We start from the raw sequence: 55,016 nt of genomic DNA, 5'->3' as shown, positions 1-55,016 counted from the left end.
TTCGTGGTCCCCGGGATCGCCTGGCAGGCGCACCTGGGCGGCCTGGTCACCGGGGCGTTGACGACGGCGGCCATCGCCTACGCGCCGCGCGGGCGCTCCCGCGTCGTGGTCCAGATCGGCGGCCTCGTCGGGGTCGCCGTCCTCCTGGTTCTCGCGACGGTCGTGAAGGTCTCGAGCGGGCCCGCCCTCGGGGGCATCTCGCTGTAGCTGCGCCGGGCGGCCCGTCGCCGTGGCACCCCTGTGGAGGTCCTTTCTCCACAGGGGTTTTCCACATCTGTGCACAAGCGCTCCGAGCGCTGCCGGGAGCCGTAACCCCGCCGCGGCGCGGCCGGGGCGGTCCGTGGGGAAGCCTCGGGGGCCCGTCCGGCGGTGCCAGTCCCTAGCCTGTGGACAAGATGCGGCCGCGCCTGTGGACGGTGGTGGACTCAGGCTCCGCCCGAGGCGAGGAGTTCGTCGAGCCGCTGGTAGCCCTCGTTCATGCCGTCGGTCATCCCGGCGGCCAGCATGGCGTCCCGTGCCTCGACCGTCTGGAAGGACGAGTGGACGCTGAGCCTGCACCGGCCCCCGTCGAGGTCCTCGAGGACGGCGGCGTCGAGGGAGACGTGCCCCGGGGCACCCTCGAACTCGAAGGTCTGGACCATGCGGCGCGGTGCGGTCAGCTCGTGGAAGGACCCGTGGAAGCTGTAGCCCGTGCCCTGGGCGTCCGTCTGGGTGAAGCGGTACGAACCGCCGCTGCGGGCATCGAAGTGGTCGACGACCGTGGTGTAGGCGCGGGGTCCGATCCACTGGGCGAAGAGCGCGGGATCGGTGTGCGCACGGAACACGCGCTCCGCCGGGGCGTCGAACTCCCGGACGACGTCGACGAAGGGCAGCCCGGGTTCGGCGGTCACGGTCGAGGCCTGGGTGGCAGTCATGGCTGGTGTCCTCTCTGCTGCGCGGCGGTCTGGTCCGCCTCCCGTCCGCCTTCGTGCTCGGCCTGGGCTGCGAGGACAGCATCGAGGCGACGGTACTTCTCCTCGGTGCGCACGCGGTAGGCATCGATCCACGCGGCCAGCGGGCCGAAGGCGGTCGGTTCCAAGTGGCAGGGGCGGCGCTGGGCGTCGCGGCTGCGGGTGATCAGGCCGGCGTCCTCGAGCACCCTCAGGTGCTTGGAGACGGCCTGGAGGGTCACGGCGAACGGCGCCGCGAGCTCATTGACCGTGGCGTCCCCCAGAGCGAGGCGCGCCACGAGCCTCCTGCGGAGGGGATCTGCCAGCGCCGCGAAGGCACGGTTGAGCTGGTCTTCCTCGGTGGGCGTCACGGGCGGGGCGGCGTGCATCCTGCTCGACCTCCGGTGTGCGCCGCGGTTCGGGGGCGCACCATCAATGCATCGGTTATTCAACCGATCGGTTGAATACAATCACGCTACGCCGCCCCTGCGGTGCCGTCAAGAGTCTTCCGTCCACAGGGGATATCCACAGTGTGCGTAACTTACAGGGGTGTAGTTCGGGGCGCGGCGCGCGTCGTCCCGGGCCTTGTCCGCCCATCACCCTGCCCGGCGCCGCGACTTGTCCCCAGCCTGTGGATAACTCTGGGCATAACGCTGTTGACAACGGAGAGGGACTCCTCCCCGATGTCGGCGCCCCGGCGTAGGCTCGGCCTAAGGAGGTAGTTGGCGTGAGCAATCTTGAACTCGACCCGCCCGAGACCCTCTGCGCGGACGAGCCTGCCGCGCAGGGGATCGAGGTCATCGAACCCCGGGATGTCCCCCTCGGCGGACCGCGGGCCATGCCCGTGCGCCGCACACTCCCGTCCCGGCAGCGCTCCCTCGTGGGCGCCTGGTGCTTCCTTGACCACTACGGGCCCGACGACGTCTCGGCCACCGGCGGCATGCGGGTGCCGCCGCACCCGCACACGGGACTCCAGACCGTGAGCTGGCTCTTCACCGGCGAGATCGAGCATCGGGACAGCGCCGGCCACCGCGCGACGGTCCGGCCCGGCGAGCTCAACCTCATGACTGCAGGGCGGGGCATCAACCACTCCGAGTACTCGACCCCCGGCACGACCACGCTGCACGGGGTGCAGCTGTGGACGGCGCTGCCCGGGCCGTTCCGCTCCGCCCCACCCGGATTCGAACGGTACGTGCCGCCCGCCGTGGCACTCCCCGGCGCGGACGGGGACCGCGCGGGAGAGCTGAGGGTGTTCCTCGGCGCGCTGCATGGTTCGGCCTCCCCCGTGCGCACCTACACCGCGCTGCTCGGAGCCGAAGCCGTCCTCGACCCGGGGAGCACGGCAGTGCTGGAGGTCGCGGAGCAGTTCGAGCACGCGATCCTCGCCGACGGCGGGGCCCTCGAGGTCGACGGCACGCCGCTGGCAGAGGCGCACCTGGCCTTCTTCGCACCCGGACGCGGCCGCATCCGGCTCGCCAATCCGGGGCGCCGGCCCGTGCGGGCCGTGATCCTCGGCGGACCGCCGTTCCCCGAGGAGATCACCATGTGGTGGAACTTCGTGGGGCGCTCGCACGAGGAGGTGGCGGCCTTGCGCGAGGCGTGGAACGGGCAGCTCGCGGGCCGGGGCCCAGGGGACGACGGCGAGCCGTTCGGTCCCGTCGTCGAGCTCACCGGGGGCGAGGCGGCGCTGCCGGCTCCCCCGCTGCCCAACGTCAGGCTCCGGCCGCGGTCGCGTGCGCACGGCATTCCAGGAACAACAGTCGAGAAAGAGGCATCCATGACCCTGCAGGAATCCGAGAGGCAGTCCGGGAAGACGGAGTTCGTCCACGCGGACCAGAGGCACCGCTACGAGGTGCATGTCGGAGGTGTGGTGGCCGGCTTCACCCAGTATCGCGAGAAGGAGGGCGGCTCCGTGTACGCCTTCGACCACACCGAGGTGGCCGACGGCTATTCCGGGATGGGCCTCGCGAGCAAGCTCGTCACCTACGCGCTCGACGACGTGCGCGCGGCAGGGCGCCGGATACGGCCCTACTGCCCCTACGTTCGGGCCTTCATCAAGCGTCACCCCGACTACGCGGAGCTCGTCGAGGACGGGTTCGTCATGGATGAGGACTAGTTTGTCCACAGGGTTGTCCACGCCGTGGATAACTCACACGGCTGTAGTTCCCCGCGGAGCGGGAGTATCCACCGGTTTTCCCACAGCCTGTGGATAATTCGGCGCCTGCTGTGCACACCCGGTGAACAACCCCGCCCCGCCCGTTTCGGGTACGTATCTCGTCGCACTTTCGCCGTTCCGGGTACAGCTCCCCTCGCGGTCCCCGCTCCGGGCACAACCCTCCGGCTAGCATGGCGTGATGGAGCCCAGCCCGGACGGACGGCCGCCAACGGGCGGTGACCGGCCCGTCGCCCTCGTCACGGGCGTGGGGCGCACGGTCGGAATCGGAGCCGGGATCGCACGCGAGCTCGCGCGCCAGGGATGGGACCTCGCCCTCTCCTACTGGAGCGCCTACGACGGCCGCATGCCCTGGGGCGTCCGCGCCGGGGACACCGAGGCCATCGCCCACGAGCTGCGCGGGCTCGGTGCCTCGGTGGCCGCGATCGAGGCGGATCTGACGGATCCCGCAACGCCTGAGCGCCTCCTGGCAGAGGCCGGGAGGGACCGGCCGGTGAGGGCGCTCGTCCTCAGCCACGCGGAGTCGGTCGATTCGGCGCTGCTCGACACTCGACCCGAATCCTTCGACCGGCACTTCGCGGTGAACGCCAGGGCCTCCTGGCTCCTCATCCGGGCCTACGCCCAGCAGTTCCCCACTGAGTGGCACGGCGTCGGGCGCATCGTCGCGCTCACCTCCGACCACACGGTCGGGAACATGCCCTACGGGGCAAGCAAGGGCGCGCTCGACCGCATCGTCATGGCGGCCGCGCGGGAGCTCGCGCCGCAGGGCATCGCGGCCAACGCCCTCAACCCGGGACCGGTAGACACCGGCTGGATGGACGACGCGACGCGGGCTGCCCTGAGCGTCCGGCAGCCCTGGGGACGCCTCGGCACCCCGGCCGACGTCGCCGGCGTCGTGGCCTTCCTCCTGAGCGGCCCGGGGGGCTGGGTGAACGGCCAGCTGATCCACGCGGACGGCGGCTTCTCAGCCCCCTGACTCTCTATGCCTCAAACAGCATATGCCATTCGGCGTATTCGTCAGACGGCCTGCCGCGGCTCCGTGCCCGCGCCCTGGGGCTCGGCCTGCCCGTCCGGCCCGGACGGGCCGTGGTCCCCCGCCGCCTCCGCAGGCCGGTTGCGGAGGAAGGCAGCGAGCACGATCGCGGCGACGCCGGCGGCGGCAGCGACCAGGAACGCGGCGTGGAAGCCCGCCATGGCCGCGTCGGCGGCGGGCATGGACGCGCTGGCTGCGTGCGCCGTCCCCGCCATCACCGCCACGAGGAGCGCCGTTCCGGCGGCCCCGGCCACCTGCTGCAGCGTGCTCAGGATCGCCGAGCCGTGGCTGTACAGCCGCGGCGGCAGCGGGTTCAGCCCGCTCGTGAACGTCGGGGTGAACAGGAAGGCGAGCCCGAGGGACAGGACGATGTGCAGGCCCATGACCAGCCACACCGACGTCTCGGCGGTGATGAACGCCAGCGCCCCGAGGACCGCGGTGATGAGGGACGTCCCCGTCAGCGTCAGCGGCACCGGGCCGACCCGGTCGAACCAGCGGCCCACGGTGGGGGCGAGGAGCCCCATGACCAGGCCGCCCGGCAGGAGGAGCAGGCCGGTCCCGAGTGTGTCGAGCCCGCGCAGCTGCTGGAGGTAGAGCGGCAGGAGGATGACGACGCCGAACAGCGCCATCATGCCGACCATGAGCAGCGCCGTGGCGACCGTGTACATGGGGTACGCGAACGCGCGCAGGTCCAGCAGCGGTGAGCCGGAGCGCTGCAGCGCGAGCTGGCGGAGCACGAAGGCCGCCAGCGCGGCGGCGCCGACGAGGAGGGGCGCCACGGGGCCGAGGCCGCCCGATCCCTCGCCGCCCAGCTGGCTCAGTCCGTACACCACGCCGCCGAAGGCCGGCACCGACAGCACCACGGAGAGGGCGTCGAGGGAGCTCCGCTCGCCGCCGGCCGCCCCCCGCAGCTTCGCGGCGCCGAACAGCAGCGCGGCGATGGCGATCGGCAGCACGGCGAGGAACATGAACCGCCAGGACAGGAACTGCAGGATCAGCCCGGAGAGGGTGGGTCCCACGGCGGGAGCCACCGAGATGACGATGCTGACGGTGCCCATGACCTGGCCGCGCCGCGGGACGGGGATCAGGGTGAGGACGCTCGTCATCAGCAGCGGCATCATGATCGCCGTGCCGCACGCCTGGACCACGCGGGCGAGCAGCAGCACGCCGAAGCCCGGGGCCAGCGCGGCGAGCAGCGTCCCGGTGCTGAACAGGCTCATCGCCAGGATGTACACGGCGCGGGTGGACAGCCGCTGGAGCAGGAAGCCGGTGGTCGGGATGACCACGGACATCGTCAGCATGAACGCGGTCGAGAGCCACTGGACCGTGGGCGCGTCGACGTGCAGCTCGGCCATGAGCCGCGGCAGCGCGACGTTCATGATCGTCTCATTGAGGATCACCACGAAGGCCGCGATGACCAGCACGGTCACGATGAGCCGGCTCTCCGGGCTGATGGGATGAGCCTGGCGCGGCGCCGCGGGGTGTGCGGCGGCCGACGGCGAGGGGTGCTCGGGTGCGGAAGGCAAGGGTTCTCCTGAGGTGCTTCAGGGAAGGACAGGGGTGCGGCGGCCCACGGGGCACGCCCGGCGCAGGAGCCGATGCGGAGTCCAACGCGGGGAGGGCGCCAATTCTTCCAGAAGGTGGGCGCATCGGACAGGCGCGGAACGGCTCAGGCGCCGCGGATGCTCCGCGCCCGGTAGCCGAGGACGGCCGCCGCGAGGAGAGCGGCGGTGATGGCGAGGATCCAGGCGACGGGTGCCCAGTCGGCGTCGGCCGCCGTGACGCGGGGGATGACATGGAACGGGCTGGTGTCCAGCAGCCAGTCCGGTGCCTTGAGCACCGGGCCGAAGACCGTGACGAGGAGCCAGTACACCAGGAGGAGCCACGCGATCCACCGCAGCAGCGGGGCGGCACCGACCAGCGCGAGTCCGGCGGCGGTCGCGAGCCACAGCGCCGGGAGGGTCGCGAGGGTCTGGCGCACGATGTCGCCGGCGCCGATCGGGGCCCCCGTCGCATCGGAGGTCGCCGCGAGCACGGCGCCGCCCACCGCGAAGGTGGCCGAGGGCGCGAGGAGCGCGGCCACGGCCGTGGGGACGAAGTAGCCCTGCCGCGAGACGGCGGTGGAGAGGAGCCACTCGGCGCGGCCCTCCTCTTCCTCGGCGGCGAACCGCGCGGCGACCTGGATCCCGAGGACGGCCCCGGTCAGCGCCAGGATGAGGAGGAGCAGCGAGACGAACGTGAAGGTCAGGTCCGCCTCCGTCGCCGCGTGCGCGGCGAGGAGCTGGCGGATGAAGGCGTTGCCCTCGTAGAAGTCCCGCAGCGTCCCGGTCACGAGCCCGTAGACGAAGCCGAGGAACACGAAGGCGGCCGTCCAGGTCAGGGTCGGCGCCCGGTAGAGGGCGGCAGTGTGCCCCCACACCCCCGCGCGCCACCGGGTGGGCCCCGGACGCTCGTGGACCAGTCCGGCGCCGTAGTCCCGCTGGCCGGCCAGCCACGCCCCGACTCCTGCCGCCGCGGCGCCCGCTGCGACGAGGAGGGCGAGCGGCGCCGGGCTGAGCTCCGTGGCCGGCCGCACGAGCTCCGCCCAGCCCAGCGGGCTCGTCCACAGGGCCCACTCCCCTCCCGTGAGGGTGTCCGCGAGCCCGCGCACCACGTAGGCGAGGACCAGGATCGTCGCCGCGAGCGTGTTGGCCGTGCGGGCATACGAGCCGATCTGGCAGGTGACCGCGGCAATGCCCGCGAACGTGACTCCCACTCCGCCGATGAGCGCCCCGAGTGCGAAGGACTCCTGTGCGCGGGCGCCGGACACCGCGAGGGTGCCACCGATCACGAGGGCCACGGCCGCGGAGGCGATCCACGCGAGCAGGACCGCGGCGGCGAGGCGCGCGTGCTGGCCCACGGCCCCCGAGTCGATGAGCTCGGCCTGCCCGGTGTCCTCGGCGGCCCGCGCGTGCCGGGTGACCGCGAAGACGGCCATGAGCGCGGCGAAGAACATGCCGAAGACCTGCATGCGCCACGTCGTGAAGCCGAAGGGGTCGTCCAGGCGGTCCGCGGGGCCGAGGAGGAGCATGAACGCCGGGTTGGTGCTCAGGGTCTGCTCGAGCGAGCGCGCCTCGTCGGGGCCCGAGAACACGGTCGAGTAGCTGTTGTACACGCTGAACGGGAAGAGCGTGATGATGAGGACCCAGGGTGCGAGCCGGAGCCGGTCGAGCCGGAGCGCGAACAGGAGCAGCCGCCCGGTGCCCGCGAATCCGCTCACGGCTGCTCCTGCCCCGAGCCGCCGCGGTGGCGACCCCGCGCACGACGGCGAGCGGCGGCGTCGTGCGTCCCGCTCTCCTTCCCCTCGGTGCCGGGCGGGAGGCGGTCGCCGTAGTGCTGGAGGAAGAGGTCCTCGAGGCTCGGAGGGGTGACCGTCAGCGCGCGCAGGCCGTGGGCGGCGAGGGCGTTCATGGCGAGGCCGAGCCCCTCGCCGTCGACGCTGAAGCGCACGCGGCCGTCGTCGATGCGCAGGTCCGCGACGCCGGGCAGCGCCGCGAGGGCGTCGGGACGGGCCGCGCCGTCCGCTAGCGTCGCGGCGACGCTGGTGCGGGCGCGGACCTGCATCTGCTCGAGCGTGCCGGTCTCGATGACCCGGCCCTGGCGGACGATGCTGATGCGGTCCGCGAGGGCCTCGACCTCGGCGAGGATGTGGCTCGAGAGCAGCACGCTCCGTCCCGCGGCCTTCTCCCGCCGGATCTCCTGGCGGAACAGGGCCTCCATGAGCGGGTCCAGGCCCGCCGTGGGCTCGTCGAGGATGAGGAGCTCCGCGCGGGAGGCGAGGGCGGCGACGATCGCGACCTTCTGCCGGTTGCCCTTCGAGTAGGCGCGGCCGCGCTTGGACGGGTCCAGTTCGAAGGTGGCGATGAGCTCGGCCCGGCGCGGCTCGTCGAGGCCGCCGCGGAGGCGTCCGATGAGGTCGATGGCCTGCCCGCCCGTGAGGGAGGGCCACAGGCTCACGTCCCCGGGAACGTAGGCGATGCGCCGGTGGAGGCGCACGACGTCGCGCCAGGGATCCCCGCCGAGCAGTTCGACATGGCCGGCCTCGGCCCGGAGGAGGCCGAGGAGGATCCGGAGCGTGGTCGACTTCCCCGCACCGTTGGGCCCGAGGAAGCCGAGGACCTCGCCCTCGCGGACCTCGAGGTCCAGCCCGTCGAGGGCGCGCACCCTGCCGAAGGTCTTCGTCAGGCCCGTGATGCTGACCGGGGCGACCATGTGCGGGCCCTCACGCGAGGTCGTAGACGACGAGGGTGGTCCCGGGCTCGAGGCGTGCCCCCGTGGAGCGGTACGTGGCCAGGGCCGCCTCATTGCCCTGCTCCGCGGCCGTCCACATGCCGTAGCACCCGCCCTCGCGGGCGATCTCCGCGAGGGCGTTGACCAGGTGCGAGGCCACGCCGCGGCGGCGCCAGCCCTCCGCCACGGCGAGCTCGTAGAGGAACATCTCGGTGCCCTTGTCCGGGTGGGCGGTCTCGACGCCGCTGACGAACCCGACCGCCCGGCCGTCCGAGTCCTCGGCGAGCAGCAGGTGGTGGCCCGGCCGGGTGAGGAACTCGTGGGCGCCAGCTTCGGTGATGGGAGCGTCGAAGAGGTCCGAGGCCGCGGTGAGCCGGCCGGCGTCGTGCGGTCCGAGGCGGCGGAGTGTGATGTTCGGCGCGTTGTCCGCATCCACGGCCCGAGCTTACGCGTTCCGCCGTGGAAGGTGAACGGCGGGCGACCCCAAGCCCAACTGCAGCTTGCTAGACTCGGACAGCTGAGCCACCCACGGCTCGCCACCCCACAAGACAGCCCGGTACGGACGCAGCCCCCCATCGCGCCCGGAAACGGCGTGCGCCCGAAAAGAGGAGATCCCCGACCTCATGACCGCTTTGGCCGAGCCCGACTACTACGACGACTTCGACTCCGACTTCCGCTCCGAGCTCGACGCGAAGTACGAGGAGGGGTTCGGCTACAGCCCCGACCCGGAGGACGAGGACGACGACGGTCTGGACGATCTCTTCGCAGGCATCTTCGACGACGACGAGGACGACGACGAGGAGCCCGTGAGGGCCAAGGCCGCGCCGAAGAAGGCCGCGGCGGCCAAGGCGTCCTCGGGATCGCCCGCACCCAAGGGGGCCACCGCCAAGGGCAGGCCGGCCGCGTCCGAGGTGACCGTGACGACGATCGCCGAGCGCCGTGCCGCCGGCGGCCAGACGCCCGCTCCGGTGGCTGCTGCTGTCTCGGTGGCTGCTGTCCCTGCTGCGGCTGCGCCGGTTTCCCCTGCCCCGGCGCGCGCGCACCAGCCGGCCCCCGCCTTTGCGGCCGAGCCGGTTCCTGCCGCGGCGGCCGACGAGGTCGTCGCCGCCGCCCGCCGCGCCGCCGAGAAGGCCCGGGCGGCCGCCGATGAGGCCGCCGCCGCGGCGAAGCAGGCGGTGGCCCACGCCGTGGCCAAGGCCGCTGCGGCGAAGGCCGCCGCAGCCGAGGCATCCGCCGCGGAGCAGGCCGCCCAGGCCGCCCTGGAGGCGTCGACGGCCGCGGAACAGGATGCGGTGCGCGCCGCAGCGCAGCTCGAGCTCGTGCTCGCCGCGCCCTCCGGGGTGACCTCGGCGCAGGAGGAGGAGCCCGCGCAGGCCGAGGAGGAGGCTGTGGGCGCCGCGGATCCGGCGCCCGCCGACCCCAACTTCGCGCCCCACATCGCCCCGGTCAACCAGCACGTGGAGTTCCTGCGCCGGCTGCGCCCCGGCTTCGAGGTCCCCTACGTCGACCCCATGCACTCCGTCGACGAGTGCCGGATCGTGAGCCTGTTCTCCAACACCGGCGAGGCGAGCCCCCGCGGCTACGTCTGGGCCGGCGATGACGCCGCCGCGACCCGCCTGCTCGGCCTGCAGTACCAGCTGGGCCTGCGGCCGGAGTGGATCATGCCGTGGAATGCCTACCCGTGGTTCACCCCGGGCGAGGCCAACGGCAAGCTCACGCCCGAGCAGCTGCACGCCGGGCTCAAGCCGCTGCTGACGTTCCTCAAGACCGTCCCGCGGGTGTCCGCGATCGTGGCCCACGGCACCGAGGCGAACCGCCTCGCGCAGATGCTCCTCAAGACGGACAACCCGCTCATCTGGCGCCGCGGCCTCAAGGTCTACAAGGCCCGCGCCCTCCACGGGCGCGCCTTCGCGGGCTCGAAGGAGCGCCAGACCGAGTGGCTCATCGAGATGGGCCGCGCCTACGCCGACGCGATGGCCCGCGCGGGCCTGCAGACCGGCCGCTCGTAGCGCACAGGGGACCGCGGAGCACCCCAAAGACACGGAAGCGGACGACGGCGGCCTCCCGGCCGACGTCGTCCGCTTCCGTGTGTGGTGGTGACTACTTGCTGCGGGGCTTGCGCAGGTGCGCCACCGGATCGGAGTCCAGGGCGACGGCCCTCTTGGCCTTCTTCGCCGCGCGCTGCTCCTTGATGGTCTTTGACGGTTTCTTGTGGGTTTCGGGCTGGTGAGGCTGCTTGTCAGGCATGTCAGAGCTCCTTTGATCGTCCCCCGATTCACATGACGATACGCCGGTAGGATGCTGGGCACCATGCCTCCTTCCAACGCACCTGCATCGTCCCCCTCAGCGGTGAGGATCGACTCCTGGCTGTGGGCCGTGCGCGCCTTCAAGACGCGCTCTGCCGCCACCGCCGCCTGCCGCGCGGGGCACATCCGGCTCAACGGCAACCCGGTCAAGGCCTCGCAGACCGTGGTCCCGGGCGACACGATCCGGGTCCGGCAGCCGGGATTCGAGCGGATCCTCGAGGTGCACGTGCTGATCGTCAAGCGGGTCGGCGCCGAGGCGGCCTCGAGGTGCTACACGGACCACACGCCCGAGCGGCCGCCCGCGCCGTTCCTCGGCCTGCCGCAGCGCGACCGCGGCGCTGGCCGGCCCACCAAGAAGGACCGGCGCGAGATGGAGCGGCTGCGCGGGCAGCAGGCGGAGTAGGCCCCTTGAGGGTTCTGCCGGGCGGATCTGGAAGGATCGGGGGATGACCTCAACTCCACGAACGATCGCAGGAACCGACGTCGGCCCCGTGGGCTTCGGCTGGATGAACCTGAGCCAGTCCTACGGCCCGCTGCCCTCCCGCGAGGACGCCGCCAAGCTCCTCCTGCACGCCCTCGACGCCGGCGTGGCCCACTTCGACACCGCCACCATCTACGGCGCGACCGCCAACGAGACGCTCCTCGGCGAGACCCTCGCGGGCCGCCGCGACGAGTTCTTCCTCGCCTCCAAGGGCGGCATGTCCTCGCAGGACGGGCGCCGCGTGATCGACGGCCGCCCCGAGACGCTGCGCGCCCATGTCGACGCCTCCCTCGCGCGCCTGCGCACCGAGAAGATCGACCTGTACTACCTGCACCGCTGGGACCGCACCGTCCCCATCGAGGAGTCCGTCGGGGCGCTCGGCGAGCTGGTCCGCGAGGGCAAGATCGGCGCCGTCGGCCTCTCCGAAATCGGCGCGGAGACGCTGCGGCGCGCCCACGCCGAGCACCCGGTGGCCGCGCTGCAGAGCGAGTACTCGCCGTGGACCCGCAACCCCGAGCTGGGCACGCTGCAGGCCTGCCGCGAGCTGGGAGTCGCGTTCGTCGCCTTCAGCCCGGTGGGCCGCGGTGCCTTCGGCGGAGTGCTGCGCGACCCCGCCGCGCTGCCGGACTGGGACCTGCGCCAATCGATGCCGCGGTTCGACGCCGAGCACTGGCCCGCGAACCTCGCCCTCCTGGACCGCTTCGGCGATTTCGCGCGCGAGGCCGGGTGCTCGCCCGCGCAGCTCGCCATCGCCTGGGTCCTCTCCCGCGGCGAGCACGTCATCGCCCTGCCCGGCACCCGCAGCGCGGACCATCTCGACGAGGACTTCGCCGCGGGGTCCCTCGAGCTCCCCGCTCACGTGCTCGCCGGCGTGGACGAGCTGGTCAACGAGCGCACCGTGTCCGGACCGCGCTACTCGCCGGCGGCGCAGGCCGATGTCGACACCGAGGAGTTCGCCTCCTGACGGGTGATCCGCGTCACGGCGTTGCGCCTTGATGTGGTCCTACCAAGTGGTAGCTTCCCGTTGTCGGCCAACGCAGCCCGGAGCGCGGGACGCGCCGACCTGACCACTGAGGAACACCATGTCGAGCACCCCGAAGACCGGCGCGCACGGCGCGACCACCCTGGCGCCCCCACGGAAGACCCTGATCCAGCGCTTCACCGACCTCTGCGTCCGCTACGTCGAGCGGCTCATGCCGGACCCGTTCCTGTTCGCGGTCATCCTCACCCTGCTCGTGGTGGCCATGATCCTGCTGTGGGTCCCGCACGCGTCGGCCAAGGGGATACTCGAGGGCTGGTACCAGGGGGTCTGGGGCACCAACAACATCTTCACGTTCGCGCTGCAGATGGTGCTGATCCTGGTCAGCGGCTACACGCTCGCCGAGGCGCCGGCGGTGAAGAGGGGCCTGATCTGGCTGGCCTCCAAGCCGCGGAACCAGATCGAGGGCGCCCTCATGTGCTTCGGGGCCGCCGCCGTGGCGAACATCCTCAACTGGGGCCTGGGCCTCGTGGTCGGCGCGCTGCTCGGCCGCCGGATCTTCGCCCGGCTCTCTACGGCCAACTTCGGGTACATGATCGCGGCCGGCTACATGGGGTACATGCTGTGGACCAACGGGTTCTCGAGCTCGATCGCCCTCGCCAACACCGACCCGACCAGCAAGCTCAACGTCATCTTCACGGCGACCCACCAGCTCGTGCCGCTCGATCTGACCATCCTCCAGCCCTACAGCTGGGTGACCGTCCTCGTGGTCATCGCGGCGCTCGCGCTCCTGATCTGGAAGATGGCCCCGCACGAGACGGACGACGTGGACCGCGACGCTCTCCTGGGCGCCGGCGCGATGGACGAGGATTCGCCGCGCACCGCCCCCGCGCCGGGCGCGCGCCGCTCCTTCGCCGAGCGGCTCGAGGGGCTGTGGATCCTCAACGTCCTGCTCTTCCTCGCGGGAGCGGCCTACTTCGTCATCAGCGGCTTCAACCTCAACATCTCCTCCATGGTGATGCTCTTCACCATCCTCGCCGCGCTGCTGCACGGGACGCCCATCCGCTTCATCCGGGCCTTCACGGACGCGGCCAAGACGTGCGGCCCGCTCCTGCTGCAGTACCCGCTCTACGGCGGGATCGTGGGCCTGCTCGCCTACGCACCGGACGCCCACACCAAGCCGCTGCAGGCGGTCATCTCCGCCTCCATCGTGGCCGGCGCGACCACCGCGACCCTGCCCTTCCTGAACTTCCTCGGGTCCATCATCATCTCCCTCTTCGTCCCCTCCGGCGGCGGCCACTGGGGCGTCCAGGGGCCCATCGCCGTCGAGGCGGCGCGCCAGCTGGGCGAGAGCTCGCCGGCCTACCTCGGCAAGGTCTCCATGTCCGTCGCGGCCGGTGAGGCGGTGGCCAACATGATCCAGCCGTTCTGGCTGCTGCCGGTGCTCGCGATCGCCAAGCTGAGCGTCCGGAAGGTCATGGGCTACACCGTGGCCGCGTTCCTGGTCGGCTTCGTCATCTTCGGCATCGCGATGCTGGTCATGCCGCATGTCTGAGCAGCAGCCGGCCAGCAGCATCGCCGAGGCCGCAGAGTCCGTGCTGGCGGCCATCCGGGAGCGGGAGCCGGCCCTGAGGGCGTTCGCGCACCTGGATGATGAGGCGGTGCGCCGGGCTGCCCACGGGCTGGACGCGGCCGGGGCGGAGGGGCTGGCGCTGCGGGGCCTGCCCGTGGGCATCAAGGACCTCATCGACACCGCTGACCTGCCCACGGAGTACGGCTCAGCCATCTACCGCGGGCACCGGCCGGGGAGGGACGCAGCCGTGGTGCGCCTTCTGCGGGCCGCGGGAGCCCTGCTCGTGGGCAAGACCGTCACCACGGAGTTCGCCCTGTTCCAGGCCGGCCCCACGCGCCATCCGCTCGATCCCGGCAGGACTCCGGGAGGCTCCTCCAGCGGCTCCGCGGCGGCCGTTGCCGCCGGCCTCCTTCCGGTGGCCCTGGGCACCCAGACCGCCGGCTCGATCACCCGCCCGGCCTCGTTCTGCGGCATCGTCGGATTCAAGCCGACGTTCGGAGCCATCGACCGGGACGGGGTGCTCCCGGTCAGCGGAACGCTGGACACCGTGGGCCTGCTGGCCCGCGACGTGGAGGCCGCGGCCGCGGTCTTCGATGTGCTGCGCTCCGACCGCTCCGCCCCGTCGGAGGCGGAGCCGGCAGCACGGCCGACGATCGGGTTCGCCCGCCCCGCCGAGTGGGACCAGGCGGAGCGGTCCACGCGGGACGGCATCGACGAGCTGAAGCGGCGGCTGCGGGACGCCGGGTTCGATGTCCAGGACGTCGAGCTGCCGGCGAGCTTCGCCGGCCTCGTCGGGGCACAGAACACCATCATGGAATACGAGGCGGCACGGAGCCTCGGCCCGCGCTGCGAGGGGAACTGGTCGCTCGTGAGCCCCCGGCTGACCGAGCTCCTGCAGCGCGGGGCCTCGATCCCGGAGCGGGACTACCGCCGGGCCCTGCAGCTCGCCCACGAGTGCCGGAGCGAGCTCGGCACGGTGTTCCCGCACCTCGACGCGCTGCTCGTCCCCGCCGCGCGCGGCGAGGCGCCCCCCGCCGAGGACGGCAGCGGCGACCCGGTCTTCTGCCGAGCGTGGACGCTCCTGGGCTGCCCGACCGTGTCCCTGCCGCTGCTCACCGGACCCTCGGGACTCCCGGTGGGTATCCAGCTGGTCGGCGCGCCGCACGACGACGACCGTCTGCTGGCCGTGGCGGCCCGCCTCGAGCGGTGGCACGCCGGCGAGGCGTAGGGGGACTTCTCCCCTGCAGGCGGACGACGGCGATGCGTAGGCTGGCGTCGTCGGCCCACCGCGGGCCGCGCGGAGGGGGATGCCGTGGAACGGTTCGTGCGGGGCGCTGTCCGGGCGCTCATGGCCGGGGGCGCCGCCCTCCTGCTCATCGCCGTCTGGGCGGCGGCCGCCTCGGGCGTGCTGCTCGTGTCCGCGCCGGCGGCGCTCGCCGTCCCGCCGACCCAGGTCGTCGTCGAGGATACCGCCGGCGCCCTCTACCGGCCCCAGCTCGACCCGGCGCTGGCGAAGATCTCCTTCTACGAGCCCACGAAGGTCGTGGTGTTCACGCGTGCCGGCGCGGCCGCTGACAACCTCAACGAGGAGGTCCTGCGGTACGCGAGGGCCAACCACCCCGAGTGGATCAGCCCCGACGGGCAGAAGTGGGCGGACGGGCTGTTCATCTTCGCCCTCGACACGACCGGGCGGCACGTCGGGACGTACTTCGGCGAGGACCGCAAGGTCAGCCTCGACGAGCAGAAGGCGATCCAGGACGACACGAAGGAACTCTTCCGCGCGGCGCAGTGGACCGACGGCACGATCGCGGGCGTGAAGTCTGCGGCGTCCCGGATCGGCCGGCCCTGGTACCTCTCCCCCGCAGCCATGATCGGCGGCGGGATCGCCGGCGTCGCGGTGCTCGGCGGAGCGGGCGCGTGGGCGGGCGTGCGGGCGTGGCGGCGGCGGAAGTTCGCGGAGGCACTCTCCTCCGGGGACCGCTCCTATTCCTCCGTCACCCTCGCGCTCGATACGACCGAGCTCAACGCCTCGACCATCCCCGCCTCGTCCTCCTACGGCGGCCTCGTCCTCGAACGGTGGGAGGGCTTCCGGGCCAAGCACCGCGAGGCCACCAGGCTCCGGGACCGCCTCACCCTGATGACGCCGCGGGAGCGCTCGAGGTCGACCAGCGTGAAGGAGGCCCGGAAGTACGAGGAGCTCGCCCAGACCCTCGACGGACTCGACGACGCGATCGCGGACACCAACGCGATCCTGAACCGGGGATCGAGCTGGCGCTCCGCGTGGCAGCGACAGACCCAGGACCTCACCGGTGAGCTCGACGGCGTGGACGCCATGCTGGCGGCGAAGACGACCGCGGGCACTTCCGAGAGCGCCAGGGCGCTGGAATCCGGCGTCGGCCTCGCCAGGGCCGAGATCGAGCGGCTCGGGGCCGGGCTCGAGGACGGATCGCTCACCCCGGAGGCGGCCCTCGACGGGCTCAAGGCCCAGCGCGAGCGGATCGGTGCGCTGTTGGGGGCGCACGCGGAGGCCGTGATCGACGAGCATGCGAAGAACCAGAAGGAGCGGGACCTCATGCGCGGGAAGCTCGAGGCGTCGACGCGGTCGTGGCGCAGCACGCACCGGACCCAGGGCAGCATCCTCGATGTCGCCTACCCGCAGCTTCCGGTGATCAGCATCGTGAGCTTCAACAGCGGCATCGCCGCCGGCTACTCGGCCGTGGACTCCGCCCGGTCATCCTCGAGCACCGGCTACGGCAGCAGCGGAGGGAGCTTCTCCGGCTCGGGCAGCTCGTCCAGCTTCTGACTCAGGCGCCCTGGAAGCGCAGGATCCGCTCGATGGCCGTCTCGACCGCGGTCTGGCCGGCGGCGAAGGAGAGGCGGACCGCGCGCGTCCCGTGGACCGCGTCGAAGTCGGTGCCCGGCACGAGCGCCACTGCCTCGGCCTCGAGCAGCGCCCTGGCGTACTCGCGCGAATCGCCGAACCGCCCGAGCTGGTCGCCGAGCTCGGCGTAGAGGTAGAACGCGCCGTCGGCCGGGGCTGCCGGGCCCCAGCCGAGGGCCGGCAGCGCGTCGAGCAGCGTCTGCCGGGTCCGGGCGTAGCCGGCCACCCACGCGTCCGCCTCGCCATAGGACTCGGGCGAGAACGCCTCGACCGCCGCCAGCTGGGACGGGGCCGGGGGGCACAGGGCCACATTCCCGGCGAGGGCGTCCACCGCGCCGACGAGCTCGTCCGGCACGAGCATCCAGCCGAGCCGCCACCCCGTCATGCCCCAGTACTTCGAGAAGCTCGAGATCACGATCGCCTCGCGGTCCAGCTCCCACGCGCACACGCCGCGCGGGCTGTGTGCGTCGGAGGCCGTGCCGGCACCGGGGTAGGTGATGCCGTGGTAGATCTCGTCGCTCACGAGCCGGACGCCGTTCTCCGCGCACCAGTCCGTGAGGGCGGTGAGCTCGGCGCGGTCCACCATGGTTCCGGTCGGGTTGGCGGGCGAGGCGAGCACGAGGCCGGCGAGGGGACCGCGCTCGGAGGCAGCGGCGTCGAGCATCTCCGGGGTGGGCTGGAAGCGGGAGCCCGGGCCGGCGTCGAGCTCCACGACCTCGCAGCCGAGCGCGGCGAGGATGTTGCGGTAGGCGGGGTAGCCGGGGCGGGCGAGCGCCACCCGGTCCCCGGCCTCGAAGGCGGCGAGGAACGAGAGCAGGAAGGCGCCCGAGGAGCCCGTGGTGACGGCGACCTGGGCCGGATCCACGGCGAGGCCGTACCACCGGCGGTAGTGCTCGGCGATGGCTGCGCGCAGCTCGGCGGTGCCGAGCGCCGGGGTGTACGTGAGGGCCCGGCCCGATGCGTGGACCTGCGCCGCCTTGGCCGACACGGCAGACGGCGCTCCGCCGGAGGGCTCCCCCGCGCACAGGCTCACGACGTCGCGGCCCTGGGACCTCAGCGCGTCGACGCGGGCCAAGATGTCCATGACTGCGAAGGGCGGCACCTGCGAGCGGGACGAGGCGGCGAAGCGGGGGCTCATGCGGTCCAGCTTGTCACACGTGGCGCACCGGGAGGTCCGGCCGCCGGGGAGCGCCGGGGAGCGGCGGGACGGCCGGTCAGGCGCGGCTCAGGCGAGGCTGAGGAACATCTTCTCCAGTTCGGCCACGTCGCCGCCGCGCTCCGGGTGGGCGAGGCACTCCTGCAGGTTGGTCGCGATGATGCTGAACCCGGCCTTGTCCACGGCGCTCGAGACGGCCGAGAGCTGCGTGACGATCGCCTTGCAGTCCTGGCCCTCCTCCAGCATGCGCACCACGGCGTTGAGCTGGCCTTGGGCGCGCTTGAGGCGGTTGATCGCGGCCCTCATCGACTCGGGTTCGACATTCACGGCGTTCCTCCTTCTGGCACAGCCTGCACTGCAGGCAGTTTCCAGTGTACCCCACCGGGTATTGCGTTCATACCCCCCGTGGTATCTCATGATGGGAGGGGACACCTGAGGCAGGAGCACCCCGTCGATGGGGTGTCGTAGGTGCCGGGAGGCACCTTGGGGGGGACCGCGGGGCGCCGAGCCATGGTGGGAGCCCCCCTTCCCACCATGGCCCGGGGCCCGCGCGGTCACCGTCGGCGCCTCGGCCGGCGCACCGCCCTCGGTGCCCCCCGGGGTCAGCGCACCAGGACGATGCGCCCGCGGAGCGAGCGGCCCTCCTGGAGCGCGTGGGCCTCGGCGGCGTCGTCGAGCGCCAGCTTCGCTGCCGTGCGGACCACGGGCCGCCCCTTGGCCATAAGTCGGTTGACCGCGCGCGACGCAGCCGCGAGGTCGTCCACTGAGGCATTGCTGATGGCGAAGCCCCGGATGCTCACGTCGCGGGTGTAGAGCGCGCCCACAGGGAGCGGGGTCTGAGCCGCGAGCCCCGCCATGACCACGATCGTGCCGCCGGACCGCAGCAGGGGGACCACCGTGGGCAGGTCGTGGTGCCCGCTCGTGTCGAGCCACACATCGATCCCCTCCGGCGCGGCCGCGCGGATCCGTCCCGACAGGTCCGGATCCCGGTAGTCGAGCACCTCCGCCGCGCCGCACGAGGCGGCCCACTCATGGTCCCGCGGCGCAGCGGTGGCGATCACCCGCGCCCCGGCGGCCGCGGCGAGCCGGACGGCCGCGCTGCCGACCGCTCCGCCGGCGCCGCCCACGAGCACCGTGTCCCCGGCGGCGAGCCGGGCCCGGCGGAACAGCCCGAGGTGCGCCGTCGCCGTCGGATGCAGCGCTGCCGCGGCGTCTTCGGCGCCCACGCCCGCGGGCAGGCGGTACAGCCGCTCGGCCGCGACCACGGCGTACTCGGACCAGGCGCCCTGCCGGCCCGCGTGGCCGAGGCTGTTGGTCCACACCCGCTCCCCCGCGGCGAAACCTGCCCCCGGGCCCGCGGCCGCCACGGTGCCCACGAGGTCCCGCCCGATCACGAACGGGAAGGCCAGCGCGGTCCGATACGCCCCGGAGCGGACGAAGGTGTCCACGTGGTTGACGGCGCTCGCCTCGAACTCCACGAGGACATCGGTGGGACCCGGCCGGGGCGTGGGGAGCTCGCCGACCTCGATCCGGTCCGTGCCACCGGTCGCGCGGATGAACGCGGCGCGCATCGTCCCAGGCAGATCCATGGCGTGTCCTTTCGACGCTGCCTCAGGGTAGCGTGGCCGCATGCAGGTTGCTCTCGTCACAGGCGCTTCGAGCGGGATCGGCGAGGCCGCCGTGCGCGCCCTCCTCGGAGCTGGATACACCGTCTACGCCGCGGCGCGGCGCGTGGAGCGGATGGAGGCCCTCGCGCACGACGGCGCGCGCCTCCTCGCGCTCGACGTCACCGACGACGCCTCGCTCACCGACGGCGTCCGGAAGGTCCTCGGCGAGACGGGCCGCGTGGACGTGCTGGTCAACAACGCCGGCTACGGCTCCTTCGGCGCCCTCGAGGAAGTGCCGCTCGAGGAGGCCCGCCGCCAGTTCGAGGTCAACGTCTTCGGCCTTGCGCGCCTGACCCAGCTCGTGCTGCCGGGCATGCGGGAACGCCGCTCGGGGACGATCGTGAACGTGTCCTCCATGGGTGGCCAGTTCTACGAGCCCCTCGGTTCCTGGTACCACGCGACCAAGTTCGCGGTGGAGGGGCTCTCCGACTCCCTCCGGATCGAGCTGCGGCCCTTCGGCGTCCGCGTCGTGGTGGTCCAGCCCGGCGCGATCCGGTCCGAATGGAGCTCGATCGCCCGCGGCTCCCTCCTCGAGGTGTCCGGACGAGGTCCCTACGCCAGGGGAGCGCGGCGCGTGGCCGCCGTCATGAAGACCGCGTATATGCCCGGAATGGCATCTCCCCCGCAGGTCGTGGCGGGTGCCATCCTCCAGGCTGTCGAGGCCCGTCACCCGCTGCCGCGGTACCGCGTCGGAGCGGGGGCCCGGCCCCTCCTGGCGCTGCGGAAGGTCCTCCCGGACCGGCTCTTCGACCTGATCGTCCGCGGGATCTACCGGCACTGAACCGCTGCACACCACCTCACCCCGCTTGTATCCGTCCTGGGGTATGTTACGGAGCGCGACATGGAAGAGCTTGACGGCCAGTACGCCGAGATCGAGGGGCGCGGCCTGGTGACGTTCGTCCGGTCCTACGAGACCGGCGCCGGGGACCTGTGGGAGGCCGTCGCCACCGCCGACGGGCTCGACGGCTGGTTCCCCTCGCGCGTGGCGCTTGACCCCGACGCCGGGCTCGTGTCCTTCAGCGGCGACCCGAACGCGGAGCCGAGCAGCGGAAGGATCCTCGACTGGGAGCCGCCGAACCGATGGGCGTTCGCCTGGGGCGGCGACCTGATGGAGCTCGTGGTCGAGGGGACCGACGCCGCCGCGGAGCTCACGCTGCGCAACTGGCTCGCCGACTCCGCGACGGCCGCGCGCAACGCCGCGGGCTGGCACGTCTGCCTCGGCGAGCTGGAGAAGAGGCTCGGCGGTTCCCGCTCCTCCGGGCCGAGCGCCGGCGGCCCGGATGCCGGCGCGGCCGAGGATTCGCTCGACTGGCGAACGCTCTACGACGGCTACGTTGCGGCCGGGCTCCCGAGCGGCGCCCCCATCCCGGGCCAGACCCCCTAGCCCCCCCAACCCGTTTCGGGTACGCATCTCGTCGCGGATCCGACGTTTTGGGTACGCGGACGGGCGGCGGCCTGGGTGCTAGCCTCCAGCGCCGCCCTGCAGCGGAGCTTCGAGGGGCTTCCTCTCCTTGCCCTTGGTCTTCCCCGGCCTCGGGCTGGGCAGCGACGAGGTCGCGGGCGTCGTCAGACCGGGGTCGGTGGCCGCGGGATCCGCAGAGGGGCCGCCGGCAGGCGCAGTTGGGGATGCGGGCACTGGCTGGGCCGGCGGGGACGGCATCATCGCCGCGCGGAGCGCCAAGGGCACCACCACCAGCAGCGTGGCAATGATTCCGACGACGATCGCCGCCCTCACCAGCGCCTTGCCCTGAGTGCCCCGCCGCCCGCCAGCCCTCGCGCCGGCCGGAGGCGTCTTCGGCTGGCCGACAGGCGCGGCTGCCCAGCGCGCCGTCGAGACGTCCTGCCCGACCACGGGAGTTCGGGCCGTGGTGGGCCGGCTGTCCCCGGCGGGGAGCACGCGGGTCGGCGAAGGGACTGACTCGGCAGGGAGGACCTCGGTAGGGCCGCCCTGCGCCGGGACGGCGCCGGCGGCCGGAAGCTCACCGCGGAGGACGCCCAGGATCTCGGCTGCGGTCGGGCGGTCTGCGGCGTCGCGCGCCGTCATCCGGGCCAGCAGAGGTGCCCAGGGCTCGCCCAGGTCCTCGGGGATCCTGGGGGAGCGCAGGAGCCGGGCCACGGCGGCCTCCACCGCGCCGCCTGTGAATTCCATCGACCCCTTGAGGCATTCGAGCAGCACCAAGCCGAGGGAGTAGATGTCCGACGCGGGCCCGACCTTCTCGCCGCGGGCCTGTTCGGGACTGAGGTAGTTGGCGGTGCCGATCGTCGTGTTCGTCACCGTGAGCCGGGACGCGTCGGTCAGCCGGGCGATCCCGAAGTCAGTCAGCTTCGCGGGCAGGCGCCGCCCCGGTCCGGCGTCGGGGACGAGGATGTTGGCCGGCTTGATGTCGCGGTGCACGATCCCGAGCGAATGCACGCAGGCCAGCGCGCCGGCGAGGTCGAGACCGAGCTGCCGCACGTCGTCGGGCGTGAGCGGGCCTGAGGCGAGCCGCTTCCGCAGGTCGGTGCCGTGGACGAACTCCATGACCAGGTAGGCCACGTGGTGGGTGCCGTCGTCCTGCGCGTCGGTGCCGGCGTCGTAGAGCCGGACGAGGCTGGGGTGGTTGAGGCGGGCGAGGACCTGCATCTCGCTGCGCCGGCGCTCCTCACGACGGGGGTCGGAGGCGTGGGCGCGGAAGGTCTTGACCGCCACGTCGCGGCCCAGGACTTCGTCCCGGGCCCGGTGGACGGTGGCCATCGCCCCGCTGCCAGCGAGCTCGAGGAGCCGGTACCTGCCGCCGACGAGGACGGGGTCTCGCCCCGTGTCGCTCTCGGCCACCCTGTGCCCCTCCTCGCCCTGCCGAATCCGGTAGATCAAGCCTAGTGGACGGGGCCGCCCGGGCGCTCCTCTGCACGAGGCGCCAGAGGGGGTGCCGACGCGGCGTCGGCACCCCTCTGGGACTTAGATATGGCTTACGCAGCATATCTCAGCGCGTATATTCCTCAATGGCGATGTCTATCCGTGGATGACCTGGGGTTGGCCAAGGGCCTTGAGTCCTTCGGTGCCGAATTCGAGGCCGTAGCCGGATTGCTTGGCGCCGCCGAAGGGGGCCATGGGGTGGACGGTGCCGTGGGCGTTGATCCAGACGGTGCCGGCTTCGAGGCGGTGGGCGACCTCACGGGCGGCGTCGGTGTCGGTGGCCCAGACGGAGGCGCCGAGGCCGACCTCAAGGGCGTTGGCCATCTGCACGGCGTCGTCGAGGTCGGTGTATCTGATGATGGGCAGGGCGGGGCCGAACTGCTCCTCGGTGACGAGGGGGTTGGTGTTGTCGATGTCGGCGACCAAGGTGGTGGGGTAGAAGTAGCCGGCCTGGTCCCCTGCGGGGTTGCCGCCGAGGAGGATGCGGGCGCCGGAGTCCTTGGCGGCCTGGACGAGGTCTTTGACGATGGCGTGCTGGGAGGCGTTCTGCAGGGGACCGAGGAGGTTGGCCTCGTCCAGGCCCGGGCCCATGGGCACGGTGCGGGCGTAGTCGGTGAGGGCGGTGCAGACCTGGTCGTAGAGGTCGGTGTGGACGTAGAGGCGCTTGAGGGCGGCGCAGGTCTGGCCGGTGTTGATGAAGGCGCCCCAGAAGATGCCCTCGGCGATCGCGTGCGGGTCGGCGTCGGGCAGGACGATGCCGGCGTCGTTGCCGCCGAGCTCGAGGGTGAGGCGCTTCACGGTGTCCGCGCTGGAGCGGATGATGGCCTTGCCGGCGCCGGTGGAGCCGGTGAACATGACCTTGGCGACGGCGGGGTGCCCGGCGAGGGCGGAGCCGACCTGCCGGTCGCCGGCGACGACGGTGAGGATGCCGTCGGGGAGGGCCTCGTTGATGACGCGGATGAGGGCCAGGACGGACAGGGGGGTGTAGCTGGAGGGCTTGACGATGGCGGCGTTGCCCATGCGCAGGGCGGGGGCGATCTGCCAGACGGTGATCATCATGGGCCAGTTCCAGGGGCCGATGGCCCCGACGATGCCCAGGGGCCGGTAGTGGAGCACGGCGCGGGTGGTGCCGTCGTCGACGACCGTCTCGGGCTCCAGGGCGGTGGCGGCGGCGGCACGGAGCCATGCCGCGCAGGCGCCGACCTCGAAGCGGGCGTTGGGGCCGTTGAGGGGCTTGCCCTGCTCGCGGGAGAGGATCCGGGCCAGTTCCTCGGCGCGGGCCTCGACCGCGTCCGCCGCCGCGACCAGCGCGGCCGAGCGGGCCTCATGCCCGGCCGCGGCCCAGGCCGGCTGGGCCGCCTTCGCCGCGTCGATCGCAGCCTCGAGCTCGGCCAGCCCGTGCACCGGCGCGACACCGACGAGCTCGCCGGTGGCCGGATCGAACAGCTCCTGCCCGGGCGCCCCCGGCGCCGCCGCGATCGCATCCAGCAGGGAATCCGTGGTCTGCAGGGTCTCCATCGAGTCCTCCTCATCGAGTGCTGTGTCCATCCCAGAGTGCGGCCGGTGCCGACGGCCCGGCTTGGCATGGCGTGCCCGCCGCTTGTCCGTGGGCGCACGGTTGGAAGGGGTCGTCGGCACGGCCCTGTACCCGGAATGGCGAAGTGGCGACGAGATGCGTACCCGGAACGGTGAAACGGCGACGAGATGCGTACCCGAAACGGGGGAGGGGTAGCGTGGGCGCGTGTCCGAGTTCCGCCATCTGAGCGTCCCCATCGCCCAGTCCCCCCGCGCCGTCTCCGCGTTCGCCGGCAACCCGGCCAACCTCCCGCGCTGGGCGGCCGGACTGGTCGCGGGCATCCGTGAGGAGCGTGGGCGCTGGCTCGCCGACTCGCCGCTGGGCGCCATCGAGGTGCGGTTCGTCGGAGACACCTCCGCCGGAATCCTCGACCACGAGGTCGTGCTCCCGGACGGCACCACCGTGCTGAACCAGTTCCGGATCCTCGCGGACGGGCCGCACAGCCTCGCCGTCTTCCACCTCCGCCGCGGGGAGGGCGTCGGCGACGCGGAGTTCGACTCGGACGCGGCCGCCGTCCAGGCCGACCTCGAAACCCTGCGGCGTCTGCTCGAGGGCGGCGCGTGTGTCCCCGGGGCCCACAGCGGGTAGCAGCGACAGGGAGAGCACCCGACCACGGAAAGGATGCACCGTGACCCAGCAGACCCCGCTCGTCGCCATCGCCTGCGCGGAGGCTGGCGCCGTCGACCTCCTCTCCCTCGACACGCAGACGGGACAGCTCGAGCACTCGGGCCGGATCGGCGGCCTGGACGGCGCCGCGGCCCTAGCCTTCGGCCCCGACGGCACGCTCTACGCAGGGAGCAACGGGAGCCGGCCCCGCGCCGTCGTCCTCCATCCCGACGGCGAGACCGGGGAGGAGCGCCGGCTGCCCGCCTCGACCTGCTTCATCGCGGTCGCCCCCGACGGCCGCGCGCTGTTCAGCGCCTCGTACGGGGAGGGCCGCCTGGACCGCGTCCCGCTCCCCGGGGGTGAGGACGACGCCGGCCCCGTCACCTACGCGACCGGGCGCAACACGCACTGCGCGGCCGCCAGCCCCGACGGGCGCTTCCTCTACGCGACCTCCCTCGGCGACGACCGGGTGAGCTGGTTCCCCCTGGACGGGGACGCCGCCCGGTCGGGGGTGCGCGAGCCCAGCGGGCACGTGGCGACCGAGCCCGGGTGGGGCCCCCGGTACCTGCGGTTCAACCACGCCGGAGACCGCGCGTACGTGGTGCACGAGCTCTCCGGGGCCATCGCGGTCTACGGCAGGGAGGCGGAGAACGGCCGCCTCGAGCTCCTCCAGCGCACCTCCGCCGTGGCCGGGCTGGACCTCCACCCGGGAGTGGTCCGGTCGGCGCAGACCCCGGACCCGGGCCCCGGCGTGGTCTGGGCCGCGGACCTGAGGATCACTCCGGACGAGCGCTTCCTCTACACGACCGAGCGGTCCTCGGGGACCCTGGCGTGCTTCGCGCTCCGGGAGGGTCTGCTCGAGTTCCTCGGCCGGGTCGAGACCGAGCAGGTGCCCGGGAGCGCGGCGATCGACCCGACCGGCCAGTTCCTCCTCGTGGCGGGCGAGGGCTCGCACGCCGTGACGAGCTACAGGATTGCCGAGGACGGCTCGCTCTCGGCCGTCTCGAGGGCCCGGACGAGTGCCGGCCCGGTCGCCGTCGAATGCGGGGCGATCGCCTAGCCGCGGGCCCGAGCCTTCGAGGCCCGAGCCCTCGGGCCGGCGCGCCGGCGTCCGTCAGCCGGTGTGCCGGCCCGTGAGCTTGTCCCGGAGACGGTCCACCATGCCCACCCCGGCGCCCACGGTCTTGTGGAACAGCTCCGAATGCGGCGCGTGGGGGTGCGGCCGGGTCGGCGCGACCTTCTTGGCCTTCTCCACCTTCTTGCCGAGGTCGATCAGTTCGTCGTAGGGGATATGGGCCCGCAGCTTGGGGAACTGGTCCGTTTCCTCGTCGTTGGCGTGGTGCCGCAGCTTCCCCTCCAGGTCCCGGACGACCTCGATGAAGCGTGCATCCGCGGCGTCGATCCTCTCCAGCTCCTTCATGAGGTCGACGATCTCGGCGTGCTCGCCCTTGTCGTGCTCGACCTCCTCCTTCCCATCGGGGACGTGCTTCTCGACGACGGGGTAGACGTACATCTCCTCGGCGACGGCATGGCGCATGACCTCGGCGATCACGGTGTCCGCGAGCTCACGCCGGGTCGAGGAATCGGCCGCCCCCTCGATCCGGGCGATCAGCTCGACCATCTCCTGGTGGTCGCGGGTCAGGATGTCCACGACGTCCGGTTCGGTGGGGCCTGCTGGCGTCTGGGTCATGGGGATCTCCTTGAGGGTTCTCGGCGCTCGCGTGCGGCTGCCGATTACCCCGCCGCTCCCGGGGCAATCACCGCTGGCCGGACAACTTCGCCCTGCCCCCTCGGGCGAGCCTGGAAGAAGGCGCTGCCGCGCGGGAGTCAGCCGGTGGGGCGGATCGGCCCGTCGGGGTGCGGGGTCGTGAGCGGATCGGCGTGCCGGCTGACCAGCTGCCAGCCATCGCCCTCCAACCGGAAGGTGGTCGTGACGCGCAGATCGAAGGGCGAGCGCTCATCGCGACCGCCGATCTTGGTCTCCCAGTGCTCGTGCTCGAACAGCGTGACGAGATCAGCGCCGACGTAGCGAGAGACTTCCTCGAACCGAACAGGCGACCCATCACGGAATTTCGATGAAGCGAAGTCCAGCGCCTGCGAAACCGCATCCCAGCCCCGCGAGGAGCCGCCGAAGGGGTTCGCCAGAAGCACGTCACCGCCGCGCGCGTACAGTGCCTTGATCGGCGCCGGATCGCCCACGGCAAATGCGTGCAATCCAGAGTGGTATTGGTCGATGACCTGCTCGATGCCCATGACTGACCCTCCAGTTGAGTTCTACCTCGGCCCCTCCGGGCGGACAAGGGGTGGACCCGGCGGGGATGCATCTCGGGCCGCTCACCCAGGGCCGGACACCCCCCTCGTCGCCGGCGGAATCCGACGTACCGGACCTGCGGGAAGCCGCTGCCAGCGCGCATGGTGGAGCGGCCCGGATGGTGCGACACTGACGCCATGCTGGACTTGGCGTCGAAGCTGTCCACGCTTCCGGAGGCATGGGCTGCGTCGCCTTGGCCGGACCACGAGCACCTGAAGGGCTGGGGGGTCTTCGGGCTGCCGTTCGACTCCGGGCACGTCCTTGCGCTGCGGGTCTTTCCGGAGAGCGATTTCGGTCCCTACCGGAGCCTGTGGCATCGGGACCCGGACGGCCGGTGGTCCATCTTCGTTGACGGTCCTCGGCTGGACACGGCTTGCCCGCGCTACTACGGCGCGGCCTGCGAATACACCGGGTTCGCGCACATCGGGCTCGTCTGGACGGGCCCGGCATCCTTGCAGGTGACCATGGACCGTCCTTCGCTGGACTGGACCCTGACTGCCTCCTCGAGCTGGACCCTCGGTGTGGTGAACGCGATCAGCTCCCTGTTGCCGCTGGCCACCTGGCGCCCGCGGTGGCTGGTGCGGGGCCGCGAACGCCTGGCGGGTGCGCTGGGCACCGGACGCATGGAGTTCTCTGGCGTGATGCCCAGCGGGCATGCCGGCACGTTCATGCCACGGCAGATGTATTTTGTCGACGAGGCGCGGGCCACGTTCGGAGGCGTTGACCTCGGACATCCCGTTCGCGCGAGCGAGAACCCGAGGATCGGCGCCCTGCCGCTGCCAGCGCGCGGTGTTCTGGCCATCGGCCAAGCCGTCTGGCAGATCAAGGACCCAGACGAGTACCTCCGCACCCGTTCCGAGTCTGCTGGAGGATCCTGAGGCGATCCGGAAACTGCACACGTCAGGCGCCGGGGAGGGGCCCCGGGACGGCGAAGGCCTGGATGCTGCAGTTCCTGACGGTCACCCGCCGAACAGGAGCATCCCCGCGAGGCCGACCATGAGCACCGCCACGGCCCCGTCCAGCACGCGCCACGACGCGGGCCGGGCGAAGAACCCGCTCAGCGCCCGCGCTCCGTAGCCGATGAGCGGGAACCACAGGGCGCTCGCCGAGGCCGCGCCGACGCCGAACGCCCACCGCCCCTCGCCCTGCGCGTTGGCGAGGGAGCCCAGCAGGACGAGGGTGTCGAGGTACACGTGCGGGTTGAGCCAGGTCAGTGCGAGGACGGTCGCGAGCGTGGCCCCCAGCGTCGCGGCGCCGGCGCCCGCGGCGGCCTGCAGCGCGCCCGGCCGCAGGGCCCGCTGGGCCGCGAAGAACCCGTAGGTGAGAAGGAACGCGGCACCGACCCAGCGGATCACCTGCAGGACCACGGGCGCGCCCTGGACCGCCGCGCCGATCCCGGCGACGCCGGCGAAGATCAGCACGGCGTCGCTCAGCGCGCACAGCACCACGACGGGCAGCACCCACTCGCGCTTGATCCCCTGCCGGAGCACGAACGCGTTCTGCGCGCCGATCACCACGATGAGGCCGAGGCTGGCGCCGAACCCGGCGAGATAGGAGAGGAGCACCCTCCGACGGTACGAGCCGGACTTATGAAGATCAACTAACGATATCTGCATCTGCATTAGCATCTCTTCATGGACTTGGAGCAGCTGCGGGCGCTCGCCGCCGTCGTGGACCAGGAGACGTTCGAGGCCGCGGCGGACGAGCTGCGCATCACGCCCTCGGCCGTGAGCCAGCGGATCAAGGCGCTCGAGCGCTCGGTGGGCAGCGTGCTCGTGCGCCGGCTCAAGCCGGTGGTGCCCACCCCGGCGGGGGAGCGGCTGCTGCGCTCCGCCCGCCAGCTGCTCCTGCTCGCCGACGAGGCGCTGCTCGCCCTCCGTTCGGACCGGACGCACGACGCCGGCCGGGCGGGTTCCGCGGGAACCGGCACCGAGCTGCTGCGCGTGCCGATCGTGGCCAACGCGGACTCGATCGCCACCTGGCTGCCCCCCGCGATCCGCGAGGTGGCGCTGGGAGGCCGGATCGCCGTCGAGCTCCTGCGCGACGACGAGCATGCCACCGCGGACCTGCTCCGCTCGGGCGACGCCGTCGGCGCGGTCACCGCAGACCCGCGGCCCGTCCAGGGTTGCAGCGTGCGGCCGCTCGGGACGATGGTGTACCGGGCGAAGGCGTCGGCGGAGTTCGCCGCGCGCTGGTTCCCCGGGGGCGCCACACCGGAGGCGCTCGGGGCGGCGCCCGTCATGCAGTACGACCGCAAGGACAGCCACCAGCTCGCGCTCCTGGCCCGGGTGGCGCCCGAGGCCACGCCCCCGCAGCACTTCATCCCCGACTCCGTGCAGTACGTCGAGGCCGTGCACGCCGGGCTCGGCTGGGGCATGGTGCCCGACCAGCAGGACCCCGACGGCTCGCTCGTGGAGCTCGACCCGGCCTGGCGGGAGGACCTCAGGCTCTACTGGCAGTCGTGGACGCTCGACTCGCCCGGCCTCGCGGAGGTGGGCGACGCCGTCGTGCGCGCCGCCGCGGTGCTGCGGCACTGAGTCAGAGCCGCCGCCCGAACCCCCGCACGGCGAGGGCGAGGAAGACGACGGCGAAGACCACGGTGATCGCCAGCTCGGTCCAGATCGAGAGCGTCCAGCCGAAGAGCGTGACATCGCTCGGGAACCGGGCCAGCGCCGCGGCCGGGAGGTTCTGGGCCCCGAACACCACCGAGCGCAGCGGCGCCACGGCGTAGGTCAGCGGATTGAGCCGGGTGAGGATGTCGAGCCACAGCGGCAGCCCGGCGAGCGGGAACAGGGCGCCCGAGAGGAAGATCATCGGCAGCAGCACGAGCTGCATGACCATCTGGAAGCCCTCCATTCGCGTGATGCGGCTCGCCACGAACACCCCGAACGCCGTGAGCGCCGCGGCCATGACGAATTCGATGGCGATCACCGCGGCGACGGTCGGGACCGTCAGGTCCACCCCGACCAGCGGGGCGAGCACGAGCATGATGGTGCCCTGTCCCGTGGCCACCGTCGCCCCGCCGGCCGTCTTGCCCGCCACGAGTGCCCAGCGCGGCACCGGCGCCACGAGCATCTCGCGCAGGAACCCGAACTCCCGGTCCCACACGATGGAGATCGCGCTGAAGATCGAGGTCGACACGACGCTCATCGCCACGATCCCCGGGAACACGAACTTGCGGAAGTCCAGCCCGCCCGTGGAGCCCACCAGGCTCCCCATGCCGTAGCCGAGCACGAACAGGAACAGGAGCGGCTGCGCGAGCCCGGTGAGGATACGCGAGGGCGTCCGCACGTAGCGCAGCAGCTCACGCTGCCAGACCATGCCGATCGTGCCGAGGGAGACCGCCCCGAGGGAGACCATGCCGACCGAGGCCATCCTGGTGGATGCCATCTCTACCTCCTGCTCCGCCATGCCGGCGGGAACGCCTGCTGCTCGCTCTGGTCGCGGATCTGCCGGCCCGTGTAGTGCAGGAACATGTCGTCCAGGGACGGCTCATGGATCTGGGCCGAGAGGACGCTGCCGTCGAGCAGCGCAATCACCGCGGGAAGCGCGGTCGCGGCGTGCGCGGCCTCCACGGCGAGCCGGCCCCCGTCTGTGGTGCAGCGGTAGCCGGAGGCCTCGAGCGTGAGCCGCGCCGCGGCGTCGTCCGCCGTGTGCAGGAGGATGCTCTCCGCCCCCGCGGCCGCCTTGAGCTCCTCCGGGGTGCCCAGCGCGATGAGCCGGCCGTGGTCGATGATCCCGATCCGGTCGGCGACCTCGGCCTCGTCCATGTAGTGGGTCGTCAGGAACACCGTCACCCCCTCCTCGCGGCGCAGCGTGAGGATGTCCTCCCACATGACCGACCGGGTCTGCGGGTCGAGCCCGATCGTGGGCTCGTCGAGGAAGAGCACCGCCGGCGTGTGCAGCATGGCGCGCGCGATCTCGAGGCGGCGGGCCATGCCGCCGGAGAACGTCGCGACGAGGTCCTTCCGGCGCGCCGAGAGGCCCACGAGTTCGAGGACATGGGCGATCCTGGCAGCCCGCTGCGCTCGCGGGACCCCGTACAGCACGGCGTGGAAGCGGAGGTTCTCCTCGGCCGTGAGCTGCTTGTCCAGCGTGGTCTCCTGGAACACGAGGCCGATGTGCGCGCGGACCTCGTGGGGGTCGGCCACGACGTCGAACCCGCCCACGCTCGCCGTCCCCGAGGTGGGGGAGGCGAGGGTGCACAGGACGTTGATCGCGGTCGACTTCCCGGCCCCGTTCGGCCCGAGGAAGGCGAACACCTCACCGGTCGCGACGTCGAAGCTCAGACGGTCGACGGCGGTGACCTCGCCGAACGTCTTGACCAGATCGTGGACGCGGATGGCTGGCGCTCCGTCCATACAGCGAGGCTACGCAGGCGCCTCCGCCGGGCGTCAGGGCCGATGGGCCCGGCGCAGGACGGCGCCGTCCACGCCGCGGGCGATCACGGGGCCTGGGTCCCGGCGCGCGCCACCGCGGACTCCAGTGCGTCCAGGGCCTCCAGCACACCGGCGCCGCCGGGGAGCCGGGTGGCGGACGTCCGGGTCAGCATGAAGGCCTCGAACGTGCGGACGGTCGTCGTCAGGTCCTCGGGGAGGCTGCCGTGCGGGTCACGGTCCCCCGCGGTCCCGGTGCGTGCGTGAAGGCGCGTCCCAGCCGTCGCGGGGTCGATCGCCAGGGCCGTCTCGACGAAGGATGCGCCGCAGGCGTCGGCGACGGCCTCGAGACGCCCGATGAACTCGGGCCGGCGCAGGTACTGCGGCACGAGGACGTCGTGGTCGCTGCGCAGGTGCGCCCCGATCGCGGCGACGGCGATGTCGCGTGCCGCCAGGCCGGCGTCCATGAGCCGGTGGCGCCAGCCGCCGAGCATCGACCTGATCGTGTCGATGTCGAGCCCGAGCGGCAGCTCCGGCGCATGCCGCTCGCACCACGCCCGCGCCAGCGTCGTCTTGCCGCTCCCGGGCACCCCATTGATGAGAATCAGCCTGCGGGTCACACTCTCATCATCCGGCACCGGGCGCCGTCGGCGCCCACGCCTGACGCTGGTGGGGTCAGATGGCCCGCAGGCGCTGGACGGAACGCCCACTGGGAAGGATGACCATGGAGCCGACGGCGGCGGAGATCCTGGACGGGTACGGAAGAGCCTGCGATCAGCTCGAGGAGTTCCTCGTCGAGGCCGGCCCAGACGGCTTGTCGCGCGGGAGCAGCGGGACCCGCTGGAGCAACGAGCAGCTGCTGTTCCACATGGTCTTCGGGTACATGGTCGTCAGGGCCCTACTCCCGCTGGTCCGCGTCGTGGCCCGCCTGCCCGTCCCGGCACGCAGGGCCTTCGCCGCCGCCCTGGATGCCTCGGCAGCGCCATTCGACTGGGTCAACTACTGGGGCTCCTGCGCCGCCGCCCTCGTCTATGGACGGAGAAGGATGGCCCGGAAGCTGCGCTCGACGACGGCGGCCCTCGCCCGCAGCCTGCGCGGGGAGGACGAGCTGTCCCTGCGCCGCTGGATGCCCTTCCCCCGTCGGTGGGACCCCTTCTTCACCGACCACATGACGCTGCGCGACGTCTACGCCTACCCCACGCGGCACTTCGACTTCCACGCCCGCCAGCTCACCCTCCGCGCCCCGGAATGAGGGGGCAGGAAGAAGGCGGCGGCTCCGTCGGCGCTCGACCGCCGTCACTGCAGCCACGATGCTCCACAGCGCTGCACCGAAGAGGAGGTTGAAGACCACGTCGGGGGCACCAGCCATCGCCGCCGAACCGAGGAGGAAACCGAGCGTGGTCATCGGTGCATGCATGAGCGCAGCCACCAGCACGCTCCTGGTATGGCTGTAGGCCCACGCCACGAGCACCCTGTAGGGCAGGAGCCAGGCGAAGAGGTTCACAGGCACCGCGAGTTCCCGCGGAACCGCGCCGTAGGCCGCCCCGGCGTACAGCGGAAGGTGCAGCACGGACCACAGCAGCCCCACGATGAGGCCGGCCGCCACCACTCCATGCCGCTTGAGCAGGTCCTCGGTAGCGAAGCCGGTCCACGCGATCTCTTCGAAGAGGCCGGCGACCACCCCCGCCACCAGGGCCGTCCCCAGCAGGGCGGTCGGGTCATCGGCGGTGACGATGCCGGGGACGTACACCGCCGAGGTCAGCGACAGCGCCCCTTGGATGCCGACCCAGACGAGGGGTGCGGCCAGCAGGGCGAAGGCGTACCAGAGCGGGCCCACCCGCCGGCGGAACAGCCTCGACCGCAGGCCGTGCAGGGCTGCCCTCCCGGAGGAGAGGGCAACCACCGAGACGGCGATCAGGGCGTAGACGAGAGGGCCTGCCACGGCAGCCACCAGCATGACCGGACCGAGGTCTGCCGCTGTGGCCACTTCGGCGTCTGTGCCCGACAGACGGGTCGGGTCCGAGAACGCGCCAGGGCCGGCGAGGACCAGGGCCGGACCGAAGGCCAGGACGAAGACCAGGGTGTAGAAGATCACCACCGCGTGCCTTCGGATGAAGGCCCGCGCGGAGGCGCGCCGTCTTGTCGCCGTGCCCAGTTCCCTTCGTGCGCCCTGACGTCGGCTCAGGCCGCCGCACCCCGCCCCGGGCGCCGCCCCGTGCCGTGGGGAGCGTGTGCCCCGCCGAGCTCGTGGCGGTCCACCATGATGGCGAGGACTATGAGCCAGGCGAAGTACGCGTAGGCATTGATCCGCTCGAACCCGCCGGCCCACGGAGTGTTGTCCTGGTCGAATCCGCCGATCGCGATGCCCGAAGCAGCTCCGAATACGACAACCACTGCCAGCGACCCGAGCGCGTACAGGCGGAACCATCCTCGGTAGGCGACGGCTGAAAGGATCATCGTCGCCATGACGCTCGCACTGAAGATGAGCGACAGGGTCGCGTGCATGGTGTCGTTGACCCCCGGCTGCATGCCGCGCGAGTTCATGGCCCAGAACGTGTGGGTGGGGATGCCGACGACCACGAAGCCTGCGACGCCGATCGCGCCGATCCACCACAGGGCGCTTCTGCGCCGTGCCACGGTGAGGAGCCCCAAGGAGAACGCCAGCAGCAGCACTGCGTGGACCAGGATGACGGCCACCATCAACGGGCGGACCGGGGAGCCGAATGCCGTGAGCTCGCTGATCCACTGGTCCCGGAAGCTGTACCCGTCATACCAGAGCGCCGACACCAGATCCCCGGCGACGTACACGGCGACCGCCGGTATCGGGGCCATGATGAGGACCCTCTGGGCGCCTCTGCGGTGCCACCATCGCGAGGCCGCCGTGCCGTTGCCCCCCACGAGATCCATCGTGCGCCACCTCCCGCCTCCATGGTTGGCCCCGCAGCGCGCTGCGGTGCAGAGGAGAACGTCCCCACCGCCTCCCTGGCCCCCCGGTATTCCGGCGCACCTTACCGGGCCAGCGGGAGGCACGAGGGACTTGGACCCTAGAAGGCCTCGTCAGGAGGCCTCGGGGAGTCCGTAGCCCTTGGTCCCGCAAGTATCGACAGCCGCGAAGCCCGTAGGACAGCACCTGGGCCGCAACCACCGTGCAGGAGGCCAAGGCAGAACGTGCTGTCTGCTCACGGCGCTGTCCCCGGGCGCAGATGCAATCTCCGAATTCTGGCGGCTGCGCGGTGGGGAGCGAGGAACCAGACCAATACCGCGAGGCTGGCTGCACTGATGATGAGATGGACGACGACGACGGCAGCGTCGGTCCGGATGCCACCGGCGAGGTTGTCGACGACGGCCGCGACAGCGAAGACCACCCCGCCGAGTGCGGAGACCAGCAGCAGGCCGGGCGCCGCCGTGTAGCCGAAAGGCCGCCTGGCCCACAGCAGGACCCCACCCATGATCAATACGGGGGTGCCGAGGATCCAGTCGGCGACCCAGTGCCCGCGCCAGGCCGCCTCGGTCCCGCCGCTGCCGAAGGCGCCGATCGCGGTGGCGACAAGCCCGGCGTAGGCGAGCACACCGATCACCGTCAAAATCACCCCTACTGTCCGGGCCGGCGAGCCGGCGAAGCGCTCGCGCAGGGCCCTTCCGTCGATCGCGGTCGCCAGGGCAGCTACACCGTAGGCGGCTGCGAGGAAGGCCACGACATCGGTCACGAGCAGCGGCGTGAACGGCGCGCCGATCAGGTAGGGGAGATAGGCGTAGGCCAGATAGAACAGGCCGCCTGGCCACAGCAGCAGCGCGGTCAGTGAACGACGCCGCGCCAGCCACGAGGCAACCAGCACAAGCAGCACGGCGATCAGGTTCGCCACATCCGCGCCGGGGGAGATCAGGACCGACTGCGACAGTGCATACCTACCGGCTCCGCTCGTCAGCCCGACGGCCGAAGCCAGCACGGCTGCCGCGGCGGCCGCCAGGGAGGCCACGGTCGCGTGCCGTGACCCCTGTCCCAGCGGAGTGCTCTTATCCATTTCACTCACCTCGTTCGCTTGGGATTTCGCCCCCGCGCCCGAGTCGCCCGTCATCCGAGGGCGCCTGTTGCGGCATGCGTGCCTGTTCTGGCTGGGGCTTCCTCGGACCCCCTGGGCACCTGAGTGCCTTGTTCCTGAGGACCCAGACTCCCAGCAGGATCAGCCAGAGGCTGTACAGCAGGCCGGCGGCCGAGCTGATGTACGAGTACATTCCGGCGGCGCGGCTTCCGCCGCTGATCACCGTCTCCATGTAGTCGCTGCCGGCGACGAGCACGAGGGCGGCGTGGAGTGTCCCAGATGCCAGGACGACGTCGCCGGTCCAGGAGTGCTTCCCTTTCAGAAGCCGCCGCAACGCGCCGATGAAGACGACGAGTCCAGCAATGTAGAGGGCGTCGATCAGCTTGGTGGTGATCGCGACCGCGCTCGTCCGTGCGGCGAAGTCGGCGAACCTGGCCGCGTCGAGCAGCGTCGGAGGAGGGCCAGGCAGGACGTACAGCGGACTCGCCAGAATCAGGAGTGCTCCGGCGCCGGTCGCTGACAGTCCGGCCAGCCGGCGTGCCTCCACCGCCCGGAGATCGGGCTGGACGGTGTCCATGGCACCACAGTGATCCGCTGCTGGCTGCGGTAGAAGTACCGAAGGTCCCAGCGGCCTAGTTCGCTGGGGCTGCCCACGGCTAGTCGGAGCGGCTCTGGGAGGGACTCTCGAGACGTGCCTTGAGGCTGGACCAGATCCGCTGCTCCTGCCTGCGCCCGAGCGCGTCCAGCAGCGGGGCGGCAAGCTTCAGGATCCCTTTGGGCCGCAGGTCCCAGGACCAGCTCATCCGTGTCCCGCCCGCGTCGGGGACGAAGGTGAGGGCACCGCTGATGTCCGCGGTGGCCATGCGCGTGGAGGATCCGAGGCGGCTCGGCCGGGCGTACTCCGTCACCTCGAGTTCGAACGGCGTGGACCTCCTGCCCGAGGCCGCCACGACGCGCCACTGGGTTCCGACGCCGATCGGCCCCGGAGTCGTCTTCTCGACACTGCGCAGCTGCGGGTTGTAGGCCGGTTCGTTGCGCTCATCGGCGACGAAGTCGAAGACTTCCTCGACCTGGCGCCGGATGAAGATGGAGCCACTGATCCTGCTCATGCCCTTCTTTCCTCTCTCGAAGCCCGCAGTGACCGCCGCCTCAAGGAACGTGCGGGCGACGCGCTTGGCCGAGGCAGGCGCACGAGCGAGACGCCTGCGACGGCGAACGACACCGACAGGAGCGGCCCATCCAGGGGACGACCAGGATCCCGGCGCCCCCGCCGACCCGATACCGAGGGCCCGGCCGCCTTGGGCCAAGGTTGCTCCGGCATGATCCGATGCTAGGAGCAGAGGCTGCCGCCACGCTCGGGGCGAACGGCCCCAACGCGTCAATGCCTTGCCGAAGCCGACCTGCCCATCTTCCAAGGCCTCGGGGCCTTCGGGCCGTTTCGCGTGCCGGAGCCGTGCCGAGCAGCACCCTGACGCCTGGAATGGAACGCGAGACATGTCCGATGCCGAACGAGAGGAACAGCCCCAGCACGGCAACGAGAACGAACTTGGCCGCCGGCGGCCAGGCCAGCTGGAGGATGGCCGCCTGAAGGCCCACGACGACGAAGACGTGCAGGATGTACGCGGCGTAGCTGGCGTTGGCCATGGCGGCCAGGAACTGCCTGGGCTGATGGAACACCTCTCGGAACATGACGACCAGTCCCACCGACAGGCCAGCGCAGATCAGGATCTCCAACGCGACACGCACGAGCGAACGCCAGTCGAGCCCGCCGGTTGCGGTCAGAACGTCCCAGAGCCCGGCCGCCTGGATCGAGTAGACGACCGCGCCGGCACCGATCCCGACGACCAGCCACACGAGGCCGATCCTCCGTGGGATCCGCTGGAACCAATCGTTCCGGTAGGCCAGGATCCCGAGCACGAAGAGGCTCAGGTACTGGGCCAGATTGGCCGGCTCCGCGGGAAGCACGAAGAACAGCGGCGCCCAGTCATCGACGGGGAACCACCACCGCACCACCCACGTCACGAGGATCAGCACGACGGCGAACATCAGGACAGCGACGTGGCCGGGCGCCGCCAACGAACTCACGCGCCGCGAGCCAGGGCGTGTGGCCCACACCACGTAGACGGCCGAATACAGCAGCAGGTGCCCCAGGAACCACAGGTGCAGGTAGGCGCCCTGCCAGGCACCATCGTAGAGCGACCGCAGGAACCCGAGAGGGTCAGGGCGTCCGGATGCGAGGTACACAAGCGGGATGTTCACGACGAAGACGAAGAACACGAGCGGGACCCCGATCCGTGCCCACCGCTCCTTCAGGAAGCGCCGCGGACCTTTCCGATCGAACGAGCGCGGGAGGAAGAAGCCTGCCAGCAGGAAGAGCAGGCCCAGGCCCACGGCGGCGTTGACCGTGTAGAACGGGCGGAACCAGTCGCTCGTGGCCGCGTCCTTCACCGGCCAGAAGCCGCCGGTCGGCCCGTACGCCTGAGCCGCGTGATGGACGATCACCATCGAGATGATCAGGACCCTCAGGACGTCGAGGAAGACCAGACGCCCTGTGCCACCGGCGGCCGCAGCCGGCCTGCCGAACGCTGCTGTCCCAGACATCGCCAGTTCCTCTCAACCCTGAACATGGCATCGAAACAACAGTCTGGCGAGGTGGGGCACAGCGCCAGAGCCGAAGGCCCTCCCCGTAACAAGCACAAGAGGGAGGGCCGATCGGCTGTCGTCAGAGCGGTGGCTGGTGCTGTTGGAGGCTCTCTGCCTGGACCAGGCTCTCCCCGAGGAGGGCCCCCCATTCCAGTGCCCGTTGCGCTTCCCCGGGCAGCAGGCGGTTCTCGCGGGTGACGAGGAAGCTCTCCGGCTCCACGAGCCTGCGGAGCCCATGGCGTTCGAGCCTCTTGAGGATGCCCTTCGAGGCGTGTCCGGTGAGCAGTTCGGGCATGTCGTATCGGGTGTCGAACGCCGCCGCCCACCCCGAGATTTCTGGATCGCTCGCGAACCATTCCCTTAGCCATGGTCCTTCCGAGCCTGGGTCAGGGCTGTTCCCGGAAGCAGCGGCCTCCCGGATGCCTTCCTGGCGCATCTGCGGTCGGCTCATTCCGTGGCCGTGGGTCGGGCCACCAGCCACCACCAGGGAGACGCCTTCGAGGCCGCGGCCTTGCATCTCGGCGGCCGGAACCAGCTCCGCGTCGACCGACGCCTGCAGTCCCTCTGCGATCGCCTGCGCGATCGAGCGCGTGTTGCCGTAAATCGACTCGTAGACCACCACGGCCTTCTGTCTCGGGTTGTCCATACGGCCCAGTGTTCGCCGCGGACGATGGCACGACCTAGGGCAGAACGACCCCCCACCGAGAATCATTGGCACGTGTGAGCGTCGCTCGCTGCCGCCCAGGAGAGAAGAAGGCCCGGAAGAGCAGCCTTAAGAGCCCCACCCAGGACGTGGTCGCGAGGCTCAGCGGCTAAGCCGCACGGGACATATTCCTCTGGCCGCCGTGATCACCGGGCCCGAACATCAGGTTCAGAGGTGGTTGGGATGTTCACTCTTCGTACCCTCGGCGGCATCGGGCTGATCGCGGCCGGAGCGAGCTGGCTCTGGCTCACACCCGTCTTCGCCAGTCGCGGCGACACCTCCGGTTTCCTGTGGGCGATCACCACCGGACTGAGCCTGCTGACCGTCCTCGGCTTCTGTATCGCGACCTGGGGGCTGTTCGCCCGATGGGGATGGTGGGAGCAGGCAGCGCTTGCCTCGGCGGCGGTGGGCATCATCGCCGTCGTCGCCTACCTCATCGCGGCGTTCAGCGGGGGAGAGGCGCCGTTCGCGGCGGTCTTCGAGGCGGTCGTCCACCTCCTGATGGTCGCCATCGTTGCTGCTCTCCTCCTCGTGCCCTCCCTGGAGCGGTGGGTCAGCCATCAGGTCATGGGCTGAGCGGACTGCCTCTGGTGGCGGTCGGATCCGTCTGGGACCCTGTGTTTGAATACTGCATCGCTCTCGCAGCGCCACAGTGTCCGCCGGATTTCCAGGAGTGCTCATATGTGCGGTTCAGAAGGCACGGAAGCACGGCGCCGGGCCGTTCGGGTGTTCCTCCTCAGTGGGCACGCCCTCGTCAGGAGGAGCCTGGCGGACCTCCTGGAGCAGGAGGGCTTCGAGGTGGTCGGGGAGGCGGAGAGCATCGCAGGAGCACTCACTGCTGTGCCGGAGGCTGCGCCGGCAGTGGTGCTCGTTGAGAACCGTCTGCCGGACGGGACCTCGATCGAAGCATGCCGGGCGCTGCGGTCGGCTGCGCCAGGGACCAGGTGCCTGACCCTGACCACCTATGACGAGGGCAAGGCGCTGCGCAGCGCGGTCCTGGCGGGTGCGCCCGGGTATGTCCTGCAGAAGGCCAGCGCCGACGGGCTCCCGGAGAAGCTCAGGCAGGTCGCCGCGGGGGAGCAGCTCTACTCGTCGGAGGCTGCCCACGCCGCTCGTGGCGCGCTGGCCGTGGACGCAGCCCTCAGGTGCACCAGGGCCGAAGGAGAGCTCCTGTCCCTGATGCTGCAGGGCCTGAGCAATGCGCAGATCGGCGAAGCACTCGATCTGCCGCAGGAGCGGCTCGCTGGCCGACTCTCGTCCCTCCTGGCCAAGCTCGGATACCGGCCAGCACCGGACATCGCACGCTACGCCGGGCCGGGACTGGCGCCGCGCCTTCCCGAGGGAGAGCGGCCTCCGGAGGGAGAGCCGCGACTCCCCGCGGGAGAGCCGCAGTAGCCCGACCCGCTCATTGATTGCGGGAACGCAATCATTGCTCTAGACTCACGGCCAAGGTAGGCCCGGCAGGACAAGGGTTGACGTGCTTCCAAGGTCGGCTGGGCTTTCCCACAGCGAGGAGGCCAGTCATGGAGAGCACTCGAGAACGGTCCCGGCGCCCCGAGGAGGGTCCCAGCCCAGCGCGCGCTGGCGTCACCAGGGAGCGGCCGTCGGGCGCAGGGCCATCGGAGCCCGTGGACCTCGTGGTCGAATACCTGGGACTCGCCGACGCGCTCGCCCATCGCTTCAGGTGCCCGGGCCACGATCCTGAGGACCTGTGCCAGGTGGCCCGGCTGGCACTGGTGAAGGCCGCAAAGAGGTACCGCGAGGAGCTGGGGCACGGCTTCGTCCCCTACGCGGTGGCGAGCATCGAAGGGGAGATCAAGCATTACCTGCGGGACCAGAGCTGGATGGTCAGGCCGCCCCGTCCCGTCCTGGACCTTCGGCTCCAGGTCCGCTCCGTGGTGCCCCAGCTCCAGCAGCGCCTGGGCCGCGAGCCCACGGCGGGGGAGCTCGCCGAGGAGCTGCGCGTGCCAGCGGAGCGGATCCTGGAGGCCGAGGTCGCGGACTCGACGATGGTCACCCCCACGATCGAACTCATGGACCGGGACGAGGGCACCGAAGGGCAGCCCGTCAGCATCCCGGCCTGCGAGGATCCCGGATTCGCCCAGGTCGACGCCGCTCAGGCGGTCGCGGCCGCCCTCGCCGATGCGTCCCCCGCGGACCTCGAGCTCGTCCGCCTGCGCTTCGGCATGGAGTTGACCCAGAGCGAGATCGCCCGCCGGCTCGGCACGAACCAGATGCATGTCTCCCGCTGCCTGAACCGCCTGTTCAAGAGGCTGCGTCCCCGCGTGGCCCTGGATCTGCCCGACTAGGCCGCCGGTGGACCCACCGGGCCACCTCGTCTGCGCCCCAGACCAGGAAGGGGAACGGGACGAGCAGGAGCAGCTGCCAGGGTGCGGGGGCTGCGGTCGCGAAGACGGCCTGCAGCGGCGGGACGAACACGATGGCCGCGGAGAAGGCGACCTCAAAGGCAATGCCCCACAGCAGGAGGCGGTTGGTGCCCACGCCGATCTGGGCGAGGGAGGCCGCCTGGGTGCGCGCCGCGAACGCGGTGCCGATCTGGCAGGCAACGATCCCGAGGAAGGACATCGTGGTGGCCTGGACCCACACGGCGTGGAGGTGCCCGGTGGCCGTCGAGGCGCCGTAGTGCCAGCCGCCGGCGAGGAGGGATGTGAAGAAGGCGCCCGTGACGAGCACGGCCGAGATGCCGCCCAGCAGGCCCCAGGCCCGTGCCAGCATGGGCCCGTCGATCACGTTCTGGCCCCGCTCGCGCGGCGGCCGCTCCATGATGCCGGGCTCCTCGGGCTCACGGCCCAGGGCGAGCGCCGGCAGCGTCTCCGTGCCGAGGTCGACGGCGAGGATCTGCATGACCGTCAGGGGCAGCGGCACGGCTCCGCCGGCCACGGCGTAGAGGAGGAACGGCACAACCTCGGGAGTCGCGTGGGCGAAGATGTAGACGATGAACTTGCGCACGTTGTCATAGACCCGGCGGCCGGCGCGCACGGCGCTGACAATGGATGCGAAGTCGTCATCCGTGAGCACCATGGCGGACGCCTCCCGGGCCACGTCGGTGCCCGAGCGGCCCATGGCGACCCCGATGTCCGCCCGGCGCAGCGCGGGGGCGTCGTTGACGCCGTCGCCCGTCATCGCGACGACGTGGCCGAGGTCCCGGAGGGAATCGGCGATCCTCAGCTTCGCCTCGGGGGAGCTGCGGGCGAAGATGATCTCCTCCTCCGTGCCGAGCAGCGCATCGAGCTCGGCCTCCGGCATGGCGTCCAGCTCGCTGCCGTTGACCACCCGGATGTCCTTGCCGCCGATCCCCACCCGGGCAGCGATCCCGCGGGCGGTCAGGCCGTGGTCCCCGGTGACGATGATGAGCCGGATGCCCGCGGCGTGGCAGCTGGCCACGGCGTCGGCGACCTCGGGCCGGGGCGGATCCAGCAGCGCGGCGATTCCCAGGAGGGTGAGCCCGCTCTCGGCCTCCCGCCGGGTGAGGCCGGCGGCGTCCCCGGACACCCCGCGCTCGGCCACGGCGAGGACGCGCAGCCCCTGCTCCGCCCATGCGTCCACGGCCTCGGTGACCCGGCCGCGCTCGGCCTCCGAGAGCGCCGTCCTGCCCCCGCCCGGGGCGGCCTCCCAGCCGCACAGGGGCAGCAGCTCCTCCGGGGCGCCCTTGCAGTGCACCCAGACCCCGTCGGCCTGGGAGTCCACGGTGGACATGCGCCGCAGCGCCGGGTCGAAGTGGAACTGGGCGAGGCGGTCCGCGCCGGAGCGGTCGCTGGGCAGCCCGAGCGTCCGGGCGGCGTGCAGGAAGGCCAGCTCGGTCGGGTCGCCGGTCTCGGTGCCGTCGGGGGCCAGGCGCGCGTTGCTGCACGCCACGGCCGCTGCCGCGAGCCGCGCGAGCCCTGAGCCGGGAGCGGCCGGCGGGAGGGCGGCGTCGACCGTCACCGTCCCCGTCTCGGGAGTCCAGAGGGCCACGGCCCGCATCCGGTTCATGGTCAGGGTGCCGGTCTTGTCGGTGCAGACCACGCTCGTGGAGCCCAGCGTCTCGACGGCGGAGATCCGCTTCACGAGCGCGCCCTCGCGGGCGAGCAGGCGGACGCCGACGGCGAGGGCGAGCGTGATCGTGGGGAGCAGGCCCTCGGGCACGTTGGCCACGAGGAGACCGATCGCGAAGTTCAGGGCATCGTCCAGGCGCAGGCCTGCCAGCAGGGTCCCGACCGGGATGAACGCCGCCCCGGTCAGGACGGCCACGACGGCGATGACCCGGGCCACGCGCGTCACCTGCTTCTCGAGCGGGCTGCTCTCGTGGCCCACCCGCTCCGAGAGCGCCGCGATGCGGCCCAGCTCGGTGTGCATGCCGGTGGCGAAGACCAGGGCGACCGCCTCGCCGCCCGTGCAGCCCGTGCCGCTGAACACCATGTCCGAGGCGTCCAGGAGGCGCTGCGCGAGCGGGGCGCCGCCCTCGGCGCTGCGCAGCACGGGCAGCGACTCGCCCGTGAGCGTCGAGACGTCCATCTCCACCGAGCCGGTCAGGAGCCGCGCGTCGGCCGAGACCCGGTCGCCCTCCCGGACCACGATCACATCCCCGGGGACGAGGAGCCGCGCGTCAACGAGCCCTTCCCGGCCGTCGCGGATGGCGTGGGCCGAGAGCGGCAGGTAGGCCGCGAGGGCCTCGACGGCGTGCTCCGCATGGTGCTCTTGGAGCAGGGCGAACGCCGCGTTGAGGACGATCACGGCGACGACGGCGCCGGCGAGGGCCCCGGAGCCCGTCACCCAGCTCAGGACGGCGGCCAGCCAGAGCAGGAGGGCGAGCGGCTGGGTGAGCTGGCCGAGGATCTGCCGCGGCCACCGGTGCCCGCCCGTGCGCGTGAGCGCGTTGGGTCCGTACACCACCTGGCGCCGCGCCGCCTCCCGCGCGGTCAGGCCGCGCCGGCTCGAGCGGAGGTCCCGCAGGAGCCGGTCCACTGAGGAGCGCGGATCCACCCGGACCTCGCTCTCGGTGGTCTCACGGTCCATGCCCGCAGTAGACCGCGCGGTGACCGACGGGGCCAGAGGCCTTTAGACCATGGTGCCCCGCCCGGCGCAGCGCGCAGGACGGGGCACCCAGAGTGGGCGGCCGGCTCAGTCCTCGGGGTCGAGGACGAAGTCGTAGACCATCTCCTCGCCGGCGCCGTCGGCGGCCGGCTTCGGGTCGAGGATGAGCTCGGGCTTCACGGCCGAGGCGATGTCGTCGTCGTTGTGGGCATCGCCCGGGAAGTACAGCTGGGCGGTGATCTGCTGGTGGCCCGGCGCGGAGACCTTGACGTGGATGTGGGCGGGCCGCCACGCGTGCCAGCCCGCGGCCGCGATGAGCTTGCCGCACGCGCCGTCCGTCGGGATCTGGTACGGCGCCGGGCGCATGGTCTGGATCTCGAAGTTCCCGTCCTCGTCCGCCAGGACGGTGCCGCGGAGGTTCCACTCGGGCAGGCCGGGGGCGTACTGGGAGTAGAAGCCGGCGCCGTCCGCGTGCCAGATCTCGACCTTGCCGCCCGCGAGCCCGCTGCCGTCGAGGCCGCGGATCTGGCCCCTCCAGGTCAGCTCCGTGCCCGGCTCGTCCTCGCGGCGCGGCAGGCGGCCCGGAGTCGGCTGCTCGGGGGAGTCAGGGACGTAGTAGGGGCCCTCGATCGTGCCCTTCGAGCCCTTGCGGTCCTCGGTCGCGACCTCTTCGACCACGTGCTCGACCCACACGTCGAGGAAGAGGGGCCATTCGCCGTCCTCGCCGACCCCGATCAGCCACTCCTTGAGGGCGTTGTACTCGTCGTAGGTGACCTTGTGCGTGCGGATGGTGGCGTACACGGCCTCGAGGACCTCGCGCGCCAGGAGCGAGACGCGCTCCTTGGGCACCTCGAGGGCGGCGCGCTTGCCGCTGGACTTGAAGCGCTCGGTGGCCTTGCTCCCGGATTCGGCAGCCTTCGCGTCGAATTCGCTCAGGGTCTGGCTCATGGTCATCCTCCTCGATGAACAGCTGGGGTGTGGCGGGCGGCACAGGCAGCCCGCAATGCCCTTCACGCTAGGAGGAGCAATTGCCGCTGCACAAATACCTAGTTCCAGTGAATTGATATCCGCGGCGTTTCAAAAGCACCCTTGGCCGACCCTAGGAAATGCCCCAGTGTGATCCAGGCCACCAGTTGACAGGATCGTTCAAGCCCGCGGCGTCGACGTCGTGGAAAGCCACAGGCAAAGGGAGAACACCCATGACGGAAACCCTGGACCATGTCCGCGCCCAGCTCTCCGACGCGCTCATCGAGGACGCGTCCACCGGAACCTACCGGGCCAAGCGCAGCATCTTCACCGACGAGGAGCTGTTCGAGCTCGAGATGAAGTACATCTTCGAGGGGAACTGGGTCTACCTCGCCCACGAGAGCCAGATCCCCGAGGTCGGGGACTACTTCACCACCTACATCGGCCGCCAGCCGGTCGTGATCTCCCGCGCCAAGGACGGCGAGCTCCACGCGCACATCAACGCGTGCAGCCACCGCGGCGCGATGCTGTGCCGCCGGAAGACGGACAACCGCACCACCTTCACCTGCCCGTTCCACGGCTGGACGTTCTCCAACAACGGCAAGCTGCTCAAGGTCAAGGACCCCAAGGGCGCCGGCTACCCGGAGCAGTTCAACAAGGAGGGCTCGCACGACCTCACCAAGGTGGCCCGGTTCGAGAGCTACCGGGGCTTCCTCTTCGGTAGCATCAACCCGGACGTCAAGCCGCTCGCGGACCACCTCGGCGAGGCCGCCAAGGTGATCGACCTGATCGTGGACCAGTCGCCCGAGGGCCTCGAGGTGCTCCGCGGAGCCTCCACCTACACCTACGACGGCAACTGGAAGGTCCAGGCCGAGAACGGCGCGGACGGCTACCACGTCTCCGCCACCCACTGGAACTACGCGGCCACCACGGCCCGGCGCGGCACGGGGGAGTCGGCCAACGAGACCAAGGCCATGGACGCCGGCACGTGGGGCAAGCAGGGCGGGGGCTACTACTCGTTCGAGCACGGCCACCTGCTCCTGTGGATGTGGTGGGGGAACCCCGAGGACCGCCCCAACTTCGACAAGCGCGAGGAATGGAGCCAGCAGTTCGGCGCCGAGCGCGCGGAGTTCATGATCGGCGCCTCCCGCAACCTCTGCCTCTACCCGAACGTCTACCTCATGGACCAGTTCAGCTCGCAGATCCGCCACTTCCGGCCGATCTCCGTGGACAAGACCGAGGTGACGATCTACTGCATCGCCCCGAAGGGCGAATCCGCCGAGGCGCGCGCCAACCGCATCCGCCAGTACGAGGACTTCTTCAACGCCACGGGCATGGCCACTCCCGACGACCTCGAGGAGTTCCGCTCCTGCCAGAAGACCTACGTCGCCACCGCCGCGCCGTGGAACGACATGAGCCGCGGCCAGGCCCACCAGATCACCGGCCCCGACGAGACGGCGAAGGGCCTCGGCCTCAACCCTCTCTCGAGCGGGGTGAAGACCGAGGACGAAGGCCTGTACCCGATCCAGCACGGCTACTGGCGCGAGTGCATGCGGGCGGCCGTCGAGGCCGAGTCCCGCTGACCTGCAGGCACCAGAAGGAGAACCCCATGACGCTCATGACCACGATCGTTCCCGGGACCATCGGGCTCGAGGACATCCGCCAGTTCCTCTACCGCGAGGCCGGCTTCCTCGACGACCGCGAGTTCGACCGCTGGGTCGACTGCTACCACCCCGAGGCCGAGTTCTGGATGCCCGCGTGGGCCGACGACGACACGCTCACCGAGGACCCGCAGCGCGAGATCTCGCTCATCTACTACCCCAACCGCGGCGGCCTCGAGGACCGGGTCTTCCGCATCAAGACCGAGCGCTCGGGCGCCACGAGCCTCCCCGACCCGCGCACCGGCCACAACATCACCAACGTCGAGATCCTGCGCCAGGAGGGCGACCTCGTCGACGTCCGCTTCAACTGGTTCACGCTCTACTACCGCTACAACACGGTGGACACGTACTTCGGGGTCTCGTTCTACACGATCGACTTCTCCGGCACTCAGCCGGTGATCACCAAGAAGAAGGTGGTCCTCAAGAACGACTACATCCACCACGTCGTGGACATCTACCACATCTAGGAAGGACCAGTCATGACTGCGAACACTGGGCACAGCGTCGCGCTCTCCTTCGAGGACGGCGTCACCCGCTTCATCAGCGTCACCCCCGGCCAGACGGTCGCCGACGCCTCCTACCGGGCGCGGATCAACATCCCGCTCGACTGCCGCGACGGCGCCTGCGGCACCTGCAAGGCCTTCTGCGAGTCCGGCTCCTACGACGGCGGCGACTACATCGAGGAGGCCCTCACCGAGGACGAGGCCGACGCCGGCTACTGCCTCCCGTGCCAGATGACGCCCGAGAGCGACCTCGTCCTGCGGATCTCCGGCACCGCCGAGATGGCCAAGAGCGGCGTGGGCCGCTTCACCGCCACCATCGAGCAGCTCCACTGGTACGCGGACAACACCGCGGGCCTCACCCTCTCCGTGGAGGACCGGGAGCAGCTGGCCTACCTTCCCGGCCAGTACATGAACGTCCTCGTGCCGGGCACGGACCAGCAGCGCAGCTACTCGTTCAGCAGCGGCCCCGACGCCGAGCAGCTCACCTTCCTGATCCGCACCGCCCCGGACGGGGCCATGACCACCTACCTCAGGGAACGCGCCGCGGTGGGCGACATCCTCGTCCTCGAGGGACCCAAGGGCAGCTTCTTCCTCCGCGAGGTCAAGCGGCCGGTGCTCATGCTCGCCGGCGGCACGGGCATTGCGCCCCAGCTGGCCATGCTCGAGAAGATCGCCCAGGCAGCCGCCGGCGGGGCAGTCCCCGCGCACCCGATCCACCTCGCCTACGGCGCCACGTGGGACAAGGACCTCATCGAGGTCGAAGCCCTCGAGCGCTACGCGGCCGCCATCCCCGGGTTCACGTTCAGCACCATCGTGGCCGACGCGGAGTCGCAGCACCCGCGCAAGGGCTACGTCACGCAGCACCTGCTGCCCGAGCACCTCAACGACGGCGACGTGGACGTCTACCTCTGCGGGCCGCCGGCCATGGTCGACGCCGTGCGCCGCTACTTCGCGGGCGAGGGGATCGAGCCGGCGAACTTCTACTATGAGCGGTTCGCCGTGGGCACCGTCCCGGCCCCCGCGCTCGCCGGGGCGGGCGCCGCATGAGCAGCGCCGCGGCTGCGGCCCCGGAGACCGCGGTCGGGGCCGCCGCGTCCGTCCACCCCGGCCGGTTCGCCGGCAAGGCCGTGGTGGTCACAGGCGCGGCCCAGGGCATCGGGCGGGCCGTGGCCGAGCGGATCGCGGCGGAGGGCGGCGAGGTCACCCTCGTGGACCGCGCGGACGTTGTCCACGAGGTGGCGGACGGGATCCGCGCCGGCGGGGCGGCCGACGGCGCCGCCGCCGCCGCGCACGCCGTCACCGCCGACCTGGAGACGTTCGACGGCGCGCTGGCCGCCGTCGAGGCGGCCGTCGCCGCGGCGGGGCGCATCGACGTGGTGGTGAACAACGTGGGCGGGACCATCTGGGCCAAGCCGTACGAGCACTACACCCCCGAGGAGATCGAGAAGGAGGTGCGGCGCTCGCTGTTCCCCACCCTGTGGATGTGCCGGGCCGCCCTGCCGCACCTCATCGGCCAGGGATCCGGCACGATCGTCAACGTCTCCTCCGTGGCCACCCGCGGCGTCAACCGCGTCCCGTATGCGGCGGCCAAGGGCGGGGTGCGGGCCATCACCACCGCGCTCGCCCTCGAGGCCGCCCCCCACGGGGTGCGCGTCGTCGCCACCGCCCCGGGCGGCACCGACGCCCCGCCCCGCGCGGTCCAGCGCGGCCCGCTGCCCGCCACCGAGCAGGAACGGCAGTGGTACCAGCAGATCGTGGACCAGACGGTCGGCTCCTCCCTCCTGAAGCGGTACGGGACCCTGGCCGAGCAGGCGGCCGCCCTCTGCTTCCTCGCCTCGGACGAGGCCTCCTACATCACCGGCACGGTGCTGCCCGTCGCCGGGGGCGACCTCGGCTAGCTGCCGACGCCGGGCCGGGGACGCTAGCCTCGGAGGATGGTGAACCCCCACGAGGACGTGGTTGCGCGCGCCCGGGAGCTGTCCGCACTGGACGCCCTCCTGGGCGCTGCCCCCTGCGCCGTGGTCGAAGGGCCAGCGGGCATCGGCACGACGTCCGTGGCCAGGGCGTTCGCCGCGTCCCGCCCCGAGGCGGAGGTCCTCTGGGCCTCCGCCACGCCCTGGGAGCGGGCGCTGGAGGGCGGCCTGCTCGCCCAGCTCGGCATCGTCCCCGACGGCGGGGGCACCGCGGCCGGGCCGAATCTGGCCCGACCCCCCGGCGGCGGCACCGACTCGTGGGGCCCCGGGGAACCGCCGGCGTGGCTGGCCGCGGGACGTGCCTGCCTGGACCGCCTCGCCGCGCTCGCGGGCCGCGGCCCCGTGCTCGTGGTGCTCGATGCGCTCGAGCACGCCGACGCCCTGTCCCTCGAGGCCCTGGCCTTCGCGCTCCGCCGCCACCCGCCAGGGCTCCTCGTCCTGGCCACGTGCGGGCCCGCGGGAACCCGTCCCGGCAGCGCGGCGGCCGTCTTCGCCGACGCCGTGGGCGCCCGGCGGCTGCGCCTCGGGCCCCTCACCGTTGAGGGGCTGAAGGAGCTGGCCGCCGCCCGGTACGGGCTGGACCTCGCGGCCGGTGCGCTGAACGCGCTCTGGCGGGCCAGCCGGGGCATCCCGGAGCTGGCCCTCGAGGCGATCGCCGACGGGGTGGAGGAGGCCGGGGAGGCGCGGTTCGCCGCGGAGGGGCCGCGCGGCGTCGTGCGCTCCGTCGCCGCGCGCACCGCGGCTGCCCTCGCCGCCCTCCCGCCGCAGGCCCGGGCCCTCGTCGAGGCGGCGAGCGTGCTCGGCGAGGCCCCGGACGCCGCCGATGCGGCGGCGCTGGCCGGCCTGCCCGACGACTCCGCGCTACTCGAGGCGGCGGACGCGGCCTGGGCCGCGGGACTCCTCGAGTGCCACACGGTGGCCGGGGGGCTCCGCCTCGCCTTCCCGGACGCGCTCGCCCGGGAGGCCGTGCACAGCGGGCTCGGACCACTGCGCGCGGCAGCCCTCCACGCCCGGGCCGCCGAGGCTGCCCGCACCACCGCGGAGCGGGTCCGCCACCTGGTCGCCGCGGCACCGACGCCCGACGCCGCCCTGGCCGCCACCGTGGACCGCCTCGCCGAGGAGGAGGCCGGCTCGGGCGACTGGGGCGCGGCCGCCGATGCTCTGGTCGCGGCGGCGCGGCTGCACACCGACCCGGCGCTGCGCGAGGACCGGCTCGTGCGGGCGGCCGAGGCCATGGTGGCCGCCGGCGACCTCGAGCGGGCCGCCCCGCTGGCCCGGCAGATCGAGTCGCTGCCGGCGACCCCGGGCCGCGACGCCGCGCTCGCCTACTACGCGATCCACCGGGGGCAGGCGCGCCGGGCGGGGGCGCTGCTGGGCCGCGCCTGGGAGCACCGGTCCCCGGACTCCCCGGCGGACCTGTCCGCGCGCATCGCCCAGTACAGGGTCCTCGACGCCCTGGGCACCTGGGACGGCCGCGGCATGCTCGCCTGGACCGAGACGGCCGTGCGCCTCGCCGGGCCGGACAGCGCCGCCGGCATCGAGTCCCGTGCCATGCTGGGCCTCGCCCTCGGCTCGATGGGCCGGAGCGAGGAGGCCCTGCGCGCCTACGACGAGCTCGCCGCGTCCCCGCACCTCGCGGCCCGCGACCAGCGCCTCCACCTCGGCCGGGGCTGGCTCGCGCTCGCCCTGGACGATCTCGACGCCGCGCGGCTCGAGCTGCGGGCGGCGATCCCTACCGCGCCGCGGCCCGGCTCGCTGCGCATCGCGCTGTGGGCGCACGGCTGGCTCGCCCGGGCCGAGTTCGCGGCGGGACGCTGGGACGACGCCCTGGCGACGGCGTACGCCGGCATCGCGCTGAACGGGCCGGTGGGCATGGACCTCGTGGCCCCGCTGCTGCACCTGACCGTGGCGCAGATCAGCGCCCTGCGGGGCCGGGCCGGCGAGGCGGCCGAGCACAGTGGCCGGGCCCAGGTGGGCCCGGAGGCCTACCCGGTCATGCAGGTGGCTGCGGCCATGGCGGCCGCGGCCGTCCACGAGAGCGTGGGGGACTACGCGGGGGTGCTGCGCGACTACGAGCCGGTGGTCCGGATGGATCGGTCCTCCGGGCTCGATCAGCCGGGCTTCTGGCCCTGGCAGGACGTCTACGCGAACGCGCTGGTGATGGTCGGCGACCTGGACCGCGCCGATGCCTTCCTGGCCCCGCTCGAGGACGCGGCCGCCTCCGCGGGCCACCGCAGCACCACGGCGCGCCTGGGCTCCGTGCGCGGCCGCCTCCTGGGAGCCCGGGGGCAGACCGACGAGGCCGTGCACACGTTCGAGCAGGCCCTCGCGGCGATCGAGGGCCTGGCGCTCCCCTGGGGCGCCGCCCGCGTCCGCTTCGCCTACGGCCAGACCCTCCGCCGCGCCGGCAGGCGCCGGGACGCCACGGCCGTGCTCGCCCGGGCGCGGGACGGCTTCGCGGGCCTCGGTGCGAGCGTCTACGTGGCCCGGTGCGAGCGGGAGCTCCAGGCCGCCGGCACCGGGGCGTTCCGGGTCCGCGCGGCCGGCCCGGCGGGGGAGGCCGATGAGTCCGCCGCGAGCGGCCCCGCTGCCGTGCCGTTCACGTCCCAGGAGGAGGCCGTCGCGCGGCTCGTGGCCGCCGGGCGGAGCAACCGCGAGGCCGCGCGGGAGCTCTTCGTCTCCGTCAAGACCGTGCAGTACCACCTCACCCGCATCTACGCGAAGCTGGGGATCGCGTCGAGGTCGGAGCTCGCAGCGGTCTACCGGTCCGGGGTCACGAGCGGGATTGATATCCCCTAGCTCTTGATAGGGCTCGTTTGGGTATTTCCCTCGACACAACCGCGAGCCTAAGGTGAAACGGACAGCGGCCGGAGCGGGCTGCGGCCGACCACCAGGAGGACCGATGGAGACCAGGCACCTGCGCTACTTCATCGCCGTCGCCGAGGAGCGCCACTTCGGCCGCGCCGCCCAGCGCCTCCACATGGCCCAGCCCCCGCTGTCGCAGCAGATCAGGCAGCTCGAGGAGCAGCTGGGCACCCAGCTGTTCGAGCGCACCACCCGCAGAGTAGAGCTCACCCCCGCCGGCGAGCTCCTCCTCGACCGCGGCCGCCGCATCCTGCGGGACCTCGAGGAACTGGAATCGGACGTCGCCGAGGTGGGCGCGGGTGCCGCGGGGGTGATCAGGATCGGGCTCTCCGGTTCCGCGACCTACCGCCTGCTGCCCGCCCTGGTGAAGAGGGCCCGCACCGAGCTGCCGGGCCTCAAGCTCAGCGTGCACGGCGAGATGCTCACCCCGCACATGGTCGCCGGGCTCGAGGAGGGGAGCCTCGACGTCGCGGTGCTCCGGCCGCCGGTGGACTCGCCCGAGGTGGCCCTCGCCCCGCTCGAGCAGGACCGCCTCGTCGCGGCGCTGCCCGCCGGCTCGCCGTGGGCCGACCGCACCGAGCTCGACCTCCGCGACCTCGCGGACGAGCCGTTCGTCGGCTACCCGGCGGACTCCGTGGTCACCCGGATCTTCCGCGAGGCCTGCCGCGCCGAGGGCTTCACGCCCCGGGTGGTGCAGGAGGCCGCCGAGACCTCCACCCTCCTCTCCCTCGTCGCCGCCGGCATGGGGACGGCCCTCGTGCCCATGGCCTCGCGCATCCTCTCGATCGAGGGCATCGTCTTCCGCCCGCTCGCGCGCCCGCCCGCGGTCGACCTCGCCGTCGCCTGGCGCGCGGGCGAGGAGACGCCGCTCGTGCGGCGGTTCCTCGAACTGTTCGACACCGTCCCGGCACCCGGGCGGGCTCCCCGCGGGACCCGGCCCCTCGCCGTCGTCCGCCCACCCCTTGCCCAGGAGGCCGCGCGTGAAGATTGAGCGCATCGAAGCGATCCCCTACGCGATCCCGTACACCCACCCGCTGAGGTTCGCGAGCGGGGAGGTGCACACTGCGGAGCACGTGCTGGTCCGGATCCACACGGACGAGGGGCCCGTGGGCATCGCCGACGCCCCGCCGCGGCCGTACACGTACGGGGAGACGCAGGAGTCCATCATCGCCGTGGTGCGCGACCTGTTCGCCCCGCAGCTGGTGGGCCTCGACCCGCTCGACCGCGAGAAGGCCCAGCGGATCATGGGCCGCACGGTCCACAACGCGACCGCCAAGGGTGCGATCGACATCGCCCTGTGGGACCTCGTGGGGAAGGCCCTCGCGGTGCCCGTGCACCGGCTCCTCGGCGGGTACGCCGAGGGCATGCGCGTGGCGCACATGCTCGGCTTCCGTCCCGCGCCCGAGCTGCTCGAGGAGGCCCTCCGCTTCCGTGAGCAGTACGGGGTCACCACCTTCAAGCTCAAGACCGGCCGGCGGCCGCTGGCCCTCGACGTCGAGGCGGCGCGGGTCCTGCGCGAGGGCCTCGGCGACGAGGCCGAGATCTACCTCGACGCCAACCGGGGCTGGAGCGCCAACGAGGCCCTGGAGGTGCTGCGCCGTACCGAGGGCCTGGGCCTGTCCGCCCTCGAGGAGCCCTGCGACGCGGCCGAGGCGATGGGCCGCCGGCGGCTCGTGCAGCACTCTCCGATCCCGATCGTGGGCGACGAGTCGGTGCCCACCCCGGGCGACGTCTCCCGCGAGCTCCTCTCCGGCGGCTGCACCGCGGTCTGCATCAAGACCGCCCGCAGCGGCTTCACCCAGGCCGCCGAGATCCTCGGCCTGTGCACCGGGCTCGGGGTGGACGTGACCATGGGCAACCAGATCGACACCCAGATCGGGTCCCTCGCGACCGTCACCTTCGGAGCCGCCCACGAGGCGAGCCAGCGCCGCGCCGGAGAGCTCTCCAACTTCCTCGACATGGCCGACGACCTCCTCGCCGAGCCGCTCGAGATCCGCGACGGCGCCCTGCGCGCCCGCGAGGCGCCCGGCGTGGGCGCCGAGATCGACGAGGCCAAGCTGGCCCGCTACCGCCAAGACTCCTAGGGGGATCCCGATGCTGTACCTGGTCCGCATGGACGTCCGCCTGCCCGCGGACATGCCGCCCGCGCAGGCGGCGGAGATCAAGTCGCGCGAGAAGGCCTATTCCCAGTCGCTCCAGCGGGACGGGCGCTGGCCGCACCTGTGGCGCGTCGCCGGGGAGTACGCGAACTATTCTGTCTTCGACGTCGAGGGCCACGACGAGCTGCACGAGCTCCTCTCGAGCCTGCCGCTCTTCCCCTACATGGACATCGACGTGACGCCACTGGCGCGCCACCCCTCCGCGATCGCCTGAAACTTGTAGTGCCGCAAGCTTTGCGGACCCGCAAGGGGAGGGCGGATACTGGAGCGATGGAGAAGACCGGGTTCCGCACGCGCCGCGACCAGGTGGACGCCGTGATGCGTGCCGCCGACGTCCTGCTGCGCGTCGCCGCGACCTCGGTGGTGGAGGTCGAGGACCTGGTCACCACCCCCCAGCTGCGCGTCCTCGTGTTCCTCAGCTTCCGCGGCCCGCAGAACCTCGGGGCGGTGGCGCGCGAGCTCGGGGTGCACGCCTCGAACGCGACCCGCACGTGCGATCGGCTCGTCGCCGCCGGCTTCGTGAGCCGCCGGGACGATCCCGCGGACCGGCGGTTCCTCCAGCTGGACCTCACCCCCAGGGGGCGGGAGCTTGTGGAGACCGTGATCGAGCACCGCCGGCGCGCCATCGCGGACGTGATCAGCAACGTGCCCGCGGACTCGCGGGAGGCGGTCGCCACGGCGATGGCCGCGTTCGCCGACGCCGGCGGCGGGCTGGGCACGGAGGACGGCCGGTTCACGCTCGGCCTCGGCGGCTGAGCGGCCGCCCTTCCCGCGCCGCACTTGCGCCTCAGCGGCACCTCAGCGCAGCTCACCGGCCGCGAACACGAGTGCGATCGCGGCGTTGACGGCCGCGGCCCGGCGCCGCCGCGGATCGGCCCCCGCCAGCGCCGCCATCGTGACGGCGTGGATGACGTCGACTCCGCCCCCGAGCCGGTGGAGCGTGCGGCCGCCGCGGGCGGTCACGAGGGCCTGGACCAGGTGCCTGCCCCCGAGGACGCGGATGACCCTCCTCGCGCGCTCGTCCGGGGCGTGGCCGAGGAGCAGCCGCTCCACCGCCCCCGGAGCGAGCAGCTCGGTGACGCCGTACGCGGCCCGGACCGTCTCGAGCGGCCTCACCGGGTCCCCCGCACGAGGGCGCTGATCGCCGCGGCAGTCCCGACCAGGACCGCCCCCGCCACGGCCGCCACCGCGCCGTGGTGCTGGGACGCGACGAGCTGGAGGCTGCGCGGGGAGGACTTCGCATCGAACACCCCGTGC

Annotated in this window: 56 protein-coding genes (2 of these 56 only partly in view); 27 read left to right on the top strand and 29 right to left on the bottom strand. The window is 72.2% G+C overall.

Going from position 1 to position 55,016, the window contains the following annotated elements:
• Positions 1-207, top strand: the 3' end of a protein-coding gene (locus ACVWWH_RS11175; RefSeq protein ID WP_457316631.1) for a rhomboid family intramembrane serine protease. 675 nt of this gene lie to the left of the window's left edge; the window shows 207 of its 882 coding nt (coding positions 676-882); its start codon lies off the left edge, out of view; the stop codon is at positions 205-207.
• A gap of 218 nt (positions 208-425) precedes the next feature.
• Here the strand turns inward: ACVWWH_RS11175 and ACVWWH_RS11170 are convergent, their stop codons facing one another.
• Together ACVWWH_RS11170 and ACVWWH_RS11165 are read right to left on the bottom strand one after the other, a co-directional pair.
• Entirely contained in the window at positions 426-914 is a 489-nt protein-coding gene (locus ACVWWH_RS11170; protein ID WP_457316630.1) for an SRPBCC family protein, read from the bottom strand.
• On the bottom strand, positions 911-1,318 hold the full coding sequence (locus tag ACVWWH_RS11165; RefSeq protein ID WP_066494131.1) for an ArsR/SmtB family transcription factor: 408 nt from the start codon (positions 1,316-1,318) through the stop codon (positions 911-913). The genes ACVWWH_RS11170 and ACVWWH_RS11165 overlap by 4 nt, the downstream gene beginning before the upstream one ends.
• Before the next feature lie 338 nt (positions 1,319-1,656).
• Between ACVWWH_RS11165 and ACVWWH_RS11160 the strand changes: the two genes are divergently transcribed.
• Together ACVWWH_RS11160 and ACVWWH_RS11155 are read left to right on the top strand one after the other, a co-directional pair.
• On the top strand, positions 1,657-3,045 hold the full coding sequence (locus tag ACVWWH_RS11160) for a pirin family protein (RefSeq protein ID WP_457316629.1): 1,389 nt from the start codon (positions 1,657-1,659) through the stop codon (positions 3,043-3,045).
• Positions 3,046-3,283: 238 nt separating this feature from the next.
• Positions 3,284-4,078: an SDR family oxidoreductase gene (locus ACVWWH_RS11155; protein ID WP_457316628.1), complete on the top strand. Its 795-nt coding sequence runs from the start codon at positions 3,284-3,286 to the stop codon at positions 4,076-4,078.
• A gap of 41 nt (positions 4,079-4,119) precedes the next feature.
• Here ACVWWH_RS11155 and ACVWWH_RS11150 read toward each other — a convergent pair whose 3' ends face one another.
• From ACVWWH_RS11150 to ACVWWH_RS11135, 4 genes are all read right to left on the bottom strand, one after another.
• Positions 4,120-5,661 carry a DHA2 family efflux MFS transporter permease subunit gene (locus ACVWWH_RS11150; protein WP_457316627.1) on the bottom strand — a complete coding sequence of 514 codons (1,542 nt, stop codon included), beginning with the start codon at positions 5,659-5,661 and terminating at the stop codon, positions 4,120-4,122.
• 143 nt (positions 5,662-5,804) lie between these two features.
• Positions 5,805-7,394 (bottom strand): ABC transporter permease, encoded by a 1,590-nt coding sequence (locus ACVWWH_RS11145; protein WP_457316626.1) that lies wholly within the window; start codon positions 7,392-7,394, stop codon positions 5,805-5,807.
• On the bottom strand, positions 7,391-8,386 hold the full coding sequence (locus ACVWWH_RS11140; protein ID WP_457316625.1) for an ATP-binding cassette domain-containing protein: 996 nt from the start codon (positions 8,384-8,386) through the stop codon (positions 7,391-7,393). Before ACVWWH_RS11140 ends, ACVWWH_RS11145 begins: the two co-directional genes overlap by 4 nt.
• Before the next feature lie 10 nt (positions 8,387-8,396).
• Positions 8,397-8,840 (bottom strand): GNAT family N-acetyltransferase, encoded by a 444-nt coding sequence (locus ACVWWH_RS11135; RefSeq protein ID WP_457316624.1) that lies wholly within the window; start codon positions 8,838-8,840, stop codon positions 8,397-8,399.
• Positions 8,841-9,915: 1,075 nt separating this feature from the next.
• On the opposite strand from ACVWWH_RS11135, the gene ACVWWH_RS11130 reads away from it, so the two are divergent.
• Positions 9,916-10,413, top strand: a complete 498-nt coding sequence (locus ACVWWH_RS11130; RefSeq protein WP_229710925.1) for a uracil-DNA glycosylase family protein — start codon at positions 9,916-9,918, stop codon at positions 10,411-10,413.
• A gap of 91 nt (positions 10,414-10,504) precedes the next feature.
• Here the strand turns inward: ACVWWH_RS11130 and ACVWWH_RS11125 are convergent, their stop codons facing one another.
• Positions 10,505-10,651 carry a hypothetical protein gene (locus ACVWWH_RS11125; RefSeq protein WP_169803024.1) on the bottom strand — a complete coding sequence of 49 codons (147 nt, stop codon included), beginning with the start codon at positions 10,649-10,651 and terminating at the stop codon, positions 10,505-10,507.
• Positions 10,652-10,714: 63 nt separating this feature from the next.
• On the opposite strand from ACVWWH_RS11125, the gene ACVWWH_RS11120 reads away from it, so the two are divergent.
• The 5 genes from ACVWWH_RS11120 to ACVWWH_RS11100 all read left to right on the top strand — a co-directional run bounded on the left by ACVWWH_RS11120 (position 10,715) and on the right by ACVWWH_RS11100 (position 16,546).
• Positions 10,715-11,113, top strand: coding sequence for an RNA-binding S4 domain-containing protein (locus ACVWWH_RS11120; RefSeq protein ID WP_066494139.1), 399 nt, complete (start codon positions 10,715-10,717; stop codon positions 11,111-11,113).
• Positions 11,114-11,156: 43 nt separating this feature from the next.
• A complete protein-coding gene (locus tag ACVWWH_RS11115) occupies positions 11,157-12,155 on the top strand; it encodes an aldo/keto reductase (RefSeq protein WP_457316623.1) in 999 nt (332 codons plus the stop codon).
• A gap of 118 nt (positions 12,156-12,273) precedes the next feature.
• Positions 12,274-13,725, top strand: coding sequence for a TIGR00366 family protein (locus ACVWWH_RS11110; protein WP_066494144.1), 1,452 nt, complete (start codon positions 12,274-12,276; stop codon positions 13,723-13,725).
• Positions 13,718-14,971 (top strand): amidase, encoded by a 1,254-nt coding sequence (locus tag ACVWWH_RS11105; RefSeq protein WP_457316622.1) that lies wholly within the window; start codon positions 13,718-13,720, stop codon positions 14,969-14,971. Before ACVWWH_RS11110 ends, ACVWWH_RS11105 begins: the two co-directional genes overlap by 8 nt.
• Positions 14,972-15,055: 84 nt before the next feature.
• Positions 15,056-16,546, top strand: coding sequence for a DUF5129 domain-containing protein (locus ACVWWH_RS11100; RefSeq protein ID WP_457316621.1), 1,491 nt, complete (start codon positions 15,056-15,058; stop codon positions 16,544-16,546).
• Between the two features lies 1 nt (position 16,547).
• Here the strand turns inward: ACVWWH_RS11100 and ACVWWH_RS11095 are convergent, their stop codons facing one another.
• The 3 genes from ACVWWH_RS11095 to ACVWWH_RS11085 form a co-directional block, all read right to left on the bottom strand.
• Entirely contained in the window at positions 16,548-17,762 is a 1,215-nt protein-coding gene (locus ACVWWH_RS11095) for an aminotransferase class I/II-fold pyridoxal phosphate-dependent enzyme (RefSeq protein WP_457316620.1), read from the bottom strand.
• Between the two features lie 87 nt (positions 17,763-17,849).
• Complete coding sequence (locus ACVWWH_RS11090) at positions 17,850-18,086, bottom strand: metal-sensitive transcriptional regulator (protein ID WP_141305463.1); 237 nt, start codon at positions 18,084-18,086, stop codon at positions 17,850-17,852.
• Between the two features lie 296 nt (positions 18,087-18,382).
• On the bottom strand, positions 18,383-19,369 hold the full coding sequence (locus tag ACVWWH_RS11085; protein ID WP_457316619.1) for a zinc-binding dehydrogenase: 987 nt from the start codon (positions 19,367-19,369) through the stop codon (positions 18,383-18,385).
• Positions 19,370-19,409: 40 nt separating this feature from the next.
• Between ACVWWH_RS11085 and ACVWWH_RS11080 the strand changes: the two genes are divergently transcribed.
• Complete coding sequence (locus ACVWWH_RS11080) at positions 19,410-20,228, top strand: oxidoreductase (protein WP_457316618.1); 819 nt, start codon at positions 19,410-19,412, stop codon at positions 20,226-20,228.
• Positions 20,229-20,288: 60 nt separating this feature from the next.
• Entirely contained in the window at positions 20,289-20,831 is a 543-nt protein-coding gene (locus tag ACVWWH_RS11075) for an SRPBCC family protein (RefSeq protein ID WP_066494160.1), read from the top strand.
• A gap of 78 nt (positions 20,832-20,909) precedes the next feature.
• On the opposite strand, the gene ACVWWH_RS11070 is transcribed toward ACVWWH_RS11075, so the two are convergent.
• Positions 20,910-22,262 (bottom strand): protein kinase domain-containing protein, encoded by a 1,353-nt coding sequence (locus tag ACVWWH_RS11070; RefSeq protein WP_457316617.1) that lies wholly within the window; start codon positions 22,260-22,262, stop codon positions 20,910-20,912.
• 177 nt (positions 22,263-22,439) lie between these two features.
• Entirely contained in the window at positions 22,440-23,852 is a 1,413-nt protein-coding gene (locus tag ACVWWH_RS11065) for an aldehyde dehydrogenase family protein (RefSeq protein ID WP_457316693.1), read from the bottom strand.
• 232 nt (positions 23,853-24,084) lie between these two features.
• Here ACVWWH_RS11065 and ACVWWH_RS11060 point away from each other — a divergent pair, with 232 nt between their 5' ends.
• Both ACVWWH_RS11060 and ACVWWH_RS11055 read left to right on the top strand, forming a co-directional pair.
• Positions 24,085-24,507 carry an SRPBCC family protein gene (locus ACVWWH_RS11060; protein ID WP_457316616.1) on the top strand — a complete coding sequence of 141 codons (423 nt, stop codon included), beginning with the start codon at positions 24,085-24,087 and terminating at the stop codon, positions 24,505-24,507.
• Positions 24,508-24,547: 40 nt separating this feature from the next.
• Complete coding sequence (locus ACVWWH_RS11055; protein WP_457316615.1) at positions 24,548-25,585, top strand: lactonase family protein; 1,038 nt, start codon at positions 24,548-24,550, stop codon at positions 25,583-25,585.
• 54 nt (positions 25,586-25,639) lie between these two features.
• On the opposite strand, the gene ACVWWH_RS11050 is transcribed toward ACVWWH_RS11055, so the two are convergent.
• Together ACVWWH_RS11050 and ACVWWH_RS11045 are read right to left on the bottom strand one after the other, a co-directional pair.
• Entirely contained in the window at positions 25,640-26,215 is a 576-nt protein-coding gene (locus ACVWWH_RS11050; RefSeq protein WP_457316614.1) for a hemerythrin domain-containing protein, read from the bottom strand.
• Positions 26,216-26,352: 137 nt separating this feature from the next.
• Entirely contained in the window at positions 26,353-26,778 is a 426-nt protein-coding gene (locus tag ACVWWH_RS11045; protein ID WP_457316613.1) for a YybH family protein, read from the bottom strand.
• A 195-nt stretch (positions 26,779-26,973) separates the two neighbouring features.
• Here ACVWWH_RS11045 and ACVWWH_RS11040 point away from each other — a divergent pair, with 195 nt between their 5' ends.
• A complete protein-coding gene (locus ACVWWH_RS11040; protein WP_457316612.1) occupies positions 26,974-27,714 on the top strand; it encodes a hypothetical protein in 741 nt (246 codons plus the stop codon).
• Positions 27,715-27,795: 81 nt separating this feature from the next.
• Here ACVWWH_RS11040 and ACVWWH_RS11035 read toward each other — a convergent pair whose 3' ends face one another.
• On the bottom strand, positions 27,796-28,458 hold the full coding sequence (locus tag ACVWWH_RS11035; protein ID WP_457316611.1) for a LysE/ArgO family amino acid transporter: 663 nt from the start codon (positions 28,456-28,458) through the stop codon (positions 27,796-27,798).
• A gap of 12 nt (positions 28,459-28,470) precedes the next feature.
• Between ACVWWH_RS11035 and ACVWWH_RS11030 the strand changes: the two genes are divergently transcribed.
• Positions 28,471-29,373: a LysR family transcriptional regulator ArgP gene (locus ACVWWH_RS11030; protein ID WP_457316610.1), complete on the top strand. Its 903-nt coding sequence runs from the start codon at positions 28,471-28,473 to the stop codon at positions 29,371-29,373.
• 1 nt (position 29,374) lies between these two features.
• On the opposite strand, the gene ACVWWH_RS11025 is transcribed toward ACVWWH_RS11030, so the two are convergent.
• The 10 genes from ACVWWH_RS11025 to ACVWWH_RS10980 all read right to left on the bottom strand — a co-directional run bounded on the left by ACVWWH_RS11025 (position 29,375) and on the right by ACVWWH_RS10980 (position 38,541).
• Complete coding sequence (locus ACVWWH_RS11025; RefSeq protein WP_457316609.1) at positions 29,375-30,226, bottom strand: ABC transporter permease; 852 nt, start codon at positions 30,224-30,226, stop codon at positions 29,375-29,377.
• A 2-nt stretch (positions 30,227-30,228) separates the two neighbouring features.
• Positions 30,229-31,197, bottom strand: a complete 969-nt coding sequence (locus ACVWWH_RS11020; protein WP_447420466.1) for an ATP-binding cassette domain-containing protein — start codon at positions 31,195-31,197, stop codon at positions 30,229-30,231.
• Between the two features lie 83 nt (positions 31,198-31,280).
• Positions 31,281-31,832: an AAA family ATPase gene (locus ACVWWH_RS11015; protein WP_457316608.1), complete on the bottom strand. Its 552-nt coding sequence runs from the start codon at positions 31,830-31,832 to the stop codon at positions 31,281-31,283.
• A gap of 278 nt (positions 31,833-32,110) precedes the next feature.
• Positions 32,111-33,307: a CPBP family intramembrane glutamic endopeptidase gene (locus tag ACVWWH_RS11010; protein WP_457316607.1), complete on the bottom strand. Its 1,197-nt coding sequence runs from the start codon at positions 33,305-33,307 to the stop codon at positions 32,111-32,113.
• Positions 33,308-33,393: 86 nt separating this feature from the next.
• Positions 33,394-34,119, bottom strand: coding sequence for a DUF998 domain-containing protein (locus tag ACVWWH_RS11005; RefSeq protein ID WP_457316606.1), 726 nt, complete (start codon positions 34,117-34,119; stop codon positions 33,394-33,396).
• Positions 34,120-34,391: 272 nt separating this feature from the next.
• Entirely contained in the window at positions 34,392-35,288 is an 897-nt protein-coding gene (locus ACVWWH_RS11000) for a hypothetical protein (protein WP_457316605.1), read from the bottom strand.
• Positions 35,236-35,829, bottom strand: a complete 594-nt coding sequence (locus ACVWWH_RS10995) for a hypothetical protein (RefSeq protein ID WP_457316604.1) — start codon at positions 35,827-35,829, stop codon at positions 35,236-35,238. Before ACVWWH_RS10995 ends, ACVWWH_RS11000 begins: the two co-directional genes overlap by 53 nt.
• 79 nt (positions 35,830-35,908) lie before the next feature.
• On the bottom strand, positions 35,909-36,361 hold the full coding sequence (locus ACVWWH_RS10990) for an SRPBCC family protein (RefSeq protein WP_457316603.1): 453 nt from the start codon (positions 36,359-36,361) through the stop codon (positions 35,909-35,911).
• Positions 36,362-36,401: 40 nt separating this feature from the next.
• The gene (locus tag ACVWWH_RS10985) at positions 36,402-37,853 is read right to left on the bottom strand and encodes an acyltransferase family protein (protein WP_457316602.1); all 1,452 of its coding nucleotides are present in this window, start codon (positions 37,851-37,853) and stop codon (positions 36,402-36,404) included.
• 121 nt (positions 37,854-37,974) lie between these two features.
• Complete coding sequence (locus tag ACVWWH_RS10980) at positions 37,975-38,541, bottom strand: flavodoxin domain-containing protein (protein WP_457316601.1); 567 nt, start codon at positions 38,539-38,541, stop codon at positions 37,975-37,977.
• Between the two features lie 240 nt (positions 38,542-38,781).
• On the opposite strand from ACVWWH_RS10980, the gene ACVWWH_RS10975 reads away from it, so the two are divergent.
• The 3 genes from ACVWWH_RS10975 (at position 38,782) to ACVWWH_RS10965 (ending at position 40,907) form a co-directional block, all read left to right on the top strand.
• Positions 38,782-39,174, top strand: coding sequence for a hypothetical protein (locus ACVWWH_RS10975; RefSeq protein ID WP_447420475.1), 393 nt, complete (start codon positions 38,782-38,784; stop codon positions 39,172-39,174).
• A gap of 105 nt (positions 39,175-39,279) precedes the next feature.
• Positions 39,280-39,993, top strand: a complete 714-nt coding sequence (locus ACVWWH_RS10970) for a response regulator (protein WP_457316600.1) — start codon at positions 39,280-39,282, stop codon at positions 39,991-39,993.
• Between the two features lie 128 nt (positions 39,994-40,121).
• The gene (locus tag ACVWWH_RS10965; RefSeq protein WP_084249197.1) at positions 40,122-40,907 is read left to right on the top strand and encodes a sigma-70 family RNA polymerase sigma factor; all 786 of its coding nucleotides are present in this window, start codon (positions 40,122-40,124) and stop codon (positions 40,905-40,907) included.
• Here the strand turns inward: ACVWWH_RS10965 and ACVWWH_RS10960 are convergent.
• Together ACVWWH_RS10960 and catA are read right to left on the bottom strand one after the other, a co-directional pair.
• A complete protein-coding gene (locus tag ACVWWH_RS10960; protein WP_457316599.1) occupies positions 40,864-43,614 on the bottom strand; it encodes a cation-translocating P-type ATPase in 2,751 nt (916 codons plus the stop codon). The genes ACVWWH_RS10965 and ACVWWH_RS10960 overlap by 44 nt on opposite strands.
• A 105-nt stretch (positions 43,615-43,719) precedes the next feature.
• Positions 43,720-44,586, bottom strand: a complete 867-nt coding sequence (gene catA / locus ACVWWH_RS10955) for a catechol 1,2-dioxygenase (protein WP_457316598.1) — start codon at positions 44,584-44,586, stop codon at positions 43,720-43,722.
• A gap of 245 nt (positions 44,587-44,831) precedes the next feature.
• Here catA and benA point away from each other — a divergent pair, with 245 nt between their 5' ends.
• The 9 genes from benA to ACVWWH_RS10910 all read left to right on the top strand — a co-directional run bounded on the left by benA (position 44,832) and on the right by ACVWWH_RS10910 (position 54,515).
• Positions 44,832-46,181 (top strand): benzoate 1,2-dioxygenase large subunit, encoded by a 1,350-nt coding sequence (gene benA / locus ACVWWH_RS10950; RefSeq protein WP_457316597.1) that lies wholly within the window; start codon positions 44,832-44,834, stop codon positions 46,179-46,181.
• 26 nt (positions 46,182-46,207) lie between these two features.
• Entirely contained in the window at positions 46,208-46,726 is a 519-nt protein-coding gene (gene benB, locus ACVWWH_RS10945; protein WP_218030580.1) for a benzoate 1,2-dioxygenase small subunit, read from the top strand.
• A 12-nt stretch (positions 46,727-46,738) separates the two neighbouring features.
• On the top strand, positions 46,739-47,809 hold the full coding sequence (gene benC / locus ACVWWH_RS10940) for a benzoate 1,2-dioxygenase electron transfer component BenC (protein WP_457316596.1): 1,071 nt from the start codon (positions 46,739-46,741) through the stop codon (positions 47,807-47,809).
• On the top strand, positions 47,806-48,660 hold the full coding sequence (locus ACVWWH_RS10935; RefSeq protein WP_457316595.1) for a 1,6-dihydroxycyclohexa-2,4-diene-1-carboxylate dehydrogenase: 855 nt from the start codon (positions 47,806-47,808) through the stop codon (positions 48,658-48,660). The genes benC and ACVWWH_RS10935 overlap by 4 nt, the downstream gene beginning before the upstream one ends.
• Positions 48,661-48,696: 36 nt before the next feature.
• Positions 48,697-51,534: a LuxR C-terminal-related transcriptional regulator gene (locus ACVWWH_RS10930; protein WP_457316594.1), complete on the top strand. Its 2,838-nt coding sequence runs from the start codon at positions 48,697-48,699 to the stop codon at positions 51,532-51,534.
• Positions 51,535-51,637: 103 nt separating this feature from the next.
• On the top strand, positions 51,638-52,591 hold the full coding sequence (locus tag ACVWWH_RS10925) for a LysR substrate-binding domain-containing protein (protein WP_457316593.1): 954 nt from the start codon (positions 51,638-51,640) through the stop codon (positions 52,589-52,591).
• Complete coding sequence (locus tag ACVWWH_RS10920) at positions 52,581-53,684, top strand: mandelate racemase/muconate lactonizing enzyme family protein (RefSeq protein ID WP_457316592.1); 1,104 nt, start codon at positions 52,581-52,583, stop codon at positions 53,682-53,684. The genes ACVWWH_RS10925 and ACVWWH_RS10920 overlap by 11 nt, the downstream gene beginning before the upstream one ends.
• Positions 53,685-53,694: 10 nt before the next feature.
• Positions 53,695-53,973, top strand: coding sequence for a muconolactone Delta-isomerase (catC, locus tag ACVWWH_RS10915; RefSeq protein WP_066494244.1), 279 nt, complete (start codon positions 53,695-53,697; stop codon positions 53,971-53,973).
• 56 nt (positions 53,974-54,029) lie between these two features.
• Complete coding sequence (locus ACVWWH_RS10910) at positions 54,030-54,515, top strand: MarR family transcriptional regulator (RefSeq protein ID WP_066494245.1); 486 nt, start codon at positions 54,030-54,032, stop codon at positions 54,513-54,515.
• A gap of 42 nt (positions 54,516-54,557) precedes the next feature.
• Here the strand turns inward: ACVWWH_RS10910 and ACVWWH_RS10905 are convergent, their stop codons facing one another.
• On the bottom strand, positions 54,558-54,875 hold the full coding sequence (locus ACVWWH_RS10905; protein WP_066494247.1) for a hypothetical protein: 318 nt from the start codon (positions 54,873-54,875) through the stop codon (positions 54,558-54,560).
• Positions 54,872-55,016: the final stretch of an SDR family oxidoreductase gene (locus tag ACVWWH_RS10900; protein WP_066494250.1), read on the bottom strand. 872 nt of this gene lie beyond the right edge of the window; only the last 145 of its 1,017 coding nucleotides appear in the window; the start codon falls outside the window, past its right edge; the stop codon is at positions 54,872-54,874. Before ACVWWH_RS10900 ends, ACVWWH_RS10905 begins: the two co-directional genes overlap by 4 nt.

Source organism: Sinomonas sp. RB5 (genome assembly GCF_054063535.1).
This window is presented reverse-complemented; position numbering and strand designations above follow the sequence as displayed.

Bases quoted from the DNA above. Each gene is read 5' to 3' on its own strand.
- ACVWWH_RS11170 (WP_457316630.1), bottom strand. From the start codon at position 914: ATGACTGCCACCCAGGCCTCGACCGTGACCGCCGAACCCGGGCTGCCC.
- ACVWWH_RS11165 (WP_066494131.1), bottom strand. From the start codon at position 1,318: ATGCACGCCGCCCCGCCCGTGACGCCCACCGAGGAAGACCAGCTCAAC.
- ACVWWH_RS11155 (WP_457316628.1), top strand. From the start codon at position 3,284: ATGGAGCCCAGCCCGGACGGACGGCCGCCAACGGGCGGTGACCGGCCC.
- ACVWWH_RS11140 (WP_457316625.1), bottom strand. From the start codon at position 8,386: ATGGTCGCCCCGGTCAGCATCACGGGCCTGACGAAGACCTTCGGCAGG.
- ACVWWH_RS11130 (WP_229710925.1), top strand. From the start codon at position 9,916: ATGCACTCCGTCGACGAGTGCCGGATCGTGAGCCTGTTCTCCAACACC.
- ACVWWH_RS11125 (WP_169803024.1), bottom strand. From the start codon at position 10,651: ATGCCTGACAAGCAGCCTCACCAGCCCGAAACCCACAAGAAACCGTCA.
- ACVWWH_RS11120 (WP_066494139.1), top strand. From the start codon at position 10,715: ATGCCTCCTTCCAACGCACCTGCATCGTCCCCCTCAGCGGTGAGGATC.
- ACVWWH_RS11115 (WP_457316623.1), top strand. From the start codon at position 11,157: ATGACCTCAACTCCACGAACGATCGCAGGAACCGACGTCGGCCCCGTG.
- ACVWWH_RS11110 (WP_066494144.1), top strand. From the start codon at position 12,274: ATGTCGAGCACCCCGAAGACCGGCGCGCACGGCGCGACCACCCTGGCG.
- ACVWWH_RS11105 (WP_457316622.1), top strand. From the start codon at position 13,718: ATGTCTGAGCAGCAGCCGGCCAGCAGCATCGCCGAGGCCGCAGAGTCC.
- ACVWWH_RS11095 (WP_457316620.1), bottom strand. From the start codon at position 17,762: ATGAGCCCCCGCTTCGCCGCCTCGTCCCGCTCGCAGGTGCCGCCCTTC.
- ACVWWH_RS11090 (WP_141305463.1), bottom strand. From the start codon at position 18,086: ATGAGGGCCGCGATCAACCGCCTCAAGCGCGCCCAAGGCCAGCTCAAC.
- ACVWWH_RS11085 (WP_457316619.1), bottom strand. From the start codon at position 19,369: ATGGATCTGCCTGGGACGATGCGCGCCGCGTTCATCCGCGCGACCGGT.
- ACVWWH_RS11080 (WP_457316618.1), top strand. From the start codon at position 19,410: ATGCAGGTTGCTCTCGTCACAGGCGCTTCGAGCGGGATCGGCGAGGCC.
- ACVWWH_RS11075 (WP_066494160.1), top strand. From the start codon at position 20,289: ATGGAAGAGCTTGACGGCCAGTACGCCGAGATCGAGGGGCGCGGCCTG.
- ACVWWH_RS11050 (WP_457316614.1), bottom strand. From the start codon at position 26,215: ATGACCCAGACGCCAGCAGGCCCCACCGAACCGGACGTCGTGGACATC.
- ACVWWH_RS11045 (WP_457316613.1), bottom strand. From the start codon at position 26,778: ATGGGCATCGAGCAGGTCATCGACCAATACCACTCTGGATTGCACGCA.
- ACVWWH_RS11040 (WP_457316612.1), top strand. From the start codon at position 26,974: ATGCTGGACTTGGCGTCGAAGCTGTCCACGCTTCCGGAGGCATGGGCT.
- ACVWWH_RS11035 (WP_457316611.1), bottom strand. From the start codon at position 28,458: ATGCAGATGCAGATATCGTTAGTTGATCTTCATAAGTCCGGCTCGTAC.
- ACVWWH_RS11030 (WP_457316610.1), top strand. From the start codon at position 28,471: ATGGACTTGGAGCAGCTGCGGGCGCTCGCCGCCGTCGTGGACCAGGAG.
- ACVWWH_RS11025 (WP_457316609.1), bottom strand. From the start codon at position 30,226: ATGGCATCCACCAGGATGGCCTCGGTCGGCATGGTCTCCCTCGGGGCG.
- ACVWWH_RS11020 (WP_447420466.1), bottom strand. From the start codon at position 31,197: ATGGACGGAGCGCCAGCCATCCGCGTCCACGATCTGGTCAAGACGTTC.
- ACVWWH_RS11005 (WP_457316606.1), bottom strand. From the start codon at position 34,119: ATGGATCTCGTGGGGGGCAACGGCACGGCGGCCTCGCGATGGTGGCAC.
- ACVWWH_RS11000 (WP_457316605.1), bottom strand. From the start codon at position 35,288: ATGACGGGCGACTCGGGCGCGGGGGCGAAATCCCAAGCGAACGAGGTG.
- ACVWWH_RS10995 (WP_457316604.1), bottom strand. From the start codon at position 35,829: ATGGACACCGTCCAGCCCGATCTCCGGGCGGTGGAGGCACGCCGGCTG.
- ACVWWH_RS10990 (WP_457316603.1), bottom strand. From the start codon at position 36,361: ATGAGCAGGATCAGTGGCTCCATCTTCATCCGGCGCCAGGTCGAGGAA.
- ACVWWH_RS10985 (WP_457316602.1), bottom strand. From the start codon at position 37,853: ATGTCTGGGACAGCAGCGTTCGGCAGGCCGGCTGCGGCCGCCGGTGGC.
- ACVWWH_RS10980 (WP_457316601.1), bottom strand. From the start codon at position 38,541: ATGGACAACCCGAGACAGAAGGCCGTGGTGGTCTACGAGTCGATTTAC.
- ACVWWH_RS10975 (WP_447420475.1), top strand. From the start codon at position 38,782: ATGTTCACTCTTCGTACCCTCGGCGGCATCGGGCTGATCGCGGCCGGA.
- ACVWWH_RS10970 (WP_457316600.1), top strand. From the start codon at position 39,280: ATGTGCGGTTCAGAAGGCACGGAAGCACGGCGCCGGGCCGTTCGGGTG.
- ACVWWH_RS10965 (WP_084249197.1), top strand. From the start codon at position 40,122: ATGGAGAGCACTCGAGAACGGTCCCGGCGCCCCGAGGAGGGTCCCAGC.
- ACVWWH_RS10960 (WP_457316599.1), bottom strand. From the start codon at position 43,614: ATGGACCGTGAGACCACCGAGAGCGAGGTCCGGGTGGATCCGCGCTCC.
- catA (WP_457316598.1), bottom strand. From the start codon at position 44,586: ATGACCATGAGCCAGACCCTGAGCGAATTCGACGCGAAGGCTGCCGAA.
- benA (WP_457316597.1), top strand. From the start codon at position 44,832: ATGACGGAAACCCTGGACCATGTCCGCGCCCAGCTCTCCGACGCGCTC.
- benB (WP_218030580.1), top strand. From the start codon at position 46,208: ATGACGCTCATGACCACGATCGTTCCCGGGACCATCGGGCTCGAGGAC.
- benC (WP_457316596.1), top strand. From the start codon at position 46,739: ATGACTGCGAACACTGGGCACAGCGTCGCGCTCTCCTTCGAGGACGGC.
- ACVWWH_RS10935 (WP_457316595.1), top strand. From the start codon at position 47,806: ATGAGCAGCGCCGCGGCTGCGGCCCCGGAGACCGCGGTCGGGGCCGCC.
- ACVWWH_RS10930 (WP_457316594.1), top strand. From the start codon at position 48,697: ATGGTGAACCCCCACGAGGACGTGGTTGCGCGCGCCCGGGAGCTGTCC.
- ACVWWH_RS10925 (WP_457316593.1), top strand. From the start codon at position 51,638: ATGGAGACCAGGCACCTGCGCTACTTCATCGCCGTCGCCGAGGAGCGC.
- catC (WP_066494244.1), top strand. From the start codon at position 53,695: ATGCTGTACCTGGTCCGCATGGACGTCCGCCTGCCCGCGGACATGCCG.
- ACVWWH_RS10910 (WP_066494245.1), top strand. From the start codon at position 54,030: ATGGAGAAGACCGGGTTCCGCACGCGCCGCGACCAGGTGGACGCCGTG.